Source organism: Stenotrophomonas oahuensis, assembly GCF_031834595.1.
Lineage (GTDB): Bacteria > Pseudomonadota > Gammaproteobacteria > Xanthomonadales > Xanthomonadaceae > Stenotrophomonas > Stenotrophomonas oahuensis.
In genome coordinates, this window is the sequence record NZ_CP115541.1 from 2,273,013 (window position 1) to 2,328,501 (window position 55,489).

Here is a 55,489-nt window from a genome sequence, read left to right on the forward strand (position 1 = left end):
AACCGCGGCCAGCACAGCCAGTTGTACCTGGGGCCGCCACAGCAGATGCCGGACCAGCGCTGGGTGCTGCCGCTGGCGCTGCGCATGGGCGACAACCGCTGGCTGCTGAGCCGTCTGCACACCGCCGAACTGCAGGCCATCATCAACGGCCTGGATGTGGGCCGCGACGGTGTGATTTCCATCACCGACGGCGGCGGCTACATGCTGGCGCGCAGCCCGGATCGTGCCGCCGCCGTGGGCAAACGCTTCGGTCTGAAGCATCGCGACCGGCTGGGCCGCGATGCGGTGGTGCCGCTGGGGGTCGAGTACAGCCCGGTGGATCACGTGGAGCGCATTGCCACGCTGACCACGCTGGGCGATTACCCGCTGGGCGTGTACGCCGGCCTGGGCCGCCGCGACGTGCTGGCCGCGTGGTGGCCGTATGTGTATGCCTCGCTGGGACTGGTGCTGTTGTACGTGGGAGCATTCGCGCTGGTGTATGTGAGCCTGGGCCGCGCTACCCGCCGCCAGCATGCGATGAGCGAGGAACTGCGCACCGGCCACGCCGAGCTGCACATGGCGCACCAGATCGCGCAGATCTGCACCTGGACCGTGGACGAGGACGCCTCGCTGCTGCACTGGTCACCGATGGCGCGGCAGATCTTCAACATTCCCATCGACAGCCTGCCGGTGGCGGACTTCTTCAACCGCGTGCACCGCGAGGATGTGCAGCGGCTGCAGGATGCGTTCCACGTCGCGTTCGCCAACAATGGCGTGCTGGATGAGATGTTCCGGCTGGTGCTGCCCGGCGGAAAGGTGCGCTGGCTGTCCGCGCGCGGACAGCAGGTGGGTGTGGCCGAGGGCGAACGGCGCATGATCGGTGCGCTCACCGATGTCAGCGACCGCATTGAGATCCTGGCCCGCGCGCAGCAGGCCGAGCGCCAGTTCCGCCTGCTGTTCGACCGCAACCCGGCCCCGTTCTGGGTGTTCGACCCGGACACGCTGCGCTTCCTGGAAGTCAACGAAGCGGCAGTGCAGCAGTACGGCTACAGCCGCGAAGATTTCCTGTCGATGAGCATCCTCGACATCCGCCCGCGCGAAGGCTGGGACGAAATCCGCCAAGCCATTGCCAACGCCGGCCCGGGCGAGACTCACGATGCACAGGTGCGCCTGCACCGGCGCAAGGACGGCACCGTGTTCGAGGTACGCGCGCATCTGGCGCGGCTGGACTTCGATGGGCGGCAGGCGTGCCTGGTGCTGGCTGAAGACGTCAGCGAGCGCGTGGCCTACGAACGCGATCTGGCATACCACGCCACCCATAACGTGGCGACCGGCCTGCTCAACACGCGTGCGCTGGCGGCGCAGCTGGATGAGGAGGGCGGCAGCTACACGATTGCCTATGTGCAGTTCCGCGGTCTGCAGCTGGTAGCGGATACGCTGGGGCGCGAAGTCGGCGATGTGGTGCTGCAGGCGATGGCCAAGCGCCTGGGCGGGCTGGGCACGCGATACGGCCTGCTGGCGTTCCAGCCGGCAGAAGATTTCATCTTCGCCATCCGCGATGACCACGAGCGCCAGAGCGCGCTGGACACGCTGGTGCAGACCGTGTCCGAGCCGGTGCGCGGGCAGGACTGGCTGCACCAGTTCGAGCCGCGCATTGGCGTGGCGGTCAAGTTCGAGGGCGATGTGATCAGCGCCGAGCAGGTCATCGGCATGGCCGCGCAGGCCGCGCACGCCGCGCGTGACGAAGGCAGCGTGATTGCGTGGTACGACAGCACGGTGAGCTCGCGGCTGGCTGAGCGGCTGCGGTTGGCCGGGCGCATCCACACCGCCATCGACAGCGAGTTCCAGCTGTATTTCCAGCCGATCTGCCATGCCGCCGATGGCACGCCCGCGTCGCTGGAAGCGTTGCTGCGCTGGCCGCAGGCCGATGGCAGCTTCATTCCGCCAGGTGAGTTCATCCAGCTGTGCGAGGACACCGGGTTGATTCTGGCGCTGGGCCGCTGGGTGATCCGCGAGGCGGCGCGTGCGCAGCGTCAGCTGGTGGATGCCGGCTGGGACCTGCCGATTGCGGTGAACGTATCGGCGGTGCAGTTCTTCAACAGCGACCTGGTGGCCGAGTTCAACCGCGCCTGCCAGGAGTTCAACCTTGCGCGCGGCGCGCTGCACGTGGAGCTGACTGAAAGCAGCCTGATGCGCAAACCGGCGCAGGCCAAGCAGACCATGCAGCGCCTGCACGAGCAGGGCATCTGCATTTCGCTGGACGACTTCGGCACCGGCTATTCGAACATGTCCTACCTGCAGCACCTGCCGCTGGACATCCTGAAGATCGACCGCAGCTTCGTGGCTGATGTGGAAATCAATCCACGCAACGCCTCGATCTGCCGCGCGCTGTTGTCGCTGGGCCACAGCATGGGCCTGACCATCATCGCCGAGGGTGTGGAAACGCCCGGCCAGCAGCAGTGGCTGGCCGCACACGGCTGCGACCAGGTGCAGGGCTTCCTGCTGGGCCGTCCGGCCCCGCTGGCCGATGTGATCGGACGGTTGGAGACCGAGGCGGAAGCGACCTGATTGGGGACCGGGTTCGCGGCGCTGAACGGGGTCGTGGCTGGGAAGCCGGACAGTGGCGGGAGAAACGTAGAGCGGGGCTTGCCCCGCTGGGGCTTTACCGGTGGCCCAGCCGGGCAAGCCCGGCTCTACGTTCCACCTTCGGAACGAATCTGCGTGATATTGGTTATTTATTGCCATCAGTGATGGTAATAACCTGAGGCCCTGGATCCCCCGGAGCCCCCCATGTCCCGCCTGCCGTCGCTGTACATCTCCCACGGTTCACCGATGACTGCCCTGAACCCGGGCCAGGTTGGCGTGCGCCTGGCCGAGCTGGCCGCGCAGTTGCCGCGCCCGCGCGCGATCGTGATGGCCTCGGCGCACTGGCTGACCTACCAGCCGGCCGTGGGTGCGCACCCGCAGCCGCCGACCATCCACGACTTCGGCGGTTTTCCGCCGGCCCTGTTCGCGCTGCAGTACCCGGCCCCGGGCGACCCGGCGCTGGCCGCCGACGTGGCCCAGCGCCTCGCCGCCGCCGGCCTGCCGACCGCGCAGGACCCGCAGCGCGGGCTGGACCATGGTGCATGGGTGCCATTGCGCCTGCTCTACCCGGACGCCGACATTCCGGTGGTGCCGCTGGCCCTGCAGCCGATGCTGGGGCCGGCCCATCAGCTCGCGCTGGGCCGCGCGCTGGCCCCGCTGCGTGATGACGGCGTGCTGCTGATCGGGTCCGGCAGCATCACCCACAACCTGCATGACTTCCGCGCCTATCACAGCGGTGGCGAAGCGCCCTATGTGCGCCCCTTCGTCGAGTGGGTGGAGCAGCGCCTGCAGGCCAATGACACCGAAGCGCTGCTGGATTACCGCCGCCAGGCCCCATACGCCGAGCGCGCGCATCCCACCGACGAACACTTCCAGCCGCTGCACTTTGCAATGGGCGCGGCTGGCAGTGAACAGCTGGGCGCGCGGCGCATCGATGCCGGTATCGATGCCGGCATGCTGGCCATGGACATCTACCGCTTCGACGGCGCGGCCAGCTGACGCCTGTCCGCTCACTGAGCCGCAGGTCGGCACCGTGTTCAGGTAACGGTGCCGCTGTGGTAATTTTTTGGGCATGCATACGATTGAAGTGGTACTGGCGATGCTGGTCGCCGTGGTGGCCAGTGGCTACCTGGTGCGCGTGTTGCCGCTGTCATTGCCGTTACCGCTGGTGCAGATCGGCCTGGGCGCGGTGATTGCGGGGGTATTCAACCGCGGCCACGCGCTGCAGCCGGAAATGTTCTTCCTGCTGTTCCTGCCGCCGCTGCTGTTCCTGGACGGCTGGCGTATTCCCAAACAGGGGCTGTTCCGCGATAAAGGCGTGATTCTGGAACTGGCCTTCGGGCTGGTGATCTTCACTGTGGTCGGTGCCGGCCTGCTGATCCACTGGATGATTCCGGTGATGCCGCTGGGCGTGGCGTTCGCGCTGGCGGCGATCATCTCGCCGACCGACCCGGTGGCGGTCAGCTCGATCGCCTCGCGCATGCCGATTCCGAAGCGGCTGATGCACATCCTGGAAGGCGAGTCGCTGTTGAACGATGCCTCCGGCCTGGTCTGCTTCCGCTTCGCGGTGGCCGCAGTGATGACCGGTTCGTTCTCGCTGGCCACGGCCTCGCTGACCTTCCTGTGGGTGGCGGTGGCGGGGCTGGCGATCGGCGTGGCGGTGACCCTGGGCGTGTCTACCTTCCAGCGCTGGCTGTGGCGGCGCTTCGGTGAAGAGCCCGGCGCGGCGCTGCTGGTCAACCTGCTGATTCCGTTTGCGGCCTATCTGCTGGCCGAAGAGGCCAAGGCCTCCGGCATCCTGGCCGCGGTCGCCGCCGGCATCACCATGAGCTACGTCGAACTGACCGGTCGTGTCTCCGGCAGCATGCGCGTGCAGCGCACGGCGGTGTGGAACATGCTGCAGTTCAGCTTCAACGGCATCATGTTCGTGCTGCTCGGCGAGCAGTTGCCGGGCATTGTCGAACGCGCCATTGCCACGGTGAATGAGAGCGGGCACCACAGCGCGTGGTGGCTGCTGGTGTACGTGGTGGTGATCAACGTGGCGCTGGTCGCGCTGCGCCTGCTGTGGGTGTGGCTGTCGCTGCGCTGGAGCCTGCTGCGTGCACGGCACCGTGGCGAAGAGCGCCCGGTCACCCAGTGGCGGGTGGTGGTGACGACGTCGGTGGCCGGTGTGCGCGGTGCGATCACCCTGGCCGGCGTGCTCACGCTGCCGTTGTTTCTGCCGGATGGCTCGGCGTTCCCGGCGCGCGACCTGGTGATCTTCCTGGCCGCGGCGGTGATTCTGTTCTCGTTGATCGGGGCCAGCGTGGCCTTGCCGAGGCTGTTGAAGGGCCTGCAACTGCCGGCCGATTCCGGTGAACGCAAGGAAGAAGACCTGGCTCGCCGCTTGGCGTCCAAGGCCGCCTTGGCCGGCGTGGAGCGCATGCGCCAGCAGCTGGTGCAGAACCAGAACACCGAGAACGTGCAGCTGTACAACGACGCGGCCGCGCGGGTGAGCCTGCTGTACCAGCGCAACCTGGAAAAGGAACACGGGCCCGATGCGGACCCGGAAAAGGTGAAGCGGATGGAGCAGGGTTACCGGCAGCTGCGCAACGCCGGGCTCACCGCCGAGCGCGAGGAGCTGTTCCGGCTGACCCGGCGCGGCAGTATTTCCGATGAGATTTCGCGCAAGCTGATCCGCAATCTGGATCTGCTGGAAACCCGGCAACGGGAATGAACGGGTCGGGCACCCCGATGACACGCATGGCGTGTCACTACGAACCTTGGTCGCTCGACCTGTAGGGACGCGCCATGCGCGTCCGCGCGGTGCCTGGCTGCGCGGGGAATTCCCCGCGCGCGATCACGCTTCCGGCTTCTGATCCAGGTAATACGCCACCACGGTGCCCTTGACCTTCACCGTCATCGGGTTGCCACGACGGTCGCGCGACTTGCCGGCCTGCACGCGGATCCAGCCTTCGCTGACCGAGTATTCCTCAACGTTGTCACGCTCGACATCGTTGAAACGGATGCCCACGCCGCGCTCCAGCGCTGCGGCATCGTGGAAAGGGCTGGCCGGGTTGATCGCCAGATGATCCGGAGGGGTATCGCTCATGATTCGGGTTCACACTGACGGCCACCGCGGCCGCCTTCAGGCGCACAGGATACCCGAGCCCCCCGGTTCGAGCCGATTTCGCTTCCTGCGCACGCCGTGGCAGGTCAGAATGCGGGCTGTTTCCAGGAGTTCCCGCCCATGCCCGACAACAGCGACTATTTCGACTTCGAAGAAGACGAGCGCGATTTCGACGAAGACGATTTCGAGGCCCGGATCTGGAACCTGTTCGTGCTGATCAACCCGGGCGACGAGGAACTGGCGCTGCAGCAGTTCAACCGCTGGCGCGAGCAGCTGCTGGAGGCGGGAGAGTCCATTGACGAGGAAGCCGACTGGCTGCCGCCGCTGATGGTCGCCACTGCGTGGCAGTCGACCTACGAGGTGGAGCGCGATGATGCCGATTCGCTGGTGTCGGCGGTGAACGAGCTGTCTGCGCGATTCAACGTGCAGGTGGACTGGGGCGGCGACCTGGACGATGAGGACTTCGCCGAGGACGTGGATGCGCCGATGCTGATGGCCACCGCGTATGACCGCCTGCGCGAGCACAACTACAGCCTGTGGAGCGTGGATACTGGCAACGGTGGCCTGGCTGGCTGGATGGCGCTGAGCCGCGATGATGACGCGATGCTGGCGCTGTGTTCGTTGCTTGGGGTGGAAGTGCGCCCGGGGGCGGATCCGTTTTGATGCGTCACGCGGTTGCGTCGTATTGCGCCCGCGCGTTGGCGATGACCGCTTTCAACAATTCCCGGTCGGTATGCCGGGAAATGGCGCGTGCGCCCAGCGCGATGGCGCGCTCACGCATCGGCGCGGGCACGTCGTAGTGCGCGCCGCTGCGGCGGTTCTGGAACGCCCGCCGTGGAATCCCGAGCTGCGCCGCCATGGCGTGCAGCTCGGGCAGGGTGTCGGCCATCAGATGCGCCCAGCGCTCGTCGCGCCAGGGGTGTACCGCATCGTCGATATAGACCGTCACCGGTGGCGATCAGCCCTTGGGCTGCTCGCTGCTGTCGGACGGGGCGTCGGCGTCGGCCGGGGTGGCTTCGGCGTCGGTGCTGGCTTCAGCGGCTTCGCCTTCGGCGTCGTCGGCCGCGTCTTCCACGCCTTCGAACTCGGACACCAGCTGGGCCAGGTATTCCTCGGCGGTCTTGCCTTCGTCGGCGGCCAGGTCGTCAATCATCTGCTGCAGCTGCGGCGAGGTTTCCAGGGTGACCGGACGGCCTTCCTTCTCCTGCACGTTGGCCAGGTGCTTGAGCATGGCCAGCATCGGCACCGGGTTGTCGGCATTGCCCATGGTCTGGCCGCCGATGGCCAGCAGCCACTCGGTGCCCTGCAGGCCGATGGCGGCCACGACCTGGCCTTCTGCGTTCTGCAGCACGGCGTGGTTCTGCACCGGCTGCTGGCTGTTCAGGCGCTGGATCGGGCGCTTGGGCTGCGACTTCTTGCGCTTGTCGCGCTTGGCCTTGGACTGCTTGGACATGGTTTGAGGCGTCTTTCTGGGATCGGAAAGGCCCATTGTAAGCTGCCCGCGACGACCAACGGTCGTCGCCTACCGGGGTTGCCCGGTATCGCGGTAGGTCACGACCGTTGGTCGTGACCGGCTCGTCACGTCACGGTGCCCCATCCGCCGGCCCCAACACCGGCACCGCCGGCCCGGCCGGCGGCGCGAGATCGGCCTGCACATCCGGATCCACCGTGGTGCCCGATAACCCGACCTGCTGCCCGGAGCCGGACAGCGCCGCCGCCTCAGCCGCCTTGGTCATCACCACGATGCTGATGCGCCGGTTGATCGGGTTGTCCGGCTTGACCTTGTCGAACAGCACCGAGGACGACAGCCCGACCACGCGGGTCACCTTTTCCTCCGCCATGCCGCCTTCCAGCAGGGCCCGGCGCGCCGCATTGGCACGGTCGGCGCTGAGCTCCCAGTTGCTGTAGCCGTGGGCGGCGGTATAGGCGGTGATGTCGGTATGGCCGGTGATGCTGATCCGGTTCGGCACGTGATTGATGAACTCCGACAGCTCCTTGAGGATCTCGCGGGTATAGGGCTTCAGCGCGGCGCTGCCGACGTCGAACATCGGCCGGTTCTGCTTGTCCACGATCTGGATGCGCAGGCCTTCCGGGGTGAGGTCCAGCAGCAGCTGGTCCTTGAACGGCTCCAGTGCCTGGCTCTTGCTGATCGCCTCTTCCAGCTCCTGCTTCAGCACTTCCAGCTGCTTCTTTTCACGCTCGCGCTCGTCTTCCTGCGGCACCGGGCGTTCGGCCTGGGCGTTTTGGAACGGGTCGTTGCTGGTGCCGCGCGAGACATCGGTGGCCCCGCCCAGCTTGATCATCGAGGTGCTGGCCCCGCCCGGGCCGGCCATGCCGGGCGCAGGCGTCGGGCTCTGCCCGGTCAGCGGGCTGGGGTTGCGGAAGTACTCGGAAATGGCCGCGCGCTCGGGCTTGCTGGTGGCCGCCATCAGCCACAGCACCAGGAAGAACGCCATCATCGCGGTCACGAAGTCGGCATACGCCACCTTCCATGCACCGCCATGATGCGCTCCGTGACCGGCCTTCTTGACCTTGCGGACAATGACGGTGGGTTTGTTCTCGGCCATGACGCTGCCTTACTTGATCGTCTTCAGGTGGGCTTCGAACTCGCTGAAGCCCGGGCGCACATTCGACGGCAGGGTCTTGCGGGCGAATTCCAGTGCGATCTTCGGGTTGTAGCCGCGCAGGCAGGCCAGCAGGGCGGTCTTGACCGACTCATAGATGCGGCTGTCCTGCTCGGCGCGCGCTTCCACGGCGGCGGCCAGCGGGCTGACAAAGCCATAGGCCAGCAGAATGCCGAGGAAGGTACCGACCAGCGCGCCGGCCACGTGTGCGCCCACTTCGGTGATTTCACCGCCGATCGAGCCCATGGTGATCACGATGCCGAGCACGGCGGCGACGATGCCGAAGCCGGGCAGGCCGTCGGACACCTTGTTCAGCACGGCCGCCGGCTGCATGGCTTCGGCGTGGTGCTTTTCCAGCTCCATTTCCAGCAGCGGTTCCAGCTCGTGCGGTTCGATGTTGCTGCCGATCATCAGGCGCAGGCAGTCGGTCATGAAGTCGACCAGGTGGTGGTCGGCCTGCACCTTGGGGTAGTTGGCGAAGATCGCGCTGTCGGCGGGGCGTTCGACGTGGTCTTCCAGCGACATGAAGCCTTCGCGGCGCGCCTTGTTGAGCAGTTCGTACAGCAGGCTCAACACGTCCAGGTAGTCCTGCTGCTTGTAGCGCGGGCCTTTGAACACGCCGACGCTGGCGGCCAGGGTCTGCTTGACCGTCTTGACCGGGGTGCCGACCAGGAACGCGCCCAGCGCCGCACCGCCAATGATGACCAGCTCGTAGGGCTGCCACAGGGCCGCCAGCTTGCCGTGCGCGCCGACGTAGCCCCCGAGCACGCTGAGAATGACGATCAGAAAACCAACAATGATGAGCATGGGGCAGACGCGGAGGAGGGGATACCTCCATGTCGGCCCCATGCCGGGGTTCTGAAGGGTGACGTTGGATGAACGTCACACTTTTGCAGATCAGCCTGCCGGGCCGGCCTCAGCCCCGCCACGCTGCAGCGGATCCGGGTAGGGGCTGCCATTGGGCGTGAAATCCAGCGAGACCGAGTTGAGGCAGTGGCGCTCGTAGGTGGGCGGCGGGCCGTCCGGGAACACATGGCCGAGGTGGCTGCCGCAGCGGGCGCAGACGATCTCGGTCCGGACCATGCCGTGACTGGTGTCACGGATTTCGTGGACATGGGCCGGGTCAAACGGGGCAAAGAAGCTCGGCCAGCCGGTGCCGGAGTCGAACTTGGTGCTGGAACGGAACAGCGGCAGGCCGCACAGGCGGCAGCCGTAGACGCCATCCTGCTTGTTATCCAGGAACACCCCGCAGAACGGGGCCTCGGTGCCGTGCTGCAGCAGCACGCGGCGCTCGTCGGCGCTCAGGCCGGCCTCCAGCGCCTGGCGCTGGGCGTCGCTGGGGGGAGAGAGGTCGAAGGCGGTCATGGGCACTCCTCGTGGGGATCGCGTTGAAATGGGGGCAGCGCGTGAAGGTCGCAAGGCAGGCGTTCATGCTGCCGCACGGGGGCGGGGTGCAGGATGAAGCTGTAGATCCGTGTGGGAGGCTGCTGTGATGAACACCCGAATGCTGCTCTTGCCTGCCGTACTGGCGGCCGCGCTGGGCTTCGATGCCAGTGCGCAGATTGCCGCACCCGGCAAACCCACCGACACCCGACCGGTGGTGACGCCGGCCCCGGCCCCCAAGCCGCTGCCTACCCCGGTGCGCCCGGCTCCGATGGAGAGCCAGTCGGGTAAAGTTGCGCCGGTGACCTCCGATTCACAGATCCGCCAGCAACTGGGCACGCAACCGATCCAGAGCCAGGGCCCGGCCCAGGTGGTACCGGCACCTGCAACCACCGCACCGCCGAAGGTGTACGACCGCAACGGCCGCATCATTCCCGGCGTCAAACCGGTGGGGCCGAACCGCGTCTTCGATTCGCGCACGGGGCGTTATTACGACAGCGCACCGGCAACGCAGGGGCAGCAGATCAAACCGTGAGGGGCATCAGCGCCATCGTCCTGCGCACGTAACAATTCGTAGTGACGCGCCATGCGCGTCAACCGCGCGCAGCGCGGCGCAAGCGTCCGAATCCGACCCAATGAACGTGGTCACATGGGGCCGACGTTGAAACATGATCGAAGCCGTTCGTCAGGCATTCATGACCACTGAACGAAGAGCAGACACGCATGGCGTGTCTCTACGGCCATCTGAACGCTTCACAACCTAAACCCCCAGTCATGCGCGTCAACACAAAACCTCACCGCTTTTTCGCCCTCAATTAACCGCATTTCCTCGACTCTGCATCCGCGCCGCAAGATCGCGCATCCCCAAAGATGACGAGAAGAGTGCAACCATGGCTAACCAGCAGCAGAACAATCCCAACAAGCCGCAGGATCAGCAGAACCAGAAGGGTCAGCAGAGCCAGCAGCAGTGGGATCAGCAGAACCAGAAGGGCAACAAGCAGCCCGATCAGCAGCAGCGTTCGGACCAGAAACAGCAGCGCTGATGCGCGGTTCGGCGTAACACCCTTTGTTCGGGGGTGAAACCGGAAAGAGGCGGTGCGCATTCGCGCGCCGCCTTTTTTGCGTCTGCTTCAATCCGGAATCGGCAGCGTCAGCGTTTCTTTGACCTCTTCCATCACGATGTAGCTCTTGCTCTCGCGCACATGCGGCAGGGTCAGCAACGTGCTGCCGAGCAGCTTGCGGTACGACGCCATTTCACTGATCCGCGCCTTCAACAGGTAATCGAAATCGCCCGAAACCAAATGGCACTCCAGCACATTCGGCAGCTTCAACGCCGCGCGCCGGAACTCCTCGAAGATGTCACCGGATTTGTAGGCCAGGCTGATCTCGACGAACACCAGCAGGCTGGCCTTGAGGTAGTGCGGGTCGAGCTTGGCGTAGTAGCCGGTGATCGCCCCGTCGCGCTCCAGCCGGCGCACCCGCTCGGTGCAGGGCGTGGTGGACAGCCCGACCCGTTCGCCCAGCTCGGTGAAGGAAATGCGTCCCTCGGCCTGCAGGATGCGCAGGATCTTGCGGTCGATCTTGTCCAGTTCGCGGACCCGGGTGGCCATGGGCGTCAACTCGGCAGGGTGAATGGCGGGACAATACACTGCCGTGTGCTGCAAATACAGGAAAAATGCCCGGCATCAGCGGCCTATACTTCCGCAATTATGGTCCCGGCACCGCTGAGTGCAGGGAATGATCCGGTTGGAGAGGTCTCATGCGCGTACTTGTTCTTGGCAGCGGGGTGATCGGCACGACCAGTGCCTGGTACCTGCGGCAGGCCGGCTTTGATGTCACCGTGGTCGACCGCCAGCCCGGACCGGCGCTGGAAACCAGCTTCGCCAACGCGGGCCAGCTGTCGTTCGGCTACACCTCGCCGTGGGCCGCGCCGGGCGTGCCGCTCAAAGCGGTGAAGTGGCTGTTCGAGGAGCATGCGCCGCTGGCGATCCGCCCGGGCCTGGACCTCAACCAGTATCGCTGGCTGGCGCAGATGCTGCGCAACTGCACCCAGGAACGCTACGCGATCAACAAGGCGCGCATGGTGCGCATGTCCGAGTACAGCCGTGACTGCCTGAACGAACTGCGTGCTGAAACCGGCATCGAGTTCGAAGGCCGCGACCTCGGCACGACCCAGCTGTTCCGCACCCAGCAGCAGCTGGATGCCTCGGCGCAGGACATCGAAGTGCTGGCGCAGTACGGCGTGCCGTACGAGGTGCTGGATCGCGCCGGCATCATCGCCGCCGAGCCGGCGCTGGCCGCCGTGGCCGACACCCTGGTGGGTGCGCTGCGCCTGCCGCGTGACCAGACCGGCGACTGCCAGCTGTTCACCCGCCGCCTGGCGCAGATGGCTGCTGCCGCCGGCGTGGAATTCCGCTTCGACCAGGACATCGCCGGGCTGGAAACCAGCGGCAACCGCATCACTGGCGTGCGCATCGACGGCAAGCTGGAAACCGCCGACCACTACGTGGTCGCGCTGGGCAGCTACTCGCCGTCGCTGGTGGCTCCGCTCGGCATGCACCTGCCGGTGTACCCGCTGAAGGGCTATTCGCTGACCCTGCCGATCACCGACCCGGCGATGGCTCCCACCTCGACCATCCTGGACGAAAGCTACAAGGTGGCGGTGACCCGCTTCGACGACCGCATCCGCGTGGGGGGCATGGCCGAAGTAGGCGGGTTCGACCTGTCGCTGTCGCCGCGCCGCCGCGCCACCCTGGAAAAGGTGGTGCGCGACCTGTACCCGCACGGCGGCGACCTCAGCCGCGCCGAGTTCTGGACCGGGCTGCGCCCGGCCACCCCGGACGGCACCCCGGTGATCGGGGCTACGCCGTACCGCAACCTGTTCCTCAACACCGGCCACGGCACGCTGGGCTGGACCATGGCCTGCGGGTCGGGTCGTTACCTGGCCGACCTGATGAGCGCGCGCCAGCCGCAGATCAGCACCGAAGGCCTGGACATCTTCCGCTATGGCGGGCGTGCCAATCCGCATGCCGCCGCTTTTCAACAGAGTGAAACTGAAACATGCGTCCTGCCCGCGCGTTGATCGACCTGGACGCGTTGCGCTCCAACTTCCGCCTGGCCCGTGAACTGGGCGGCGGTCGCAAGACCCTGGCCGCGGTGAAGGCCGACGCCTATGGCCACGGTGCCGTGGTGTGCGCGCGCGCGCTGGAAGGCGAGGCCGACGCGTTCGGTGTGGCCTGCATTGAAGAGGCGCTGGAACTGCGCGCGGCCGGCATCACCACGCCGATCCTGCTGCTGGAAGGATTTTTCGATGCGGACGAGCTGCCGCTGATCGTGCAGCACCAGCTGTGGTTTGCGGTCGCCGCGCCGTGGCAGGTGGACGCGGTGGAAGCGTTCCAGACCGATGCGCGCTTGACCATCTGGCTGAAGCTGGACAGCGGCATGCACCGGCTGGGGCTGTCGCCGGCCGATTTCCGCAGCGCGCATGCCCGTTTGTCCGCCCTGCCGCAGGTGGGGCCAATGGTGCTGATGAGCCATCTGGCACGTGCCGACGAACTGGACAACCCGCGCACCCGCGAGCAGGCCGCGACGTTTGCCGCCGCGATCGAGGGCTTGGCCGGGGAAACCAGCCTGTGCAATTCGCCGGCGTTGCTCGGCTGGCCGGAAGTGCGCAGTGACTGGGTGCGCCCTGGCCTGATGCTGTACGGGGCGAACCCGCTGCCTGGCAGCAGCGCGCAGACCGCGCGCCTGCGTCCGGTGATGACCATGCAGTCGAAGATCTTCGCGGTGCGCGAGATCGCCGCCGGCGAACCGGTCGGCTATGGCGCGCGCTTTGTTGCCGAGCGACCCACCCGCGTTGGCGTGGTGGCAATGGGCTATGCCGATGGCTACCCGCAGTTCGCGCCTAACGGCACCCCGGTCCAGATCGACGGCCAGCCCGGCCATCTGATCGGGCGGGTGTCGATGGACATGCTCACCGTGGACCTGACCGACCTGCCGCAGGCGGGCGTGGGCAGCACGGTGGAGCTGTGGGGCGAGAGCCCGCGCCTGGACGTGCTGGCCCCGCTGTGCAATGTGAGCGCGTATCAGTTGCCGTGCGCAGTGAAGCGCGTGGCACGCGAAATCCGCTGACGCGCTTCGCGCCGCATGCGGCGCATTTCACGATGCCCGGGATGTTTGGGATGCCCGGTAGTGCCGGCCGCTGGCCGGCAACCAGGCGATGTTCGTGCGTTCATGAGGTTGCCGGCCAGCGGCCGGCACTACCGGAATGCCTGACGCAATGGGGATGCGTCAGGCGGCGGGTAACACTTTCCGCAGCCAGTCATTCAGCATCCGCTTTTCATAGCGCAGCGGGTCGCTGTCCGACAGCAGGCCCACACCGGTGCTGAGATAGCCCATGTCGATCAGCTTTTCGCCGGTGCCCTGCTTCACCACATTGCCCTGTGCATCCTTCAGCACAAAGTCCAGCGTCATGCGCGGCGGATAGATGTCTTTCATGATGCGGATGTCCTGGGCACGCGGCCCGTGCTGCGGCTCGTAATCACCGGCGCGCTTGATGTCGGTAATGGTCACGTCCAGGGTCTGGCCCGGAGCCAGCCGCTTGGCCGCGGTGGTGCGGATGTACTTGGCCAGGTCGTAGACCCAGTTGCCGCGTTCGGCTTCCCAGCGGTTGGAGCTGTTGCGCAGTTCGGTGAACTTGGCCGGGTCGGTCCACTTCACCTGTACCGGACCCTCCACATCCAAGGCACGCGGCGCTTTCGGGTCGCTGACGGTACGCGGTGCCGCCGCCGCGGACAGCGTGGCTAAAGCCAGCAGGCCGCCCAGTGCGGCCGTCATCAGGGTTTTGAGGTTCACTGCGAACTCCCGTAAGTGGTCAGAATGGCCCAAAGCAGTGTGATCCCGATCACAGCCCGGGACAATTGGCAAAACTGCGACAGATTCGTCGTATTCGGCATGAATTCACCCGGGGTACACATGAATCCCATGCTTGACGCTACGAATACGCGGTCTGGATGATGCTATCTCCCAGCGCTCTGCCTGCCACGCCCTTTGAACTCCTTGTCCAGCCCGACCGTACCGACCCTCGAACGCGCCACCCCGGTGGCTCCTGCGCTTGATCCCGCCCTGCACCGCCACGTGCTGGAGGGGCTCAACGCCGGCTTCTGCGTGGTGGAATGCCTGATCGAAGACGGCGTCGGGGTCGACTATCGCTTCGTGCAGGTGAACGAGGCGTTCGAGCGCAGCACCGGGCTGGTCAATGCGGCCGGCCGTCTGATGAGCGAGCTGCAGCCGGCGCACGAGCAGGACTGGTACCGCATCTATGGGCAGGTGGCCCTGACCGGGCGGCCGCACCACTTCGACATGGAGGCGCGCGCACTGGGGCGCTGGTACTCGGTGGAAGCCATGCGGGTCGGCGAGCCGGAGCAGCGCCAGGTGGCGATCCTGTTCTTCGACATCACCAGCCGCAAGCAGGTGGAAGTGGATCTGGCCGAAAGCGAAGCGCGCTTCTCCGCGCTGGCCGACGGCCTGCCGATGCCCGTATGGGTGCTGGATGACCGCGGCCATGCCCGCTTCGTCAACAGTGCGTTCACCGAGTTCTTCGGCGGTGACGAACAACGCGTGCCGGAAGACGTATGGCGCGGCCTGGTGCATCCCGACGACGCTTCGGTGTTCGACTACGAGCTGCAGGAAGCCCTGAAAGCGCAGCGTTCGATGCAGGCGCTGGTGCGTGGACTGCGTTCGGATGGCCAGTGGCGCTGGCTGGAAATGAACGCCCGCCCGCGCTTCTCGCGAATGGGCCGCTTCATCGGCCTGGCCGGCAGCAGCCCGGACGTCACCGAGCGCCGCGAAATCGAAATGGCGCGCGAGGAGCTGCTGCAGTCCGAGCGTGCCGCGCGTAGCGCCGCGGAAAACATGGCGCGGTTGAAGGACGAGTTCCTGGCCACCCTGTCGCATGAACTGCGCACGCCGCTGACCACCATCCTGGGGTGGAGCGAACTGCTGCTGCAGCGGGTGGACAACACCAGCCCGCTGTTCAAGGGCCTGGGCGTGATCGCCAACAGCGCGATGGCGCAGAAGCGGCTGATCTCGGACATGCTGGACCTGAGCAGCATGCTGCTGGGCAAGGTGCAGCTGGAAGTGGAAGTGGTGGACCTGCGTGCGCAGCTGACCGAAGCGCTGGGCGCGCAGGAGCTGGTGGCCGAAGGCAAGGCGCTGGACATGCAGCTGCACCTGCCGGAAGAGGGCGCGCTGGTACTGGGCGATGCCACCCGCCTGCAGCAGGTGTGGTGGAACCTGTTGTCCAACGCGATCAAGTTCACCCCGGCCGAAGGTTCGGTTACCGTGACCCTGGCCCGCGAAGGTGGGCACTGGGTGAGCACCGTACGCGACACCGGCGACGGCATCGCGGCGGAGTTCCTGCGCCACCTGTTCAGCCGCTTCCGCCAGGCCGACGGCACCACCACCCGTCGCCATGGTGGCCTGGGGCTGGGCCTGGCGATCGTGCAGCAGCTGGTGGAACTGCACGGCGGCACCGTCAGCGCGGCCAGCGAGGGGCAGGGCCTGGGTGCCCAGTTCACGGTGAGCCTGCCGTGTTATCAGCCGCAGTCCGATGGCCGTCCGCTGCGCGAAGTCTTCAATGGCCCGATCAGCGAGCAGGTCATCGAGCCTTACCCGCTGCGCGGGCTGCGCCTGCTGGCGGTGGAGGATCAACCCGAAGTGCTGGAGTATCTGCGCCGCATGCTGGAAGAGCAGGGCGCGCAGGTGACGGTGGCGGCATCTGCGGGCGAAGCGCTGGCGCTGCTCGATGCCGGCCGCCACGAACAGGTGGATGCATTGCTCACCGACATCGGCATGCCGGGCATGGATGGCTATGGACTGGTACGCACCCTGCGCGAGGACATGGGGGTGGATGCGAAAGCGCTGCCCGCCGTGGCGGTGACCGCGCTGGCCCGGGCCGATGACCGCAAGCGCGCGCTGGCGTCAGGGTTCCAGGAGCACGTCGCCAAGCCCTATTCGGTGGCGCAGCTGGTGACGGCGGTGCGCAACGTGCTGGCGCAGGCAAGGGCCGAGGCCGGCTGAAATTTGTTGACACGCATGGCGTGCCAAAACGCGAGGAAGATCATGTCACGCACCGCACCTGTTGTTTACACGCACGCCGACGACATCGCGCGCCTCAAGGCACTGCTGCCGCAGCTGCCCGACGAGGCCCGGGTGGAAGTGACGTTGAAGGACGGCAGCCGCGTGCTGGGCACGGTGGCGGTGCGCCCGACCGTGCAGCAGTATCGCGATGCGGAAGAGAATGAAGGCAGCAACGGCGAGTTGCGGCTGGATGATCTGGATGTGCCGGTGCAGCAGCACCATGTCTGGCTGGACCAGATCGCATCGATCCGTGAGCTGCCGCCGATCGAGTGACCGGCGGCATGCACGCTTAGTGCTGGAAGACTTCCGGTTCGGCGTCGAAGCGGCGTGCGTAGGCGCGCTCGTCGGCCACCCGGGCCACCTCATCGTCGGCCAGGTCCGGGGCACCGTAGACCGCATAGGCCACCTGGCCGTCTGACTGGCGGCCCACCTGGTGCAGGCGATAGCGCGCATGTCCGCCGCCGGTATCTTCAGGGTAGTGAACCGGCGGCTGCGCGCCCTCCAGGTCCATTTCGCTGTTGTCGACCACGCCACCGACGAACAATGCACGCATGAGCCAGCTCCGCTACGAAAGAGCCTTTACCCTGACCGACACGATGTTGCGAGGGCATCAAGACCCCGTTGAACAAATGCTAATCGGGGCCGGGCGAGGGCCCGAACCTGAAAAGGTAGAATGGCCGTCTCATTTCAAGACGTACCCCGCATGGCCCCCCAGCACGACGCCCCCCTGGAAACCCTGTTCCTGCCCTTCGGCGGTGCCCTGGACTGGCCTTCCGGCCCGGTGCTGTTCCTGCGCGCCCGCGACGGCTGGCCGCTGCGCGAGCGTGCCCAGCCGGGCCAGCTGGTCTGTGAACAGAGCTTCCGGCCCTTCGCCGCGGCCCTGGAGGCCAGCGGCTGGACGGTGCGTGACGAGGCCCAGCTGGCCGCCGACAGCACCCGCTACCCGGTGGTGCTGGTGCTGCCGCCGCGCCAGCGCGAAGAGGCACGTGCGCTGTTCGCCCGCGCGCTGGCCCTGGCCGCCCCGGGCGGCATCCTGGTGGCCTGCCAGCACAACAACGAGGGCGCGCGCTCCGGCGAGAGCGACCTGCAGCAGCTGGCCGGGCTGGGCGGCAAGCTGACCAAGAACCACTGCCGGGTGTACTGGACCGCGCCGCTGAACGGCCAGCACGACGCGGCGCTGGCCGCGCGCTGGGCCGCGCTGGATGCCCCGCGCGGGATCCTCGGCGGCCGCTTCCAGAGCCGCCCCGGCATCTTCGCCTGGGACCGCATCGACCCGGCCTCGGCGCTGCTGGTGGAGCAGCTGCCGGCCGACCTGGCCGGGCACGGGGCCGACCTGGGCGCGGGCTTCGGGTATCTATCCAGCGAAGTGCTGAGCCGCTGCCCCAACGTGACCGGGCTGGACCTGTACGAGGCCGAAGGCCGCGCGCTGGCGCTGGCGCAGGTGAATCTGCAGGCGCTGGGCAGCAAGGCGACCCTGCGTTACCTGTGGCAGGACGTCACTGCCGGCATCGAGGGCCGTTACGACTTCATCGTGACCAATCCGCCGTTCCACACCCCGGCCCGCGCGGACCGACCGGACATCGGCCAGCGCTTCATCGCGGTGGCTGCGCAGGCGCTGCGCCCGGGTGGGCGGTTGTGGCTGGTGGCCAACCGTCACCTGCCGTACGAGCAGATTCTCAATGAAAGCTTCGGCGAGGTGCGCGTGGCCGCCGAGCGCGATGGTTTCAAGCTGATCGAAGCCACCCGTGGGCGTAGCGGCGGTCGCGCATGAAGCTGGTCAAGCACATCGCCAACCTGGGCTACGGCAGCCGCAAGCAGGTGCAGCTGATGTTCCGCGAGGGCCGCATCACCGACGCCGACGGCGAGGTGCTGTACGCGGACGATGCCGTGGCGCACGAGGCGATCCGCGTCGACGGCGAACCGCTGGATCCGCCGCCGGGGCTGACCCTGATGCTGCACAAGCCGCGCGGCTACACCTGTTCGACCAAGGACACCGGCCGGCTGATCTACGACCTGCTGCCGCCGCGTTTCCGCGAACGCTCGCCGCAGCTGTCGTCAGTGGGGCGGCTGGACCGCGACACCAGCGGCCTGCTGCTGATGACTGACGATGGCGCGCTGCTGCACCGGATCGTGTCGCCGAAGGCGAAGCTGGACAAGGCCTATGAGGTCACCCTGGCCGACGACCTGCGCGGCGACGAAGGCGCACGTTTTGCCAGTGGCACGCTGATGCTGGAGTCGGACGACAAGCCGCTGCTGCCGGCGGAACTGGACGTGCAGGGGCCGCGCCAGGCGCAGCTGGTACTGCACGAAGGCCGCTACCACCAGGTGCGGCGGATGTTCGCGGCGGTGGGCAACCACGTGGACGCGCTGCACCGCAGCCGGATCGGCGGGCTGACCCTGGGGGCGCTGCCGGAAGGTGAGTGGCGCATCCTGGACGCATCCGATCTGGATACGCTGTTCAACGCCGCATGACTCCACTGGCCGCGTTACCGTTCCTGCCCGAGGCGGTCATCTTCGACATGGATGGCCTGATGATCGACAGCGAGCGCGTGTCGATCGCCTGCTGGTCGCAGGCGGCGGGCGAACTGGCACTGCCGATCGAAGACACGTTCTGGCTGCAATTGGTGGGCCTGGGCGACCGCGACTGCGAATTGCTGCTGCGCGAACATATCGACGCAGCGCAGATGCAGGCGTTGTATACGCGCTGCCACGATCTGTACGAAGCCCGCACGCAGCAGGGCTTGCCGCTGCGGCCGGGCATCTTGGAACTGCTGGAGCTGCTGAAGCAGCACGACATTCCGCGCGCGGTGGCGACATCCACGCGTGAACCGCGCGCCTCACGCAAGCTGGCGGCGTGCGGCCTGCTGCCGTATTTCGCCGCCGTGGTGACCAGCAGCGACGTCAGCCACCCCAAGCCCGCCCCGGACATCTACCTGCTGGCCGCGGCCAAACTGGGCAAGGCCCCAGCTCGTTGTCTGGCGCTGGAAGATTCCCCCGCAGGCACCCGCGCCGCTCTGGCCGCCGGCATGACGGTCATCCAGGTCCCCGACCTGGTCGCCCCCGACGCCGCCCAACGCGCGCTGGGCCACCGCATCGCCAGCTCCCTCACCGACGTACACGCGCTGCTGCTGCCGCACTTCGCGCGCTGATTGCTCGTACCACAAATGCCTGCAATTGCATGCTTTACGTAGAGCCGGGCTTGCCCGGCTGCTGTTGGCTTTTGGCGAACAGCCGGTGGTTCACGGTATCTCTGGCTTGGCGGATCGGGATGGGCGTTCCGGGGGACGGCGCAAGTACGTCCCTGTAGCCTCGATCGCCGCATCCATGCGGCTCACGCCCCCTCCAGCCCACCCCGAACCGCCACGACACCGGGTCGGTGGCCATCGAAGATCAAAGTCAACGGCGGTCCCGATCCATTGTCATGCGTTACCGGATGCTGGAAATTTCACGGCGATCGTCTGTCGACCGATCCCACCGGGGCATTTCCGATTCCACCGGGGAGCCACGTGCTTTTGATCTTCCATGGCCACCGGCCAACTGTCTGGGGCGTGCCGGGGTGGGTTTGCGGGACCGTCAAAAACATGGATGTTTTTGACGAGCCTCCACGGATGGATTCACGGCGTGTCCCGCAAACCCATCCCGGTGCGCCCAAACACGGGAACCGATGAACCATCGGTTGTTCGCCAGAAACCAGCAGCAGCCGGGCAAGCCCGGCTCTACGGGAATTAAACGCGCCCGAACACCAGTGCTGCGTTCGTCCCGCCGAAGCCGAAGCTGTTCGACATGACGGTGTTCAACTGCGCATTCTGCGTTTCGCGCACGATCGGGAAGCCTTCCACCGCCGGGTCCAGTTCGCCGATGTTGGCCGAACCGGCAATGAAGCCGTCGCGCATCATCAGCAGGCAGTAGATCGCCTCGTGCACGCTCGCCGCACCCAACGAGTGACCCGACAGCGCCTTGGTCGAGGACAGCGGCGGCACCGCTTCGCCGAACACTTCGCGCACCGCCTTCAGCTCGGTCACGTCGCCCAGCGGCGTGGAGGTGCCGTGGGTGTTGAGGTAGTCGATCGGGCCGCTGACGTTGGCCATTGCCATGTTCATGCAGCGCACCGCGCCTTCGCCCGACGGAGCCACCATGTCCGCACCGTCCGAGGTCACGCCGTAGCCAACCAGCTCCGCGTAGATGCGTGCGCCACGGGCCACCGCGTGGTCGTAGTCTTCCAGCACCAGCATGCCGCCACCGCCCGCGATGACGAAGCCGTCGCGGTCCTTGTCGTACGGACGCGATGCCGTTTCCGGGGTCTCGTTGAAGCGCGTGGACAATGCGCCCATGGCGTCGAACATCACGCTCATCGACCAGTGCAGGTCTTCACCGCCGCCGGCGAACATGACGTCTTGTGCGCCGTGGCGGATCAGGTCCGCTGCCGCACCGATGCAGTGTGCCGAGGTGGCGCACGCGGCCGACAGCGAATAGCTCAGGCCCTTGATCTGGAACGCCGTGGCCAGGCAGGCCGACACCGTGGAGCACATCGTGCGCGGCACCATGTACGGGCCGACCTTGCGCACGCCACGCGCGCGCAGGATGTCAGCCGATTCCACCTGCCACTGGCTGGAACCGCCGCCGGAACCGGCAATCAGGCCGGTACGCGGATTGGCGACCTGGCTTTCATCCAGGCCGGCATCGGCGATCGCATCGCGCATCGCGATGTAGGCGTACGCCGAGGCGTCGCTCATGAAGCGCTTCAGCTTGCGGTCGATCTGTGCGTCCAGGTCCAGCAGCACGTTGCCGCCCACATGGCTGCGCAGGCCCGCTTCCGCGTGGTCGGGCAGCGGGCGGATGCCCGCCTTGCCTTCACGCAGTGCGGTCGAAACGGTGTCCAGATCATTGCCCAGGCACGAGGTGATGCCCATTCCGGTGATGACTACGCGACGCATCAGAAGTTCTCGGTCGAAGTGAACAGACCTACACGCAGGTCTTTGGCGGTGTAGATCTCGCGGCCGTCCACGAGCATGCGGGCATCGGCCTGGGCCATCACCAGCTTGCGGTTGATCACACGGGTGATGTCGATTTCATAGCTGACCAGCTTCGCTTCCGGCAGCACCTGGCCGGTGAACTTCACCTCGCCACAGCCCAGCGCACGGCCACGGCCAGGTGCGCCCAGCCAGGTCAGGTAGAAACCGGTCAGCTGCCACATTGCATCCAGGCCCAGGCAGCCGGGCATCACCGGGTCGCCAATGAAGTGGCAGCCGAAGAACCACAGGTCCGGGCGGATATCCAGTTCGGCGCGTACCATGCCCTTGCCGTGCGGGCCGCCGTCTTCGCGGATGTCAGTGATGCGGTCGAACATCAGCATCGGGTCGTTGGGCAGGCGACCACTGCCCGGGCCGAACAGTTCACCGCGGGCACTGGCCAGCAGCTGTTCGCGCGAGAACGCGTTGAGACGAGTCATGGAAAGCGCAATCCTGAAGAAGTTGCAGCGGAAACAGGCGCTGAGAGTGCAGACAAAAAGTGATTCAATCAAACGTTTTAACCGTACGCCGGCGTAGTGTTTTCAGCTTGAAAAACGCATGTTGTTGTTATGAAAAGACCATACTCAAGCGTGTGGCTGTAATCTTGTTCATCTGAATCCCAAGCCTGCCAACGTGTCCGCCCTTCGCAAGATCATTCATGTCGACATGGACGCCTTCTACGCGTCGGTGGAGCAGCGCGACAATCCGTCGCTGCGCGGCAAGCCGGTGGTCGTGGCGTGGAAGGGCGCGCGCTCGGTGGTGTGCGCGGCCTCGTATGAAGCGCGCGTGTTCGGGGTGCGCTCGGCGATGCCGGCGTTGCGTGCGGAACGGTTGTGCCCGGATGCGGTGTTCGTACCGCCGGATTTCACCCGTTACAAGGCGGTGTCACGGCAGGTGCGCGAGATCTTCCTGCGCCACACCGATCTGGTCGAGCCGTTGTCGCTGGACGAGGCTTATCTGGACGTCACCGCGCACAAGGGCGGCATGACCGTGGCTACCGAGATCGCGCAGCTGATCCGCGCGCAGATCCGCGAGGAAACCCAGCTGACCGCCTCGGCCGGCATTGCGCCGAACAAATTCCTGGCCAAGATCGCCTCGGACTGGCGCAAGCCGGACGGGCAGTTCGTGGTGCCCCCGCATCGGATTGAGCAGTTCCTGACCCCGCTGCCGGTCAAGCGCGTGCCGGGCGTGGGCAAGGTGATGGAAGGCAAGCTCAGCGAACTGGGCATCGTCACCGTCGGCGATCTGCGTGCGCTGCCGCTGGAGGCGCTGCAGGCGCGTTTCGGCAGCTTCGGTGAAAGCCTGTACCGGCGCGCGCGCGGCATCGACAACCGGCCGGTGGAGCCGGATCAGCCGGTGCAGTCGATTTCCGCTGAGGACACCTTTGCCGAGGACCTGCCGCTGGAGGCGCTGGAGCCGGCGATTGTCGAGCTGGCCGCGCGCACCTGGCAGGCCACCCGCAAGACCGAGCGGGTGGGGCACACCGTGGTGCTGAAGTTGAAGACGTCGCAGTTCCGGATCATCACCCGCAGCTTTACTCCGGAAGCACCACCGGCGTCGCTGGAGGAACTGCGCGATATCGCGCTGGCACTGCGGGCGCGGGTGGACCTGCCGGTGGAAACGCGGTACCGGTTGGTGGGGGTGGGGTTGGGTGGGTTCCGCGAGCCGGACGAGGTTGTACAGCCGGGGTTGTTTGACGCATGAAAATCCCCGAATCCGCACGCGCCCCATCACACCTCAATACGCCACAGTCGCAATCTGCTTCCTGTACTGCGGCGTCTCGATCTCACTCACAAATGCATCGGCGTAATCGGCATAACTGATCCGGCTATGCCCATCGGCCCCGACCAGAAACTGCTTCGCCTGCGTCCGGAACCCACCCTTCTGCGGCCCCGGACCAATCTCGGCGGCCGGCGAGTAGAAGGTCCAGTCCAGGTCATCCACCTTCTGCAGCAGGTTGAACGCCTGGCGCGCGGCCAGCGCCACCGGCTTGTACGCGTCCGGGAAGCCCTCGGTGTCCACCAGTTGCACGCCCGGTGCCACTTCCAGGGTGCCGGCCCCGCCGACCATCAGGAAGCGCGGCACGCCGGCCTGGCGCGCGGCCTGCACCAGCTGGCCGGTCACCGTGGTGACGGTGGACGGGTCGTCGCCCGGACGCGGGCCGAACGCACTGGCCAGCACGTCGTGGCCGGCAATCACGGCCGCCATCGCGTCGGTGTCGTCCAGCGCGGCAATCGCCAGCTGGGCTCGGTCCAGTTCGGCCGGCAGGCCGGTGTCGCGGCGGACGATGGCGGTGACCTGGTGGCCCCGTTCCAGGGCCTGGCGGGTGATTTCGCGACCGATATTGCCTGTGGCACCAACAAGGGCAATCTTCATGAGCTGCGTTTCCGCTGAGAGAGGATGCTCAGGTTATGCGCCTGAAATCGAACGAAAAACCGCGTATAACGGCCTAATTTGTTGCATGGATCGATCAGATGGACCGGATGACCGCGATGACGGTGTTCGTGGAGGTGGTCGAGCGCGGCAGCCTGACTGCGGCGGCCGAGGCGCTGGACATGTCGCGGGCCATGGTCACCCGCTATCTGGCCGAGGTGGAGCGCTGGCTGGGGGCGCGCCTGCTGCACCGGACCACACGCCGGATCAGTCTGACTGGCCCGGGAGAGGCCGCGCTGCTGCGGTTCCGGCAGATGTTGGCCATCGGCGAGGAACTGCACGGCGAGCTGGCCACTGACAACCCCGAACCCCACGGCGTGCTGCGGGTGACCGCCAGCGTGTCGTTCGGGCAGTCGCACCTGGCCGCGGCGGTGGCTGGATTCGTCCAGCGCTACCCGCTGACCCGGGTCGAGCTGCTGCTGGTGGACCGGATGGTGAATCTGGTGGAAGAGCGGGTGGACGTGGCGGTGCGCATCTCGCGGGCGATCGACCCGAACCTGATTGCACGGCCGCTGGCGCGGTGTCATTCGGTGCTGTGCGCATCGCCGGCGTATCTGGCCGCGCACGGCGCACCGGCCACCGCCGATGCCCTGGCCGCGCACAACTGCCTGACCCACCATTACGTGGGCAAGAGCGTGTGGCAGCTGCAGCGCGACGGGCGCACCGTGAGTGTGGCGGTGGGTGGCAACATCAGTGCGAATGAAGCCTCGTTGCTGGTGGAGGCGGTACGTGCCGGTGCGGGCATCGCGATGTTGCCGATCTACCAGATCGGGCCGCTTCTGGAATCCGGTGAGCTGGTGCAGGTGTTACCGGACTACGAACTGGACGAGATGGGGCTGCATGCGGTGTACGCCTCGCGCCGACAGTTGCCGGCGGTGATGCGCAGCTTCCTCGATTTCCTGGTGGAACGCTTCGCCAGCGAGGAATTCCGGTTACGCATGTAGGACACGCATGGCGGGTTTACGTGCACAGGATCATGGCTTTGACACGCATGGCGTGTCACTACGATCCTTGGTCGGGCGATGTTGGGGTCGAACGTTGTTGGGGGTACCTGACCTGTAGGGACACGCCATGCGTGTCCGTGATGTGCCGGAATACAATCGTGGCTCCCCCGTTTCCCGGTGATCCCGCTTTGCCTTACCCCTACCCGCTGGTGATCTTCGACCTCGACGGCACCCTGGTCGACAGCGCCGCCGACATCGCCGAAGCCCTCAACCGCACCTTGGACGATGTGCACCTGCCGCGCGTCCCCGAAGCCACCGTCCACACCTGGATCGGCGACGGCGTGCGTCGTCTGGTCGAACAGGCCTTCACCGCAGCCAATCACGATGCTGATCCGAACGCCGTCATGCCCGGTTTCATGCGCCACTACGAGGAATGCCTGCTGCGCAGCCCGCGCTTGTATGACGGCGTGGTGCCCGCACTGGAAGCACTGCGAGAGCAAGGCGTCACGTTGGCCATCTGCACCAACAAACCGCACGCGATGGTGGGCCCGCTGCTCGCGCATCTGGGCGTGCAGGGCTACTTCGCGTTGGTACTGGGAGGCGACTCGCTGCCGGAGCGCAAGCCCAGCGGCGCGCCATTGCGACATATCGCAGCCGCCTTCGATGTCGCACCTTCGGATGCGTTGATGGTCGGCGATTCGATCACCGACTATCGCGCGGCGGTAGATGCCGGCATGCCCATTGCGCTGGTGCGTTACGGCTATCCGCGCGGGCTGGACCTGGAGGCCGTGCAGGCGGTGGCGGTGATGGATGATCTGCGCGAATTGATCGCGGATTGACATGTGCCGACCAACGGTCGGCACCTACCGGGCCCGGACGGTTGATGCGTGCCCGATATGGACGGTAGCGCACGACCGTTGGTCGTGCGCCGCCCGCATCATTTCGGCTGGTAACGAATGCTCAACCGGTACTCACGCCCCGGCTGGTTGTACCAGGCCACGGTTTCGTACTCACGATCAAACACATTGCTCACCCGCCCCAGCACCGACCAGTCGCGGCTGATCGCATATTCCAGACGCAGGTCGACCGTGCCATACCCCGCCAAGCGCACCGTGTTGGCCGCATTGTCGTAACGCTTTCCAGCCCCGAACGCAGTGACGCCAGCACGGAACCCACCGAAACTGCGATCCACATCCAGACGCGCGGTGTTCTGCGCACGACGCGCCAGCAAGTTGTCGAACTGGGCACTGCCGTCGGTACGGTTGCGCGGATCGGTGTGGCTGAGCTGCGCATTGAAGTCAAAGCCTGCCACGCTGAGCGAACCGGTCAGTTCGGCACCGCGGATGCGTGCCTTCTCCACCTGCGACATCATGAAAGTGGTGGCGTCGTAGGTGATCAGATCATCGATGCGGGTTTCATACACATCCAGACCCCAGCGCCAGCCGTCGCCCTGCTGCGCGATGCCGAGATTGGCACTTTTGGATTCTTCCGGGTCCAGCGTCGGCACGCCGCTCCACGGGTCATACAGGTCGCTGAAGGTAGGAGCCTTGAACGCGGTGCCGTAGCTGGCATTCAAACGGAAGCCGCCGCCCAGGTCCATGCCCCAGCCCAGGCTGCCGGTGGTGTGGTTGCCGAACTGCTCGTTGTCGTCGTTGCGCGCGCTGGCCTGAAGGTGGTGTGCACCGAAGCGGGCCTGGTACTGCACGAATACGCCGGTGTTGTCACGGCTGTCGACCAGATAGCCGGCGCTGCTGCCGTCCAGGTTGTCCTGGCTCCAGTCCACCCCCGCACTGAGCAGCTGGCCCTCGGCCACGCCGATGTCGGCCTGCACCGAGGCGCTGTCGCGGTGGGTCTGCGCCGCACCCAGCCAGGTGCTGTCGTTGTAGTTGTCCGACTCATTGTCGGCGCGACCGACGTTGGCGGTCAGGGTGAAGCGCTCGCTCGGCGCATAGCGCACCTTGCCGCCCAGCACCTGCTGCAGGGTTTCCGAGTAGTTGTAGTAGCCGTCGTAGTGGTTCTCGCCTTCGGCGCGTAGCGCGGTGCCTTCGACGCTGAGCGAGTCGGTCAGCGCATAGCCGCCGCGCAGGCTCATCGACAGGTTGCGGTAGCCGTCGCGGTCGGGTTCGTCCGCGCCACAGCCGGCAAAGGTGGCTGCATCGCCACGGCAGCTGTTGATGCCATCGGTGTGCTGATAGGCGATATCGGTGCCGAACCAGCCGCGCTCGCCGCTGCCGCCAATGCCGCCGCTGGCCTCGCGCAGGCCGTTGCTGCCGCCACCGAGCTGGAAGTGCGGGGCAAAGGTGCCGGTGTTGCGGCGGGTGAAGATCTGGATCACGCCCCCAATCGCATCGGCACCGTACAGGCTGGACTGCGGGCCGCGCACGATTTCCACGCGTTCAATCTGCTCCAGCGGCAGGTCCTGGATCATCGCCAGGCCCAGGTCGCCGGTGTTGATGCGCACGCCGTCCACCAGCACCAGGGTGTGGGCGGAATTGGTGCCACGCAGGAACAGTGAGCTCTGCTTGCCCAGCCCACCGCTGTTGTTGAGATTGATGCCGGCGCGGCCACGCAGCAGGTCCTGCAGCGACGCCGACTGGCTGCGCTCGATCTCGGCGCGGTCGATCACCTGTGCCGGTGCGATGCTGTCCTGCAGGGCAATCGGGGTACGCGTGGCGGTGACCAGCACCTGGTCCAGCGCGGTGGCATCGTCCTGTGCGGCGGCCAGCAGCGGCAGTGCGCTCAGCACGGCCAGGGTAAGGGTTTGCAGCTTCATCAATCACTCCGGGTACCGCGCACGCCCGCGCGGCAGGGAAAAGGAGGATCACGCTGCAACGGACGACGACGGTGGGCAGGCGCGCACGGCACTGCTTGCCGCCGCCATGCCCGCCGCATCGCAACCAGTCAGCTTCAGGGCCGGTCTCCGGGCTGGCGGGTCGAGCGGACGCTGTCTGCTCGCGCCAGGCACCTTCCCATGCCGCAGCACAGTGGTATCTCGCCTGGCTTCCACGCTTACCGTTGCGGGGGCAGCGCCGGCCTGTTCACCGGCTTCCCGTTTAAACCGCAGCCCAAAAGCTGCGGTCACCCAAAAGCACGCGGATTCTATCCTGTAGGGACACGCCATGCGTGTCCGCGACCCTGTCCGGCACCGCGCGTTGACACGCATGGCGTGTCACTACGGGTCTTCGTGCCCGTCTTCTTCTTCCTCATCCACCACCCGCTCATACACCGGCCCAGACGCCGGCGGAGCCTTCTTCAGCGGCTGCTCGGCAATGATCGCCTCGTACTCCGCCACCAGGGTGGTGCGGCGCGCTTCCGGCAGTTCCTGCCAATGGCAGTCCTGCAGCGCGCCTTCCAACGAATACAACAGGTTCAAGCTGGGCTTGAAACCGGCCCGCTTGACCTTCACGAAGGCCCCGACCGCCCCGATGGCGGCCAGATCCTCCGGCGTGCGCAACCCGACCTGGCGCAGCCAGGCAGCACTCTTGGGGCCGATGTTGCGCAGCTTGGCGCTCATCCCAGGGCCTCGACGAACACCGCGGCAATGGCTTCCAGCCCAGCCTGGTCGTCGGCATCGAAGCGGGCCAGCACCGGGCTGTCCAGGTCGAACACGCCGATCAGGGTGTCGCCCTTGAACAGCGGCACGACCAGTTCCGAGCGCGAGGCCGAATCGCAGGCGATATGGCCTGGGAAAGCGTCCACGTCTTCAATGCGCTGGGTGGTGCGGGTGGACGCGGCCGCCCCGCAGACGCCCTTGCTCAGCGGAATGCGCACGCAGGCCGGCAGGCCCTGGAACGGGCCAACCACCAGCTCGGTGCCGTCGAAGAAGTAGAAGCCGGCCCAGTTCAGCTCGGGCAGGGCGTGGTACACCAGCGCCGACAGGTTGGCGGCATTGGCGATGCGGTCCGATTCACCGTGCACCAGGGCGCGGGCCTGGGCCAGCAGCTGGCCGTACTGTTCCGGCTTGCTGCCGGTAAGCGAGGAAGAGGTAAACATGGCCGCAGTCTAGCGTAGGGACACGCCACGCGTGTCCGCGATAATGCCCCACCGTTCATCACCGACGATCCCCATGTCCCAAGGCGTCCCGTTCCCGCCCGCTGTCTACGTCACCGGCACCGATACCGGCATCGGCAAGACCTTCAGCAGCTGCGCCCTGCTGCACGCCCTGCGCCTGCAGGGCCTGCGCGCGGTGGGCATGAAGCCGGTCGCCAGCGGTTGTGAGATGACCCCGGAAGGCCTGCGCAATGAAGACGCCGTCGCCCTGCGCGCCGCCAGCCACCCAATGCCGGCCTACGCCGACCTCAACCCGTTCGCCCTGCCAGAACCGCTGGCCCCGGAACTGGCCGCCGCCGACGCCGGCGTGACCCTGTCGCTGCCGCCCATCCGGGCCGCGTTCGAGCGCCTGCGGGCCCAGGCCGACACCGTGGTGGTGGAAGGCGTGGGTGGCTGGCTGGCCCCGCTCAGTGCCGACCTGGACCAGTCACATCTGGTCCACGCCCTGCAGCTGCCGGTGGTGCTGGTAGTCGGCCTGCGGCTGGGCTGCCTAAATCACGCCCGGCTCAGTGCGCAGGCCATCGCCGCGGCCGGTGCGACCTGCATCGGCTGGATCGCCAACGAGGTCGACCCTCAGATGGCGCGCATCGACGACAACGTGGCGATGCTGCGCGCGCGCCTGCCGATGCCGTACTGGGGCCGGTTGCCGTATTCGCCGGGGGCGGATCCAGTCGAGATGGCCAGGCATCTGCAGGTGCCAATGCAACAATTCTGAAGGTGCAGGCGGGACGGGCTACCTACCATGGCATCCCCATATGAATGGTCCATTGCGAAATGCCCCACAACATCACTGGCGTCTACACCCCGCAACCTCTCGCATTTTCGACAGCGAAGGTTGCTGCTGCCTCTCCTGAAATTGCCACCACCCATCGTGGTGCACAGCCGGTCAACGTACAAAATGGCCCGGGCATTTTTGCTGCCAAACCAGAAGGCAACCCGACCATGGTTGCGTTCGAACAGCGACAGATGGGCGGCGTAACCTACAGCAGGGAGACCGAGCCGCTGCCGTGGAACTCACTGGACATCCTTCCTGCAAAGTTGCAGTGTCTACTGGGCGATGGCATGGACGTTACGTTTCATCGTGTAGTGGGTATTCCTGCGAAGCTGGATCCCAACCACACCTACACGTTCCTTGGCCGTGACCCGGCCAAGAATGATCAGGCACTGGTCGCTGTCAAGCTGAAAGATGGTCGGCGCGAAGTCTTCGAAATGACGTTCGACTGTAACGTTCTGAGACATCTTGCGCTTCAGATCGAGCCTGTGATGTAACCCATTACCGCACCGAAACCGTGGCCACCAGCCGCGGTTTCTCCCGGTACAGGGTGGGGTACTGTTGTTTCAGTGCCTCCACCTTGGGCAGGTCGTTGATGCGGATGTACAGGTTGTCCGGGTGAAGGGTGAGGTAGTTCTGGTGGTAGCCCTCGGCACGGAAGAACGGCTTGCCGCCGTCCACCTGCGTCATCACCTTGGCCGGGTACACGCGTGCCTGTTGCAGCTGGGCGATATAGGCCACGGTGGCCGCGCGCTGCGCTGGGCTGTCGGCATACACGGCTGAGCGATACTGGGTGCCGTGGTCGGGGCCCTGCCGGTTGAGCTGGGTCGGGTCGTGTGCGACCGAGAAGAACACCTGCATCAGCTGTGCGTAGCTCACCTGGGCCGGATCGTAGGTCACCTGCACGGCTTCGGCATGACCGGTCTGCCCAGTGCCCACGCGTTCGTAGCGGGCGTCGCCGGCGCTGCCGCCGATGTAACCCGACACTGCATTCTCAACCCCTTTCATGTGCTGGAACACGCCCTGAACACCCCAGAAGCAGCCGCCGGCAAACACCACCTGCGCGCGCTGCACATTGGGCTGTGCCAGCACCGCCGGACCCTGCGGAGCCGGCAGCGCCACGTGACCGGCGGGTGCCGCCATCACCGGGCGATCCAGGCTGAGCACCGCGGTGATCGTCAGTGCGGCAATCGCGGCAGCAACGCCGCCCGCCACCATCTTTTCCATTGCGATCTTCATGGTCGTCTCCTGCGTTCAACCGAAGGTGAAGGCGTAGGCATGCACGCCGGGGTCGAGGAACTCGATCTCGAAGGTGCGCTCGCGCACCTCGCCGTTCTGGCGGATCAGCTGATACAGCCGGTTGCCATCCACCTGGCCGCTGCCGTCGGCGGCGCTGTCGCCCCCGGCGCTGGCACCCGGCGGTTGGCCATCAATGCGCACGCGGTAACGAACCGGTTTGCCATCCGCTCCCGGCGACAGCACCAGGTGCAGGTCGCGGGCATGGAAGCGGAACGCAATGCGGTCGCCGGCGGCTTGCGAACGGGCATCCTCATCGGCTACGGTCCAGCGCCCACCCAATGCCCACTGGTTCAACGCCAGGGTGCCGGGCACGGTGTAATCGGCGGCTCGGTCCGGTCGTTGCCCACCGGGCGAGGCGAAGTTCTCCGCCCGCGCATGGCCCAGATAGGTTTCCGGTGACTTCAGGTTGCCCATGTCGGCCTGGCGCTCCACGCCTTCGCGGCTGGCGGCCATGCTGCGCGCCATCGACGGTGCGTCGTCCGGCAGCGCATGCCCGGCCTCACGCAGCAGCTGGCGGATGATCTGCTCGGACTGCGCGTAGTTGCCCTCGCCGAAGTGATGCGCGCGGATACGCCCCTGCGCATCGATGAAGTAGTGCGCCGGCCAGTAGCGGTTGTTGAAGCCGCGCCAGATGGCGAAGTCGTTGTCCACGGCCACCGGGTAGGTGACCTTCAGGTCCTTCACCGCGCGCTGCACGTTGCCGAGGTTGCGCTCGAAGGCGAACTCCGGCGCATGCACCCCGATCACCACCAGGCCGTGGTCGCGGTAACGCTCGGCCCATTCGCGCACGTGGGGCAGGGCGCGCAGGCAGTTGATGCAGGAGTAGGTCCAGAAGTCGACCAGCACCACCTTGCCGCGCAGCCCCGCGGCGTCCAGCGGCGGGCTGTTGAGCCAGTCGGTAGCTCCGGCCAGCGAAGGCAGCTCGCCCTCCACCGGCAAAGTACCGTCGCCGCTGTGGGCGGCCGACATCATCATCGCCGGGCCGGCGGCGTCTTCCTTTGCCGGCAGCACGTCCAGCAGGCCCTGCTCAAGCTTGGCCGTGCTGACGGTCGAGAGACGGGTCAACACACCGGTGTCCCAGCCCATGGCGATGGCGACCACCGCCAGCAGCGCGGCCACGCCCAGCCCGCGCCGGATCCATTCGGTGGTGCCCAGGCGCTGCTTGAGTGCGTTGAACACGCGCCCGCCCACCCACAGCGCCAGGGCCAGCGAGGTGGCCGCGCCCAATGCATACGCGAGCAGCAGGCCGCTGGTGCCGACGCTGGCTCCCTGCAGGGCGGCCCCGGTGAGGATCAGGCCCAGAATCGGGCCCGCACACGGAGCCCACAGCAGGCCGGTGGCCACGCCGATCAGCAGCGAGGTGCCCACGCCGCCTCGGCCCTGCGCGTCGGCCGCATCGGCGCGTGCACTCAGCCGCGCGCCGGCACGCTGGAACGGTGACAGCAGGTGGTCCGCCACCCTTGGCAGCAGCAGCGCCAAAGCGAACAGCGCCATCACCACCAGCGCGATCCAGCGCCCGATCTGGTTGGCCTGCGCCACCCACTGGCTGCCCACGGCAGCGAGGCTGGCGACCACGGCGAACATCAGCGCCATGCCGATCAGCAGCGGCAACCCGCTGCGCAGGAACGGCCGGTCGGCGCGCGCGAACACGAACGGCAGCACCGGCAGAATGCACGGGCTGAGCAGGGTGAGTACGCCGCCCAAGTAGGCCAGAACAAGCAGAATCATGAAGTGCCCTCAATGAAATTCATCGCCACACCATTCATGCAGTACCGCAACCCGGTCGGGCGCGGCCCGTCATCGAACACATGGCCCAGATGCCCACCACAGCGCCGGCAGTGCGCTTCCACCCGCACCATGCCGTAGCTGGTGTCGCGGTCCTCGCCCACGGCGTCATGCAGCGGGGCCCAGAAGCTCGGCCAGCCAGTGCCGCTGTCGAACTTGGTCGACGAGGAGAACAGCGGCAGCGCACAGCCGGCACAGGTGAACGTGCCCTTGCGGTGCTCCTTGTTGAGCGGGCTGCTGTACGGGCGCTCGGTGCCCTTGCGGCGCAGCACCGAGTACTGCGCCGGGGTCAGCTGCTGCTGCCACTGCGCCTCGGTACGCATCACCTCGAATTTGCGCGCCGGTTCGGCGGCGGCCACCGGGGCGGCGCGGCTGCAGGCGGTCAGGCCAAGCAGGCCGCCGGCCACCCCCAGGGCACTTACGCCGAGCAGTTTGCGACGGGTCAGGCGCATGGCAGGTCTCCAGCCAGGAACGATGCGGCCATGCTGCGCCCGGGGCAGTCAACGAATCCTCACGCAGGGTTAAATTTTCCGTGACACATTCAGGTGCGTGAGGGTCGACAATGCACCCATGAACAGCGCCAAACGTGTCCTGATCGTCGAAGACGACGTCCACATCGCCAACCTGCTGCGCATGCACCTGCGCGACGAGGGCTACGAGGTCACCCACGCCGCCACCGGTGACGAAGGGCTGCGCCTGGTCGAAGAACAGCCGTGGAGCGCGCTGGTGCTGGACCTGATGCTGCCGGGCGTGGATGGCCTGGAGATCTGCAAACGCGCACGCGCGATGGCGCGCTACACCCCGATCATCATCACCAGTGCCCGCGCCAGCGAGGTGCATCGCATCCTCGGGCTGGAGCTCGGTGCGGACGACTACCTGGCCAAGCCGTTTTCGATGCTGGAACTGGTGGCGCGGGTGAAGGCGCTGCTGCGCCGGGTGGAGGCACTGGCCCAGAACGCACGGCTGGACGCCGGGTTGATCGAGGTGGCCGGGCTGCGCATCGACCCCATCGCGCGCAGCGCGCAGGTCGATGGCCGCGCGCTGGAACTCACCCCGCGTGAGTTCGACCTACTGGCCTTCTTCGCCCGCCACCCGGATCAGGTGTATTCGCGCATGGACCTGCTCAACCAGGTGTGGGGTTACCAGCACGACGGTTACGAGCACACCGTGAACACCCACATCAATCGCCTGCGCAACAAGATCGAGCACGACCCGGCCGCCCCACAGCGCATCCAGACCGTCTGGGGACGCGGTTACAAGCTGGTCAGTGAATCGGGCGAGGGCGCGGCATGATCCGGCTCACGCTCTCGCAGCGGCTCACCGCGGTGTTCCTCGCCCTGCTGCTGGCGTGTGGTGCGGCGCTGATGTGGATCCAGATGCGCAGCACCGCCATGCACGAGCAGGAAACCGTGCAGCGCCTCTCGCGCGGCCTGGCCGAGCACATCGCGCGCAGTGGTGAACTGATGGATGCGCGCGGTATGCGTGGCGGTGATGTGCGCGCGCTGTTCGGCAAGCTGATGGCGGTCAACCCCAGCGTGGAGGTGTACCTGCTGGACGAGCAGGGCCGCATCCTCGGCCACGACGCGCCGGAAGGGCACCTCAAGCGCGACCGCGTGAACCTGGGTCCGGTGCAGGCACTGCTGCGCGATGAGCCGCTGCCCATCCTTGGCGATGACCCGCGCAGCGCCACCGGCCACAAGGTATTCAATGCTGCGCCCCTTTGGGTGCAGGGGCGACAGGTGGGCTACATCTACGTGGTGCTGGTGGGCGAGCAGCGCGAGGCACTGGCGGCCAACGTGGCCGGCAATGCGGCACTGCGGACCACGCTGTGGTCATTGGCCATCGTGGTCGGGCTCGGCCTGCTGGCCGGTGCCTTCGCGTTCGGCTGGGTGACCCGCCCGCTGCGCCGGCTGACTGCACGCATCCAGGCCTTCGACGTGGACACCGCCGCGCCGGCTGCGCTGCCGCCGCCCGCCGAGCTGCGCCCGGGGGAACGCGATGAGCTGGCCATCCTCGAGCACAGCTTCGGCCACATGAGCCGGCGCCTGGGCGAGCAGTGGCAGCAGCTGCGCGAGCAGGACCTGCAGCGGCGCGAACTGGTGGCGAACATTTCGCATGATCTGCGCACGCCGCTGTCGTCGCTGCACGGGTACCTGGAAACGCTGTCGCTCAAGGACGCCACGCTCAGCGCCGAGGAGCGCCAGCGCTACCTGGGCATCGCGCTGGCACAGAGCCAGAAGGTCGGTCGACTGGCGCAGGCGCTGTTCGAACTGGCGCGGCTGGAACACGGTGGGGTGGTGCTGGATGTGCAGGCGTTCTCGCTGCCGGACCTGCTGCAGGACGTGTTCCAGAAGTTCGAGCTGGCGGCCGAAGCACGCCGACAGACGTTGTCTGCCGAGATTCCGCCGCGGTTGCCGGCGGTTCGCGCCGACCTTGGGTTGATCGAGCGGGTGCTGACCAATCTGCTCGACAACGCGATCCGGCATACGCCGGAAGGCGGACGGATCACCGTCACTCTGCGTGCGGACGAGGCGAAGGTGTGGGTGCGGGTGGCCGACACCGGCCCGGGCATCGCGCCGGAACGGCGTGCGCAGTTGTTCCACACCCCGCCGGCGCTGGGCAGCCAGCGACCGGACAGTGGTGGGCTGGGATTGCTGATCGTGCACCGTATCGTGCAGCTGCATGGTGGGCAGATCCGGCTGCTGGAGAGCGAGGCGGGGGCGGTGTTCGAGTTCGCGCTGCCGGTGTGATGTCGGGCGCTGCACTCCTTCCACGCCCGGAAACGCATGAAAACGACCAGCGTGGCATCATCATGCACACGTCCGAGCAGAGCTTGCCATCGTGTCCAGATCCTCCCCGAACTACAGCATCGCCGCGTTGATGAAGTACGCGCGCCGGGAACCCTGGGAGGCCGTGCTGGGCGCTTCCATGGAGGCACATCTGGAACCGGCCAGCGCGGAGACCGGATTATCCGTTGAAGAAATAAACGAGGAACTCGGAGAGGACTGGCAAGGCCCGGTGTTCGGATGCGCTTTCGAGCATGCGCTGACGCTTGAGATCGAACCGGATGGCCGGAATCTGGTCGACGACTATCTGAAACGTCGCGGATGGAGCGAATCCCGAAGCAATGTGGTGTATCTGAACGCGCTTCGTCACTCAGTACTCTCTCTCTACCTTGTAAGCGAGGTCGTTCCGGGCCGCTCCATGCAGCTGGAGGATATCCTTCGCGGCGGTGACCCCGTGGAAGTGATCGAGCACTCGGCCACGCAATTGCTGGTGCAGGGAGACGTCATCGCCGCACGAGTCATGGAAGTGGAGGGAGTGCATCTGCTTTCCGGCGGGATGCTTCCCTTCCGCGCGATCGGTCGGGACGACTGCGTGCTTGAAATCCTACGCGAATGGCATCAGCGTCGGGATCCGGGTGATGCGCTGCCGGAGGATGCACAACTCCGCGAATTGGCCCCCTTGATATGTACCCGTTGGTTGGTCAACGGGCTGGTGTCCTCCGGCCGAGCCGAACCCCCGCAATTGCTGAATGCGGATGGGGAGGAAATGCTGTTTCATCACATCGATTTTCCGCTGGCCAAGGGGACTCGGGTCGCCGAGGTGTCCCGCCTGCTCTCCGCTGCGGGATGGTTGATGCTGGCAGACGATGGAGCGTGGCTTTGGGTTCCAGAGGACGCGGCCAAGGCCCAAGGCGAGACCGGCGGGGTGCGCATATTGGGCGATGTGACGCTTTCGCAGCGCCGACTGATCGCGCAAGTGAACAGCACCGACCGTGCGCTCGAGATCATTGACAGGCTGCATGAGCTGCTGGGCGACCGGATCGGAGAGCCCGATGTTTCGGTGGATGCGCTCGAACCCTGGCTGGATGACGACGCATCGGAGGATGGGACCGATGACCTTTCCGCGATCAGCGTCGATGAGGCCGAGCGGGTGGTCCACGCCGCGTTGACCGAACACTACCGCGCCACCTTGGACATGAGATTGCCGGCATTGGGTGGCGTAACTCCTCGAACGGCTGCAACATCCGAGGCGGGACGGGTGAAGGTCGAGGCCTGGCTGCGCTCACTGGAAGAGGGGGCAACAAAATCGGGTGGTCCCATCTCGACGTACGACTTCACCTGGCTATGGGAGGCGCTTGGGCTGAGGGGCCGGCATCACTGACGGCACATTGCGCATGTTCCAGGTTGTACGTTGACGCGCATGGCGCGTCACTACGCGGGGTTTGGCCCGGTAACGCATGGAAACCACTGGCGCGATGGCATGATGTCGTCCCAATCCGTCACACGTCGGGTACCTGCATGCGCTTCTGGTTCTGCCTCGTCTCGCTGCTTTGCACCACGACTCCCACCTTCGCGGCCGACACCTGCCCCGACACCGCGGCCCTCGAACCCGCGCGCGCCGTGGTCCGCGACCTGCAGCGCATCACCACCCCCAACGGCATCCAGGAGCATTACGCCACGCCGATTGGCGGCCTCAACCAGTGGCTGACCATCCGCGGCCACGACCGCACCAACCCGGTGATCCTGTTCGTGCACGGCGGTCCCGCCAGCCCATCCACGCCCAGCCTGTGGCAGTTCCAGCGGCCGTGGGAGGAATACTTCACGGTGGTCGACTGGGACCAGCGCGGGGCAGGGAAGACCTATGCGGAAGCCACGCCGGAACAGATCAAACCGACCCTGACCATCGACCGCTACGTCGATGACGCCATCGAAGTGGCCGAACACCTGCGCACCCATCTGGGCCAGCCGAAGGTAATTCTGATGGGGCACAGCTGGGGCACCATCGTCGCGTTCAAGGCCGCGCTGAAGCGCCCGGACCTGTTCCATGCCTACGTGGGCATCGGCCAGATCATCAACCAGGTGGAGAACGAGAAAATCAGCTTCGACTACGGGCTGGCGCAGGCGAAGGCGCATGGCAACGCCAAAGCCGTGGCCGCGCTGGAGGCGATAGCGCCGTACCCGGGCAACACGCCGATCACCCGCGAGCGAATCATCGTGGCGCGCACCTGGCCGCAGTTCTACGGTGGATTGACGGCGTATCGGGACGATTCGAAGTACTACTTCGGTGCGGCGAAGCTGTCTCCGGAGTACAGCGATTCGGACCGCTGCAATGTGGACAAGGGCAGCGTGCTGTCACTGGATCCGCTGCTGCCGCAGATGTTGACGGTGGATTTCAATCCGGTGAAGCAGTTCCCGATTCCGGTGGTGATGTTCATGGGCCGGCACGATTACACCACCCCGACTGCGCCGACGGATCGTTGGTTGAAGGCAGTGGATGCGCCGTTCAAGCAGGCGGTGTGGTTCGAGCATTCGGCGCACATGGTGCCGTGGGAGGAACCGGGCAAGACATTGATGACGCTGGTGCAGGTGGTGCGGCCGTTGGCGGAGCCGTAAACAAAAAAAAGACCCGACAGAGGGAGGGATCTGTCGGGTCTGGGATCACGTGGGGGGAGGGACCCACGCGAAATCCGTTCGGTTGTCGGCTCAGCGTTTGGCGGCGAAGGGTTGCCGCGCCAGTTCGCTCAGCGCTTCAGTCGCTTTCAATCCCAGGCCAACGACTTCCTGGTGCGCGGTGGTCCAGCGCTCCAGATTGTCCTTGACCAACTGTGCGCCTTTCGGTGCCAGCGTGCCGGGCTCGGATGACTGCACGATTTCACCGAAGAACCCGCTGGTGGCGGTGATGTTCTTCTCCAGCGTCTTCAACTGCACGCCGAACATGCTCTCGGCGTTTTCCAGTGCGAGCCGGTTGGCACGCGTGGCCGTGGCGGCCAGCTGGCGGGTGTAGTCGCTGAAGGAATCGGTGAACGCGGACGCCATGGGAGGACGGCTCGTGAACTTGATGCATTGCAGCATACGCCGATTTTGACGCGATGCAACATATTTTTCCCGAACCGGTACGGATTCGTGGAAAGTTCATTTAAATCAATAATATGAATGCCGACCAACGGTCGGCATCTACCCGCGATACCGGCACCCGGACGTGCAGGTCTCATGCACGGTCACTTCGCTCAATTCCGGCAGGCTCGGCTTGAGCTCATTCCAGATCCACCGCGCCAGCACTTCGCTGGTCGGGTTCTCCAGGCCGGGGATGTCATTGAGGTAGTGGTGGTCCAGGCGGTCGTAGATCGGCTTGAAAGCCGCCTTCACGTCGCCGAAGTCCATGATCCAGCCGGTGTGCTCGCCCGGCTCGCCTTCCACCTTGAGTTCCACCCGGAACGAATGGCCATGCAGGCGCGCGCACTTGTGGCCCGGCGGCACGTTGGGGAGGCGATGGGCGGCCTCGAGGGTAAAGACTTTGAAGATTTCCATGCGCGCATTGTAGCGGGGCCGCATGACCGCAGCGGGTCCTGTCGTGCGGCAATGGTTTCACAAGAACATATCCATCCGGATGAAGCGATGATACATTTCGTTATATCCGCATGAAGCGATGTTATTGGCCCGTTAACGGCCCGGCATGGATTACTGCGGAACTGTCGTTCACCACCCCACTGACGTACATGCCCAAGCACACCCTTCTCGTGGCCGCATTGTCGGCCGCTCTGGCTACGCCTTTGTCCGCATTTGCCGACGCCAGCCCGGATGCCGCTGCCAGCGGTGCCAGCAAGACCCTCGACGCGGTCCGCGTGACCGGTTCCAACATCAAGCGCACCGACACCGAGTCGGCCAATCCGGTGCAGGTGATCGGTCGCCAGGAGATTGAAGCGACCGGCAAAGCCACCGTCGCCGACCTGCTGCGCTCGATCTCGGCCAATACCGGCAACGCCAACAACGAGACCACCAACAATGGCTGGGCTTCGGGTTCGGCCGGCATCGGCCTGCGCGGTCTGTCGCAGAAGAACACGCTGGTGCTGCTCAACGGCCGTCGCCTGGCCAACTACGGCTTCCCGGCCGGCGGGCTGTCGGACACCTTCGTCAACCTCAATGCACTGCCGATGGTCGCGGTGGAACGCATTGAAGTGCTGAAGGACGGCGCTTCGGCGGTGTACGGCTCCGATGCCGTGGCCGGCGTGGTCAACATCATCACCCGCCAGGGCTTTGAAGGCGCCGAGCTCGGCGGCAGCGTCGGCACCGCCGACCAGGGCGGGTTGGACGAGCAGAAGCTGAAGTTCATCGGTGGCATCGGCGATCTCGACACCGACGGCTACAACATCCTGGTCAGCCTGGAAGGCTACAACCGCGAGCGCCTGGACCAGGACGACCGCGACCTGACCAAGAGCGGCATCTATACCGACAAGCCCGGCGGCCGCTGGAATGGCTGGTCGGCCAAGGGCGCGCGCTATCTGGTCAACGGCGTCTCGGTGCCGATGCTGGATGCCAACGGCAATTGCCCGGAAAACACCACGCGGGTAGCCAGCGCGCCGATCGATGGCCTGGCCGGCGACACCTGCGGCTTCAACCTGGCTCCTTACACCACGCTGATTCCGTCCACCAAGCGTTACCAGGCCTACGTCAACGGCACCTTCCGGGTGAACGACAACGTTGAAGCGTTCGGTGAGGTGATCTACAGCAACATCAAGGGCGAGGCGTGGTTCGGCAGCAGCCCGTTCTTCACTCTGGAAAGCGGCCGCTTCGCGCTGAACGCCGACACCGGGCTGGCCGAGCCGGTGTCCTCGAACCTGCCGGCCAGCAGCCCGTACAACCCGTACGGCCGTGCTATTCCGATCGAATACACCTTCTTCAACCTGGGGCCGTCGATCAAGACCAACCGCTCGCAGGCGTATCGCGGCGTGGTCGGGCTGCGTGGCAGCCTGCAGAACTGGGACTGGGAAGTGGGCGCGTTCGGCGCACGCAGCAGTGAACGTGAAACCGTCTCCGGCGGCTTCGCCAACCGCTGGGCACTGGCCGACGCGCTGGCCACCGGAAGCTACAACCTGCTCAATCCCTCGGCCACCCCGCAGGCCGTGCTGGATGCGATCAACCTGAGCACGCTGCGCCCGGCCGAGTCCGTGCTGCAGGGCGTGGACGCCAAGATCTCCGGCGCGCTGGGCAGCACCTGGGCCGGTGAAGTCGGCTTCGCCGCCGGCGTGGAATGGCGCCGCGAGAAGCTGGACTCGGAGAATCCGTGGCAGATCGATGCCGGCCTGCAGGTGCGCCCGGCGATTGCCGAAGTGCACGGCGAGCGCAAGGTGACCGCCGCCTACGCGGAAGTGAATGTTCCGCTGGCCGAGAAGCTGGAAGTGCAGGCCGCCGCGCGCGCCGACCACTACAGCGACTTCGGCGATGCGTTCTCGCCCAAGCTGAGCCTGCGTTGGCAGCCGCTGGACTTCCTGCTGGTGCGCGCGGCTGCATCGAAGGGCTTCCGCGCACCGTCGCTGTCGGAAAATTCCAACAGCACCAGCATTGCGTACGGCAGCGTGATCGACCCGCGTGACCCGGACGTGCCGGGCTCGCGCCAGAACCCGACCTTCTTCACTGTCGGCAACAGCGACCTGAAGCCGGAGCGCACCCGCAGCTACAACCTGGGCGTGGTGCTGTCGCCGTGGAGCAACACCAGCCTGAGCGTGGACTACTACCGCATCGAACTGGAGAACCTGGTCGGCACCAACAACACCCAGACCCTGGTGACCAACGACGTGCCGGGTGCGGTGCTGCGCGATGAGCGCGGCAAGCTGCAGGCGGTGTACAACCGCTACCAGAACCTGAGCGAGCTGAAGACCTCCGGTTTCGATGTGGAACTGCGCCAGCGTTTCCCCACCACCAGCGCGGGTGACTTCACCCTGAGCAGTGCCTTCACCCACGTGCGCAACTACAGCCGCCCGACCGTGGTCGGCGGACCGCTGGTCGACTACGCCGGCAGCAACCTCGGTGCCACCCTGCCCAAGAACAAGGCCACCACCACGCTGGACTGGGCCCTGGGTGATTTCCGCACCGCGCTGACCTGGTACTACACCAGCGGCTATGACCAGAAGGCCAGCGCTGCGGCGACGGCGGTACAGGATCGTGTGGATTCCTACAGCCAGTTCGACCTGTACCTGGCCTACACCGGCGTGGACAAGCTGACCCTGTACGCGAAGGTGCAGAACCTGGCCGACGAGGAGCCGCCGTACGACGCCTCGTTCCCGGGCATCCGTGCGCCGTACGACTTCAGCCAGTACGACCTGCGTGGCCGCTACTTCACCGTGGGTTTTGATTACCGCTTCTGATTGGGGGATTGTTGTGTCCTTGTACCGAGGTGTTTCGCGTCGTGCGCGTTGGTTGCTGGCATCGGTGTGGCTGTTGGCCGCACCGGCATTCGCCCAGAGCGACTATTTCTTCCCGAAGGCGGGTGAGTTCGATCCGTCCATTCCCACCCCGCAGCAGTTCCTGGGCTACGAGATCGGCAGCCGCTACACCCGGCACGACCAGCTGGTGGCCTACTTCGACGAGTTGGCCAAACACTCGGACAAGATCAAGGTGCAGCGCATCGGCACCAGCTATGAAGGTCGACCGCTGCTGATCGCCACCATCACCTCGGCACAGAACCAGCAGCAGCTCGAGTCGCTGCGCCGCCAGCATGTCACCCTGGCCGACCCGGCGCAGCCGCTTTCGGCGGCCGGCAGCAGCCCGGTGGTGGTGTGGCTGGGCTACAGCGTGCACGGCAATGAAACCTCCAGCGGCGAAGCCGCGCTGCTCACCGCGTACTACCTGGTGGCCAACCGCAGCCCGGAAACCGCGCAGTGGCTGCAGCAGGCGGTGGTGCTGGTGGACCCGGCGCAGAACCCGGACGGCCGCGACCGCGCGGCCAGCTGGCACAACGCCTATGCCTCGTTCCCCGCATCGGCTGATCCGGCCGACAAAGAGCATGTGGAGCCGTTCCCGCAGGGACGCACCAACCACTACTTCACCGACCTCAACCGCGACTGGCTGGCGCTGACCCAGCAGGACACGCGGCCGAAGATCGCGTTCTTCCACCAGTGGTACCCGAACGTCCAGATCGACTTCCACGAGATGGGCAAGGACAGCACGTACTACTTCGAACCTTCCCCGGCGAGCATGCACAGCCCGCTGATTCCGGCCGCGTCGTACGAGTTCAACAAGACCCTGGCCAAGTACCACGCGCAGTCGCTGGATGCGCTGGGCTCGCTGTACTACACCGGTGAGAACTTCGACAACTTCTCGCCGGTGTACGGCTCCACCTATCCGGACTTCCATGGTGCGGTGGGCGTGACCGTGGAACAGGCCAGTTCCCGCGGACGCGTGCAGGAGTCGGTGAATGGCCTGCTGACCTTCCCGTTCACCATCCGCAACCAGGTCGCCACCGGCCTGGGCACGGTGCGCGGTGCCGTCACCGAGCGTGATGGACTGCTGAAGCTGCAGAAAGAGTTCTTCCAGTCCGCGCTGAAGCAGGCTGGGCAGCAACCGGTGAAGTCGTTCGTGTTTGGCGATGCGCACGATCCGGGCCTGACCCGCCGCCTGCTCGACCTGCTGCTGCAGCACCAGATCACCGTGCAGCCGCTGACCAGCGCGGTGACCGTGGACGGCCAGCGCTTTGAGCCGGGCAGTGCGTACGTGGTGCCCACCGCGCAGCCGCAGTTCCGGTTGGTGCATTCGATCTTTGCCGAGACCCCGCCGATCAAGGGCGATGTGTTCTACGGCAGCACCTCGTATGCGATTGCACCGGCCTATGGCGTGGCGTTCGCCGGCAGCCGCAGCCGCGTTGCGGGCGGCGAGCGCGTTACCGCACTGCCCGCCGTGCAGGGCGGGGTGAGTGGCGGCGAAGCCGGCTACGCCTATGTGTTCGACTGGCGCGACTACAACGCCAGCCGTGCGCTGTATGCACTGCAGGCAAAGGGGCTGCTGGCGCGCGCCGCGTTCCAGCCGTTCACCGGCAGCACCGGCAGCGGTGAGCAGAACTTTGCACGGGGTAGTGTGGTGATTCCGGTCGCCGGCCAGCCGCTCAGCGGAGCCGCCCTGCGGGCAGCAGTGGACGAAGCTGGCCGCAGCAGTGGCGTGCAGATCCAGGCGCTGGCCAGCGGCCAAAGCCGCAGCGGCATCGACCTCGGCAGCGACAGCGTCAAGTCGCTGCGCAAGCCGGCGGTCGCGCTGGTAATGGGCGAGGGCGTCAGTGCCACCGAGATCGGCTCGGCCTGGTTCCTGCTCGACCAGCAGCTGCAGTTGCCTGCCAGCAAGATCGATCCGGCGCAGCTGGGCAAGATCAACCTGGACCGCTACACCAGCATCGTGCTCGCCGGTGGTACCTACACCGGCGTGGATGCTGCGGCCGTGGCCGCGCTGAAGCGCTGGATCAACGCCGGTGGTTCGTTGGTGACCTACGGCACCGCCTCGCGCTGGGCAATCGAGCAGAAGCTGGCGGATGAAGTGCTGGGCCAGGAGGAGCAGGCGGCGGACAGCGGCCGTCGCGCGTTCGGCGATCAGCGAGACATCGCTGCCATCGAGCGGGTCAGCGGCAACATTCTCAGTGCCGAAGTAGATACCAGCCATCCGCTGGGTTTCGGCCTGCCGCGCACGCAGCTGGCGGTGAACAAGGAAAACGGCATCAGCTTCAAGCCGAGCCGCAATCCGTTCTCCACCGTGGTGCGGATTGACGACAGCCCGCGGGTGAATGGCTATCTGTCGGAAACCAACCGCAGCCGCGTGGCCGGCACCGCCTGGTTGCTGGTCTCACCGCAGGGGCAGGGCAATGTGGTGTTGTTTGCCGATGATCCGGCGCACCGCAAGTACTGGCATGGCACCGAACGTCTGCTGTTGAACGCTGTGTTTTTCGGCAACCTGTTGAATCCGACCAAACCGCGCGGGTGAAAGCGACACGCGCAGCGCCGGGCTTTGCCCGGCGTTGCGCGCGGGCCACCCCAACACACCGGGCGTGAACAAAACGTATTGCGAATCATTCGCAACAGGCATAGGATGTCGGCCGCCGGGATTGCCCGATGCCATCCGCGAGTGCCTGCCATGTTTGTCCGCCCGTTTGCCGCGCTGCTGTTGGCTGCGCTGGCCCTGCCTGCTGCCGCACACACGCCGTATCTGGCCCCGGCCACCTTCGAGGTCCGCCCGGACAGCGTGGTGACCCTGGACGCCAGCTTCGCCGAAACCTTCTTCGTGCCCGAAGTAGTGTTCGACAACAGCACCTTCGCGGTGACCCTGCCCGATGGCAGCACCACCGCACCGGACACCGTGCACCTGCTCAAGACCCGGGCCGTGGTCGAGCACACCCCGCCGGGCCAGAAGGGCACCTACCGCTTCAGCACCGGCAACCGCCTGGGCGCGGTGTTCCGCACCTGGGAGCTCAACGGCAAAACCGACTCCAGCCGCGACCCGGCCAAGCTGCTGCCGGCCGGCGCGAAGCTGACCAGCCACTACCAGAGCCTGTCGCGCTCGGAGGTCTACCTGACCGCCGGCGGCCCGACCACCACCGCGCTCAAGCCGTACGGCAAGGGCCTTGAACTGGTCCCGGTCACGCACCCGAATGATCTCTACCAGGGCGAGCAGTTCGACTTCAGCGTGCAGTACGACGGCAAGCCGCTGTCCGACCAGAAGGTGGAAATCCACCGCGCGCTGGGTGATGGGCACACGCAGCCCGCGCCGGTGGTTGTCACCACCGATGCCGCCGGCAAGGCGCGCTTCGCATTGACTGAAGCTGGCCGCTACCTGGCGCTGATCCGCTATCGCGGACCCGCACCCGCCGGTGCGGCCGCGCCGATGTACGGCAACAACTACACGCTGAGCTTCCGCGTTCTCGAACCGTAACCGCCACACTCACTGGGGAGACCACCATGAAGACCGTCCGACTCACCGCTGCCGTGCTGGCAGGGGTGCTGGCCCATGCCGCCCACGCGCAGCCTGCGGCTGCTGAAGAAGCGCCCGCGTTGTCGCCCACCGCCGCCGCGTTCCTTGCCCAGTTCGGCGAAGACGATGCGCAGAGCCTGACATGGGCGCAGTTCGAGGCGTTCCGCCAGCAGCGCTACACCGCCACCGATACCAACAACGACGGCACCGTGGATGCGCAGGAGTACGCAGCTGAGTACCTGCAGCGCTTCGATGCGCGTCTGGCAAAAGCGCGTGCCGGGCACCTGAAGCAGACCGACACGCGTTTCAAGGCACTCGACCGCGAAAAGGACGGCCGCATCAGCCGCGCCGAGTTCGATGCCGCCGGCGAGCGCACCTGGGACGGGTACGAGAAAGCACAGAACGCCACCCGCGAAGATGCGGCCGCGACCAACCGCGACCCGTTGAAAATGCCGACCTCGCATACCGCCAACGGCATGTTGGAACTGTATGACCAGAACAAGGACGGTGTGGTGGATCGTGCCGAGTTCGATGCGGTGCGTGCGGCGCAGTTCACCGCCACCGATACCGACCGCGACGGTGCCCTGAACCTGGCCGAGTACACCGCCGAATTCGAACAGCGCCTGGATGCGCAGCGGTTGAAGGTGCGCGCCGATGCTGACCGTCAGTCCAAGGTGCGCTTTGGTGCGCTGGATACCGACAAGGACGGTCGCATGACCTTTGCCGAGTACCAGGTGTCGGGCAAGCGTCTGTTTACCCGCGCCGACAGCAATGGCGACGGTGTGGTCGATGCACGCGACCCTGAGCCGGCTGCTGGGTCGCATTCGGCCAACGGAAACCGATAAACCGGTAGGTCACCACCGTTGGTGGTGACGCGCGCACACCCGACACCGCGAGGTCACGACCAACGGTCGTGACCTACCCATCATGGTTCCGCCCGCCGGACCCACCCACCGTGGTTCGGACCCCCGGTAGGTCACGACCGTTGGTCGTGACGCCCGCATACCCGAACACGCACGCCCCCCAGCCCCGCTCGATCAACTCGATCGCCGCAGCCAGGAACGGCCTCCACTGCCTTCCACTTTTCCCTGCGGAGTTTCCCGATGAAATCCCCCCTTACCCTGCTCACGCTGGCGATCGCCGCCAGCCTGGCCTCACCCGCCTACGCTGATGCTGCGGCCGTCGACAGCACCCTGGACACCATCCAGGTGACCGAGACGCGCAAGCAATCCAACAACCAGAATGTCACCACGCTCTCGGCCAGCGACCTGCGTCAGCAGGGCGCGCAGAGCATGGAAGACGCCATCCGCTACGTGCCCGGCGTGGAGATGGTGGATCTGGGCCGCGCCGGCTTCAACGGCTTCAACATCCGTGGCCTGGAAGGCGACCGCGTCTCCATCACCCTGGATGGCCTGAGCTTCCCGCAGAGCATGGATCCGGGCACCTACCAGCCGTACGAGTTCTTCCGCTCCGGTCGCGGCAGCGTCGATCTGGAAGCGGTGAAGACCGTGGAGATCATCAAGGGGGCCGATGCGATCACCGCCGGCAGCGGCGCACTCAGCGGCGCGGTGATGTTCACCACCAAGGACCCGGCGGACTTCCTGAAGGCGAGCGGCAATGACAGCTTCGGCTCGGTGAAGTACGGCTACACCGGCTCCAGCGACGAGAACATGGGCTCGCTCACCCTGGCCAACCGGGCCGGCCGCTTCGAATCGCTGCTGGTCTACACCAAGCGCAAGGGCCACGAGACCGAGTCCTGGTACGACAGCACCGACGTCCTGCTCGGCCCGGGCCGCCGCACGCCGGATCCGGTTGATCGCGACAGCGACAACGTGCTGCTCAAGCTCAACTTCCTGGCCACCGGCAACCAGACCCTGGGCGTGATCTACGAACGCGCCCGCGCCACCAATGACGTCGACAACTGGACCCGCAGCGACGGCGTGGGTTCGTACTACTTCCGCAGCGCCGAAGACCGCAGCGACCGCGACCGCTACGGCCTGAAATACACCCTGCGTGCCGGCAACGTGCTGTTCGACAGCCTGGACGCCACCGCCGATTACCAGAAGAACTACATCCAGGGCCAGACCAACGTGCAGGTGGCCAACGGCACCGCCGCGACCTATGGCACCCGCTGCTCGGTCAATGCGCCGTGCTCGCGGCAGGAAGACCGCTGGGATACCCAGAAGCGCCAGCGCGTCGCCCTGGATTTCGACAAGAGCGTCGAAACCGGCAGCGTCCGCCACGACATCGTCTACGGTGCAGCCTGGCAGCAGGCGAAGATTCACTGGAACTCCGTGGATTCGCGCTGGGGCAATGATGGCAGCCTGTTCACCCGCGACACTGATCCGTCGCTGTGGCCGGACACCCGCGAAACCAACCTGACCGCCTACGTGCGTGACCGCGTCCGCCTGCTGGACGATCGCCTCAGCCTCACCGGCGGCCTGCGCTATGACCGCTACAAGTACACGCCGGAAACCTCGGTTGGCGGCAACGGCCAGTCCGGTTATGAAGACGGCGGCGACAGCGTCGGTGTGTCGAAGTTCTCTTCGCCCACCTGGAACCTCGGTGCCGAGTTCAAGTTCACCGACACCCAGTCGCTGTGGGTGCAGGGCGGTCGTGGTTTCCGTGCCCCCGGCGTGAACGACATGTACGGCACCTCGTCCACCACCGAGGTGACCCGCGTCTCCGACGGTGCCACCGTGACCGTGCCCGATGGCCGAAGCAACCCGAACCTGGAGGCCGAACGCAGCCTCAACCTGGAACTGGGCTGGCGCTTCCAGGGTGACCGCCTGCGCGCGGGACTCTCGGTGTTCCGCGACAAGTACAGCAACTTCATTGACACCGCGCAGTTCGTCGGTGACCCGAATACCCAGTACAGCACCACCGTCCGTGGCGTTACCACCGTCACCAACGGCTACGTCTACACCATGCCGATCAACCGCGGCGAAGTGGAAGTAAAGGGCGTGGAGGCCGAAGGCATATGGCTGCTGGCCGATGACTGGCTGGCGCGCCTGGCGTATTCCTATAACGAGGGCACCGACAACGACGATGAGCCGCTGGCCAGCATCATCCCGGCCAAGGCCGTCGGTGGCCTGACCTACAACGCACCGTCGCGGAAGTGGAGTGTCACCGCCAACGTCACCCATCAGCAGCGCAAGGATCCCTCCGACTACGGCCGCAGCGTGACCAATGGCAGCTACGGCGAGGAAGTGGTGCCGGTGTATGCCTACAAGGCGCGCGAATACACCCTGCTGGACGTGTTCGGCAGCTACGCGATCACGTCGCGGCTGCAGCTGACCGCCGGTGTGTACAACGTGTTCGACAAGGAATACTACCTGTGGAACCGCGTGCGTACTGCCGGTGCAGGCACCGCCGTGTTCCAGGGGGCGACCAGTCCGGAAGGCATCGGCCGCTGGTCGCAGCCGGGGCGTAATGTGCGCTTTACGGTGAGCTACGACTTCCTGTAATTGCTCGATGACCAAACAAAAAGGGCGACGCAATGCGTCGCCCTTTTCATTCATTCCGCTCGGATCAACCCGCGCGGTGACCACCACCGCCCTGACCGCGGCCGCCCTGGCCGCGACCACCGCCGCCGCCGGCACCGCCACGGCGCTGGCCCTGCGGCTGGCCGCCGCGCGGGGCACCACGACCGGCACCGTCACGCTGGCCGCCGCTGCTCTTCTTCGGGCCCGCATGCGCGTGGCGCGGAGCCTCGCTGTGCGGACGGCGGGCGTGGTTCTTGCGCGGTGCGCGCTCGCCACCCGGAATCTCCGCCTTGCCCGGCGCGCTGTTGCCCCAGCGGATCGGCGTCTGCGGCTCGAAGCCCGGCACGTCGCGGATGTCCATGTCGCGGTTCAGCAGGCGCACGATCTGGCGCAGCAGCTTGGCTTCGTCCTGCGCCACCAGCGAAATCGCCTGGCCGGTCGAACCGTTACGGCCGGTACGGCCGATACGGTGCACGTAGTCTTCGGCCACCATCGGCAGGTCATAGTTGATGACCTTCGGCAGTTCGTTGATGTCGATGCCGCGCGCCGCGATATCGGTCGCCACCAGCACGGTCACCCGGCCGGCCTTGAAGTCGCCCAGTGCACGCAGACGCTGGCCCTGGCTCTTGTTGCCGTGGATCGCTGCGGTCTTGATGCCCGACTTTTCCAGGAACGTGGCCAGCTTGTCACTGCCGTGCTTGGTGCGGGCAAACACCAGGGTCTGCTCGCGGCTGTCCTGCGCCAGCAGGTGCAGCAGCAGATCGCGCTTGCGGGCGCCGTCTACCGGATGCACCTTGTGGGTGATGGTTTCGGCCACGGTGTTCTTCGGCGTCACCTGGATCTGCTCCGGGTTGCGCATGAACTCCAGCGCCAGCTGGCGGATGTTGTCTTCAAACGTCGCAGAGAACAGCAGGGTCTGGCGGTTCTGGCGCGGCAGCTTGGCCAGGATGCGCTTGATCGACGGCAGGAAGCCCATGTCCAGCATGCGGTCGGCTTCGTCCAGCACCAGCACTTCAATGCCGGACAGGTCGACGCTGCGACGCTCCAGGTGGTCGATCAGGCGGCCCGGGCAGGCCACCAGCAGGTCCACGCCACGGCGCAGCACGTCGAACTGGTTGCCCATGCCCACGCCGCCGTAGATGCAGGCGCTGGGAATGCGCAGGTACTTGCTGTATCCGCGCAGGCTGTCATGCACCTGGGTGGCCAGTTCGCGGGTCGGGGCCAGCACCAGCGCACGCGGCTTGCGCGGGCCGTCCACGGCCTGCGGGTTGGTGCCCAGGTGCTGCAGCAGCGGTAAACCAAAAGCAGCGGTCTTGCCGGTACCGGTCTGTGCACCGGCCAGCAGGTCGCGCCCGGCCAGGGCCAGCGGAATGGCCTGTTCCTGGATCGGGGTCGGGTTTTCATAGCCCTGCTCGGACAACGCGCGCAGCAGGAACGGGGCAAGGCCCAGGTCTTCGAAAGACATCGGTGGAAAGCTCCAAAAGCAAAGTAACGCCGGGCCGGTTGGCCAGACGCGCGGCAGATCGTGTGATCGGCTGACTCGGAGCGTTCCCGTGAACCGCGCTGCGAGGAGTAGGGTGCAGCCAACGCGGTGCGCAGGCTGGACTGCAAGACGAATGGCGTCGGAGTGGGGGCGGGCGAGGGGTCGAAACCCGGTTCGCCGGCGATCCCGAAGGGAAACGGACGGCCGCTGCAGACCGGCGGATGATAGGACAAATTGTGCAGCACATCAATTTTCCCATTCAGGTTCACCGCCCGGGATCGTTTATGGTCCTTATGACGCATTGCGCCTTGGCTCCTGTGCGCATTTGGTTACACTCGAAACCTATTTTTCTGCGTTCGACGGATATCCACCCATGAAGCTTGGTTCTTTGAAGGAAGGCGGTCGCGACGGCACTCTGATCGTGGTCTCACGCGACCTGCGCCAGGGCGTGCGCGCCACCGGCATCGCGGCCACCCTGCAGGCCGCGCTGGAAGACTGGACCCACCTGGCCCCGCGCCTGAACGCCCTGTACGAGTCGCTCAATGACGGCAGCGCCGACGGCGTGTTCGACATCGACCTGCAGGCGCTGGCAGCGCCGTTGCCGCGTGCCTATGAATTCGTCGACGGCAGCGCCTACCTGCCGCACGTGGAGCGCGTGCGCCGCGCCCGTGGGGCGGAGGTGCCGGAGAGCTTCTACACCGACCCGCTGATGTACCAGGCCACCAGCGCCGGCTTCTACGGCCCGCGCGACGCAGTCAAGGTGGTCAGCGAGGAATACGGCATCGACCTGGAAGCCGAGCTGGTGGTCATCACTGACGACGTGCCGATGGCGGTCACCCCGGATCAGGCCGCCGGCCATATCCAGCTGGTCGGCCTGGTCAACGACGTGTCGCTGCGCAACCTGATTCCGGGTGAACTGGCCAAGGGCTTCGGCTTCCTGCAGTCCAAGCCGCGCTCGGCGCTGTCGCCGGTGTTCGTCACCCCGGACGAGCTGGGCGAGGCCTGGCAGGACAGCAAGGTGCACCTGCCGCTGGTCACCCATATCAATGGCGAATGGTTCGGCGCGCCGGAAGCGGGCGTGGACATGCAGTTCAACTTCGCCCAGCTGGTCGCCCACGCCGCCAAGACCCGCCCGCTGGGTGCGGCCACCATCGTCGGTTCCGGCACCATCGCCAACGAGGACACCAGCAAAGGTGCTTCCTGCTTTGCCGAGCAGCGCACGGTGGAAACCCTGCGCGACGGCAAGCCGAGCACGCCGTTCATGTCGTTCGGCGACGTGGTCCGCATTGAAATGTTCGACGCCGCCGGCGACAGCATCTTCGGGGCGATCGAGCAGCGCATCGAGCAGGCGGCCCGGCCCTGAGCATGAGCGCTGAATCACTCGAGCTGTTCAGTTACTGGCGTTCCAGCGCGGCCTACCGCGTACGTATCGGCCTGAACCTGAAGGACCTGCCGTACGACATCACTCCGGTGCACCTGGTTCGCGATGGTGGCCAGCAGCACAGTGAGGGATACGCGGCGCTGAACCCCCAGGAACTGGTGCCCACCCTGCGCCATGGCGAGCAGGTGCTGCACCAGTCGATGGCGATCCTGGAGTATCTGGACGAAGTGTTCGGCGGCCCCTCGCTGCTGCCGGACGACGCGGCCGGGCGGGCGCGGGTGCGTGCGCTGGCCCAGCTCGTGGCGTGCGACATCCATCCGCTGAACAACCTGCGGGTGATGCAGTTCTTCAGTGATACCTGGAATGTGCCGCAGGTCGAGCGCGAAGACTGGACCCGGCACTGGATCCAGCTCGGCTTCGAGGCGATGGAGCGGATGCTGGTGGAATCGGTGGAGACCGGGCGTTTCTGCCACGGTGACACGCCCACGCTGGCCGACTGCTGCCTGGTGCCGCAGCTGTACAACGCGCGACGCTTCAATGTGGACCTGGGGCCGTATCCGACCCTGGTGCGGATTGAAGCGGCCTGTATGGCGTTACCGGCGTTTGAAGCTGCAAAGCCGGAAAACCAGCCCGACGCGGTGTGAGGGTATCGACCAACGGTCGATACCTACCATTTGTCGAACGTCCTGGACCGTCCGGTAGGTATCGACCGTTGGTCGATACCCCCGTAAATCAGAACCCGTGCGTGATGCTCGCCGGGGTAGCCGCCGAATAATCCGCATACGGATCATGCTCGCCGCTGCCACCTTCGGACAGGCGGAACTTCAACGCCAGACCATCGCGCGAATCGGCCGCGCGCAGCGCCTCTTCCTGCTCGATGATGCCGCTCTTGGCCATGCGGAACAGGCACTGGTCGAAGCTTTCCATGCCTTCTTCCAGCGAGCTTTCCATCGCCGCCTTGATCTCGTGCACCTGGCCGCGGCGCAGCAGGTCGCGGATCATCGGGGTGTTGATCAGCACTTCGGTCGCCGGCAGGCGGCGGCCGTCCTGACCCTTCACCAGACGCTGCGAGATGACCGCGCGCAGGTTCAGCGAGAGGTTCATCAGCACGTTGCGGTGCGCGCTTTCCGGGAAGAAGTTCAGGATGCGCTCGATGGTCTGGTCGGCATTGTTCGAGTGCAGCGTGGCCAGGCACAGGTGACCGGTTTCGGCGAACGCAATGGCCGCCTCCATGGTTTCCGCGTCCAGGATTTCGCCGATCAGGATCACGTCCGGTGCCTCACGCATCGCGTTCTTCAGCGCGTTGTGGAAGGCATGGGTGTCCAGGCCGACCTCGCGCTGGTTCACGATCGACATCTTGTGCTTGTGCAGGTACTCGATCGGGTCCTCGATGGTGAGGATGTGACCGGTGGTGGTGCTGTTGCGGTGGTCGATCATCGACGCCAGCGACGTGGACTTGCCCGAACCGGTCGAGCCCACCACCAGCACCAGCCCGCGCGGGGTCATGATGACGTCCTTCAGCACCTGCGGCAGATTCAGCTCTTCAATGCTGGGAATCTTGCTGCGGATGGCGCGGATGACCATGCCCACTTCGCCGCGCTGCTTGAACACGTTGACGCGGAAGCGCCCGGCGTCGGGCAGGGCGATGGCCATGTTGAGCTCCAGGTCGCGCTCGAATTGCGGCACCTGGCCCTCGTCCATCAACGAATAAGCGATTTTCTTGACCATGCCCGGCGGCAACCCGGTGTTGCCGAGCGGGTAGAGCTTGCCCTCGATCTTGATGTACACCGGGGCTCCGGTGGTCAAGAACATGTCCGAGGCGTTCTTTTCGGTCATCAGCTTCAGGAAATAGCCGATATCCATGCGAAATCTTTCCCCAACAAACGGCTTCGTGCCATTGCAAGCACGGCGCAGGCTTCCGACAATGGCCGTGCACAGACAACCTGGCAACGGCCCCCCCAATGAATCGTAGCTTCGCACAAATACGACGTACCCCGGCAGTTTTCATCTCTGGATGCGTGATGGCGTGCGCATTCGCGCTGTCCGGACCGGTCCTGGCCCAGGACGGCGCGCTGGAGCTGGCCCAGGCCCGCCAGGCGGTGGACAAGGCCACCCAGGCCGACGCCGACCAGTACGCCCCGGACCTGATTGCCGTTGCGCGGCAAGGCCTGGAGCAGGCCCAGGCCGCCGCCGGCGACCGCCGCGAGCGCAAGAACGTGCCCGTGCTTGCCGCCCGCGCGACCGTCGATGCCGACCTGGCCCGCGCCCGCAGCGAGGAGGCCACTGCCATGGCCCAGCTGCAACTGCACCGCAATGAAGTGACCCAGCTGGAACGCCAGCTGGCCACCCCGGAGGGCCGTTGATGAAGACCGCCCTGCGCACCCCCGCCGCCCTGTTGCTGGCCGCCGGCCTGGCCCTGCCGCTGCTGGCCACCGCCGCCGAAGACCCGGCCGTGGCCCAGCTCAACCAGCGCCTGCTGGCCATCCAGGCCAATGCCAACACCGCCGAACTGGCTCCGTATGAGCGCCTGCAGGCCCAGCAGGCCGTGGCCGATCTGGCCAAGGCCAAGCGCCGCGACGTCGACCAGGCCCGCTATCTGGCCGAGCGCCGGGTCGAAATCGCCGAAACCAGCGTGCGCACCGCCCTGGCCCAGCGCCAGTCCCGTGAGCTCGAACGCACCCGCAGCGACCTGCTGATCGAGGCCACCCGCCGCGAATCGCAGCGCATCCGCCAGGAGAACGAGCGCCTGCGCGTGCAGGCCCAGATCCAGGCCGAGGAAGCCGAGCGCCTGCGCCTGGCCGCGGAAAGCGAGACCCTGGCCCGCCAGGACGCCGAAACCGCGCTGACCAGCGTGGCCGGCAAGCAGAGCGCGCGGTTGAACGCCGCCCAGGCCAATGCCGCCAAGCTGGCCCGTGAGGAAGCCGAGCTGGTCTCCGGGGCCAAGCTGCCGGGGTCGAAGTTCGATAGCCGCGGCGAGGTGTTCACCTTCGCCGGTGACGCCTTTGCCACCGGCCAGGCCGGGTTGTCGGGCGGGGCCAAGAGCCAGACCAAGGCCCTGGCCGAGTACCTGAACATCGGCAAGAAGGGCCGGGTGCGGATCGAGGCCTATGACGCCGCCGCCGGCGTCGGCCAGAAGCGTGCCGAGGCGCTCCGCGATGCCCTGGTCGCGGCAGGCGTCAGCGCCAGCCGGTTCCAGGTCAGCGGCAAGAAGGCCGCCGCCACCAAGGCCCGCTCGGCCGAGGTGATCGTCGCCCCGTGATGGATCCCGGGTCATGACCAACGGTCATGACCTACCCTTA

Annotated in this window: 53 protein-coding genes and 1 riboswitch (1 of these 54 running past the window's edge); of the genes, 31 read left to right on the forward strand and 22 right to left on the reverse strand. The window is 66.2% G+C overall.

Annotation, left to right across the window (positions count from 1 at the left end; genetic code table 11):
- From PDM29_RS09960 to PDM29_RS09970, 3 genes are all read left to right on the forward strand, one after another.
- Positions 1–2,547 carry the 3' portion of a bifunctional diguanylate cyclase/phosphodiesterase gene (locus tag PDM29_RS09960; RefSeq protein WP_311193668.1) on the forward strand. The gene continues 408 nt to the left of window position 1, outside the view, so the window shows 2,547 of its 2,955 coding nt (coding positions 409–2,955); its start codon lies beyond the left edge, outside the window; it ends in the stop codon at positions 2,545–2,547.
- Positions 2,548–2,769: 222 nt separating this feature from the next.
- Positions 2,770–3,564, forward strand: coding sequence for a DODA-type extradiol aromatic ring-opening family dioxygenase (locus PDM29_RS09965; RefSeq protein ID WP_311193669.1), 795 nt, complete (start codon positions 2,770–2,772; stop codon positions 3,562–3,564).
- A 73-nt stretch (positions 3,565–3,637) separates the two neighbouring features.
- Positions 3,638–5,281, forward strand: a complete 1,644-nt coding sequence (locus PDM29_RS09970) for a Na+/H+ antiporter (RefSeq protein WP_311193670.1) — start codon at positions 3,638–3,640, stop codon at positions 5,279–5,281.
- 123 nt (positions 5,282–5,404) lie between these two features.
- Here the strand turns inward: PDM29_RS09970 and PDM29_RS09975 are convergent, their stop codons facing one another.
- Entirely contained in the window at positions 5,405–5,656 is a 252-nt protein-coding gene (locus PDM29_RS09975; RefSeq protein ID WP_311193671.1) for a DUF3297 family protein, read from the reverse strand.
- Between the two features lie 138 nt (positions 5,657–5,794).
- Between PDM29_RS09975 and PDM29_RS09980 the strand changes: the two genes are divergently transcribed.
- Positions 5,795–6,337 carry a DUF6630 family protein gene (locus PDM29_RS09980; RefSeq protein ID WP_311193672.1) on the forward strand — a complete coding sequence of 181 codons (543 nt, stop codon included), beginning with the start codon at positions 5,795–5,797 and terminating at the stop codon, positions 6,335–6,337.
- A gap of 4 nt (positions 6,338–6,341) precedes the next feature.
- Here PDM29_RS09980 and PDM29_RS09985 read toward each other — a convergent pair whose 3' ends face one another.
- From PDM29_RS09985 to msrB (PDM29_RS10005), 5 genes are all read right to left on the reverse strand, one after another.
- Positions 6,342–6,623 carry a DUF4031 domain-containing protein gene (locus tag PDM29_RS09985; protein WP_311193673.1) on the reverse strand — a complete coding sequence of 94 codons (282 nt, stop codon included), beginning with the start codon at positions 6,621–6,623 and terminating at the stop codon, positions 6,342–6,344.
- 9 nt (positions 6,624–6,632) lie between these two features.
- Positions 6,633–7,127, reverse strand: a complete 495-nt coding sequence (locus PDM29_RS09990; protein ID WP_311193674.1) for a hypothetical protein — start codon at positions 7,125–7,127, stop codon at positions 6,633–6,635.
- A gap of 130 nt (positions 7,128–7,257) precedes the next feature.
- The gene (gene motB / locus PDM29_RS09995) at positions 7,258–8,241 is read right to left on the reverse strand and encodes a flagellar motor protein MotB (RefSeq protein WP_311193675.1); all 984 of its coding nucleotides are present in this window, start codon (positions 8,239–8,241) and stop codon (positions 7,258–7,260) included.
- 9 nt (positions 8,242–8,250) lie between these two features.
- The gene (gene motA / locus PDM29_RS10000; RefSeq protein ID WP_311193676.1) at positions 8,251–9,105 is read right to left on the reverse strand and encodes a flagellar motor stator protein MotA; all 855 of its coding nucleotides are present in this window, start codon (positions 9,103–9,105) and stop codon (positions 8,251–8,253) included.
- A 90-nt stretch (positions 9,106–9,195) separates the two neighbouring features.
- A complete protein-coding gene (gene msrB, locus PDM29_RS10005) occupies positions 9,196–9,663 on the reverse strand; it encodes a peptide-methionine (R)-S-oxide reductase MsrB (protein WP_311193677.1) in 468 nt (155 codons plus the stop codon).
- 127 nt (positions 9,664–9,790) lie between these two features.
- Between msrB (PDM29_RS10005) and PDM29_RS10010 the strand changes: the two genes are divergently transcribed.
- Together PDM29_RS10010 and PDM29_RS10015 are read left to right on the forward strand one after the other, a co-directional pair.
- On the forward strand, positions 9,791–10,216 hold the full coding sequence (locus PDM29_RS10010) for a classical arabinogalactan protein 4 (RefSeq protein ID WP_311193678.1): 426 nt from the start codon (positions 9,791–9,793) through the stop codon (positions 10,214–10,216).
- A 355-nt stretch (positions 10,217–10,571) separates the two neighbouring features.
- Positions 10,572–10,724, forward strand: coding sequence for a lana protein (locus PDM29_RS10015; RefSeq protein ID WP_282298204.1), 153 nt, complete (start codon positions 10,572–10,574; stop codon positions 10,722–10,724).
- 87 nt (positions 10,725–10,811) lie between these two features.
- On the opposite strand, the gene PDM29_RS10020 is transcribed toward PDM29_RS10015, so the two are convergent.
- Positions 10,812–11,291 carry an Lrp/AsnC ligand binding domain-containing protein gene (locus tag PDM29_RS10020; protein ID WP_125361094.1) on the reverse strand — a complete coding sequence of 160 codons (480 nt, stop codon included), beginning with the start codon at positions 11,289–11,291 and terminating at the stop codon, positions 10,812–10,814.
- Positions 11,292–11,440: 149 nt separating this feature from the next.
- On the opposite strand from PDM29_RS10020, the gene PDM29_RS10025 reads away from it, so the two are divergent.
- Together PDM29_RS10025 and alr are read left to right on the forward strand one after the other, a co-directional pair.
- Complete coding sequence (locus PDM29_RS10025) at positions 11,441–12,763, forward strand: D-amino acid dehydrogenase (protein ID WP_311193679.1); 1,323 nt, start codon at positions 11,441–11,443, stop codon at positions 12,761–12,763.
- Positions 12,742–13,812: an alanine racemase gene (gene alr, locus PDM29_RS10030; RefSeq protein WP_311193680.1), complete on the forward strand. Its 1,071-nt coding sequence runs from the start codon at positions 12,742–12,744 to the stop codon at positions 13,810–13,812. Before PDM29_RS10025 ends, alr begins: the two co-directional genes overlap by 22 nt.
- A gap of 159 nt (positions 13,813–13,971) precedes the next feature.
- Here alr and PDM29_RS10035 read toward each other — a convergent pair whose 3' ends face one another.
- Positions 13,972–14,517: a DUF3016 domain-containing protein gene (locus PDM29_RS10035; RefSeq protein ID WP_311193757.1), complete on the reverse strand. Its 546-nt coding sequence runs from the start codon at positions 14,515–14,517 to the stop codon at positions 13,972–13,974.
- A gap of 222 nt (positions 14,518–14,739) precedes the next feature.
- Between PDM29_RS10035 and PDM29_RS10040 the strand changes: the two genes are divergently transcribed.
- Both PDM29_RS10040 and PDM29_RS10045 read left to right on the forward strand, forming a co-directional pair.
- Entirely contained in the window at positions 14,740–16,761 is a 2,022-nt protein-coding gene (locus PDM29_RS10040) for an ATP-binding protein (protein ID WP_425508738.1), read from the forward strand.
- A 42-nt stretch (positions 16,762–16,803) separates the two neighbouring features.
- A complete protein-coding gene (locus PDM29_RS10045) occupies positions 16,804–17,094 on the forward strand; it encodes a DUF3247 family protein (RefSeq protein ID WP_311193682.1) in 291 nt (96 codons plus the stop codon).
- A 16-nt stretch (positions 17,095–17,110) separates the two neighbouring features.
- Here the strand turns inward: PDM29_RS10045 and PDM29_RS10050 are convergent, their stop codons facing one another.
- Positions 17,111–17,374 carry a hypothetical protein gene (locus tag PDM29_RS10050; protein ID WP_311193683.1) on the reverse strand — a complete coding sequence of 88 codons (264 nt, stop codon included), beginning with the start codon at positions 17,372–17,374 and terminating at the stop codon, positions 17,111–17,113.
- A gap of 150 nt (positions 17,375–17,524) precedes the next feature.
- Between PDM29_RS10050 and PDM29_RS10055 the strand changes: the two genes are divergently transcribed.
- Genes PDM29_RS10055 through PDM29_RS10065 form a run of 3 tightly spaced genes read left to right on the forward strand, consistent with a single transcriptional unit; the run spans position 17,525 to position 19,970 of the window.
- On the forward strand, positions 17,525–18,592 hold the full coding sequence (locus tag PDM29_RS10055; RefSeq protein ID WP_311193684.1) for a class I SAM-dependent methyltransferase: 1,068 nt from the start codon (positions 17,525–17,527) through the stop codon (positions 18,590–18,592).
- Positions 18,589–19,293 (forward strand): pseudouridine synthase, encoded by a 705-nt coding sequence (locus tag PDM29_RS10060; protein WP_311193685.1) that lies wholly within the window; start codon positions 18,589–18,591, stop codon positions 19,291–19,293. The genes PDM29_RS10055 and PDM29_RS10060 overlap by 4 nt, the downstream gene beginning before the upstream one ends.
- A complete protein-coding gene (locus PDM29_RS10065; protein WP_311193686.1) occupies positions 19,290–19,970 on the forward strand; it encodes an HAD family hydrolase in 681 nt (226 codons plus the stop codon). The genes PDM29_RS10060 and PDM29_RS10065 overlap by 4 nt, the downstream gene beginning before the upstream one ends.
- Positions 19,971–20,546: 576 nt before the next feature.
- Here PDM29_RS10065 and fabB read toward each other — a convergent pair.
- Together fabB and fabA are read right to left on the reverse strand one after the other, a co-directional pair.
- Positions 20,547–21,755, reverse strand: a complete 1,209-nt coding sequence (gene fabB / locus PDM29_RS10070) for a beta-ketoacyl-ACP synthase I (protein WP_311193687.1) — start codon at positions 21,753–21,755, stop codon at positions 20,547–20,549.
- Positions 21,755–22,270 (reverse strand): 3-hydroxyacyl-[acyl-carrier-protein] dehydratase FabA, encoded by a 516-nt coding sequence (gene fabA, locus PDM29_RS10075; RefSeq protein ID WP_282298072.1) that lies wholly within the window; start codon positions 22,268–22,270, stop codon positions 21,755–21,757. Before fabA ends, fabB begins: the two co-directional genes overlap by 1 nt.
- A gap of 193 nt (positions 22,271–22,463) precedes the next feature.
- Here fabA and dinB point away from each other — a divergent pair, with 193 nt between their 5' ends.
- Positions 22,464–23,534, forward strand: coding sequence for a DNA polymerase IV (dinB, locus tag PDM29_RS10080; protein ID WP_311193688.1), 1,071 nt, complete (start codon positions 22,464–22,466; stop codon positions 23,532–23,534).
- Between the two features lie 33 nt (positions 23,535–23,567).
- Here the strand turns inward: dinB and PDM29_RS10085 are convergent, their stop codons facing one another.
- Positions 23,568–24,206 carry an NAD(P)-dependent oxidoreductase gene (locus PDM29_RS10085; protein WP_311193689.1) on the reverse strand — a complete coding sequence of 213 codons (639 nt, stop codon included), beginning with the start codon at positions 24,204–24,206 and terminating at the stop codon, positions 23,568–23,570.
- Between the two features lie 98 nt (positions 24,207–24,304).
- Here PDM29_RS10085 and PDM29_RS10090 point away from each other — a divergent pair, with 98 nt between their 5' ends.
- Positions 24,305–25,207 (forward strand): LysR family transcriptional regulator, encoded by a 903-nt coding sequence (locus tag PDM29_RS10090; RefSeq protein ID WP_311193690.1) that lies wholly within the window; start codon positions 24,305–24,307, stop codon positions 25,205–25,207.
- Between the two features lie 188 nt (positions 25,208–25,395).
- Entirely contained in the window at positions 25,396–26,046 is a 651-nt protein-coding gene (gene gph / locus PDM29_RS10095; RefSeq protein ID WP_311193758.1) for a phosphoglycolate phosphatase, read from the forward strand.
- A 98-nt stretch (positions 26,047–26,144) separates the two neighbouring features.
- Here gph and btuB read toward each other — a convergent pair whose 3' ends face one another.
- The 3 genes from btuB to PDM29_RS10110 form a co-directional block, all read right to left on the reverse strand.
- Entirely contained in the window at positions 26,145–27,980 is a 1,836-nt protein-coding gene (gene btuB, locus PDM29_RS10100) for a TonB-dependent vitamin B12 receptor (RefSeq protein WP_311193691.1), read from the reverse strand.
- Positions 27,981–28,101: 121 nt separating this feature from the next.
- Positions 28,102–28,308: riboswitch (cobalamin riboswitch) on the reverse strand.
- A 71-nt stretch (positions 28,309–28,379) separates the two neighbouring features.
- Complete coding sequence (locus tag PDM29_RS10105; RefSeq protein WP_311193692.1) at positions 28,380–28,721, reverse strand: TfoX/Sxy family protein; 342 nt, start codon at positions 28,719–28,721, stop codon at positions 28,380–28,382.
- Positions 28,718–29,200 (reverse strand): GAF domain-containing protein, encoded by a 483-nt coding sequence (locus PDM29_RS10110; protein WP_311193693.1) that lies wholly within the window; start codon positions 29,198–29,200, stop codon positions 28,718–28,720. The genes PDM29_RS10105 and PDM29_RS10110 overlap by 4 nt, the downstream gene beginning before the upstream one ends.
- 73 nt (positions 29,201–29,273) lie before the next feature.
- Here PDM29_RS10110 and bioD point away from each other — a divergent pair, with 73 nt between their 5' ends.
- Entirely contained in the window at positions 29,274–29,972 is a 699-nt protein-coding gene (gene bioD / locus PDM29_RS10115) for a dethiobiotin synthase (RefSeq protein WP_311193694.1), read from the forward strand.
- 59 nt (positions 29,973–30,031) lie between these two features.
- On the forward strand, positions 30,032–30,526 hold the full coding sequence (locus PDM29_RS10120; protein WP_311193695.1) for a hypothetical protein: 495 nt from the start codon (positions 30,032–30,034) through the stop codon (positions 30,524–30,526).
- 4 nt (positions 30,527–30,530) lie between these two features.
- Here PDM29_RS10120 and msrA read toward each other — a convergent pair whose 3' ends face one another.
- From msrA to msrB (PDM29_RS10135), 3 genes are read right to left on the reverse strand one after another with little or no spacing between them, the layout of a single operon-like run.
- Entirely contained in the window at positions 30,531–31,268 is a 738-nt protein-coding gene (gene msrA, locus PDM29_RS10125) for a peptide-methionine (S)-S-oxide reductase MsrA (protein ID WP_311193696.1), read from the reverse strand.
- Positions 31,269–31,283: 15 nt separating this feature from the next.
- On the reverse strand, positions 31,284–33,056 hold the full coding sequence (locus tag PDM29_RS10130) for a cytochrome c biogenesis protein DipZ (protein WP_311193697.1): 1,773 nt from the start codon (positions 33,054–33,056) through the stop codon (positions 31,284–31,286).
- Positions 33,053–33,565: a peptide-methionine (R)-S-oxide reductase MsrB gene (msrB, locus tag PDM29_RS10135; RefSeq protein ID WP_311193698.1), complete on the reverse strand. Its 513-nt coding sequence runs from the start codon at positions 33,563–33,565 to the stop codon at positions 33,053–33,055. Before msrB (PDM29_RS10135) ends, PDM29_RS10130 begins: the two co-directional genes overlap by 4 nt.
- 118 nt (positions 33,566–33,683) lie before the next feature.
- Between msrB (PDM29_RS10135) and PDM29_RS10140 the strand changes: the two genes are divergently transcribed.
- From PDM29_RS10140 to PDM29_RS10155, 4 genes are all read left to right on the forward strand, one after another.
- Positions 33,684–34,406: a response regulator transcription factor gene (locus PDM29_RS10140; RefSeq protein ID WP_311193699.1), complete on the forward strand. Its 723-nt coding sequence runs from the start codon at positions 33,684–33,686 to the stop codon at positions 34,404–34,406.
- Positions 34,403–35,863, forward strand: a complete 1,461-nt coding sequence (locus PDM29_RS10145) for a sensor histidine kinase (RefSeq protein WP_311193700.1) — start codon at positions 34,403–34,405, stop codon at positions 35,861–35,863. The genes PDM29_RS10140 and PDM29_RS10145 overlap by 4 nt, the downstream gene beginning before the upstream one ends.
- A 91-nt stretch (positions 35,864–35,954) precedes the next feature.
- Positions 35,955–37,280 (forward strand): DUF7986 domain-containing protein, encoded by a 1,326-nt coding sequence (locus tag PDM29_RS10150; RefSeq protein WP_311193701.1) that lies wholly within the window; start codon positions 35,955–35,957, stop codon positions 37,278–37,280.
- A gap of 137 nt (positions 37,281–37,417) precedes the next feature.
- Entirely contained in the window at positions 37,418–38,512 is a 1,095-nt protein-coding gene (locus PDM29_RS10155) for an alpha/beta fold hydrolase (protein WP_311193702.1), read from the forward strand.
- Between the two features lie 90 nt (positions 38,513–38,602).
- Here the strand turns inward: PDM29_RS10155 and PDM29_RS10160 are convergent, their stop codons facing one another.
- Both PDM29_RS10160 and queD read right to left on the reverse strand, forming a co-directional pair.
- A complete protein-coding gene (locus PDM29_RS10160) occupies positions 38,603–38,935 on the reverse strand; it encodes a phasin family protein (RefSeq protein WP_311193703.1) in 333 nt (110 codons plus the stop codon).
- A 138-nt stretch (positions 38,936–39,073) separates the two neighbouring features.
- Positions 39,074–39,427: a 6-carboxytetrahydropterin synthase QueD gene (queD, locus tag PDM29_RS10165; RefSeq protein WP_125361067.1), complete on the reverse strand. Its 354-nt coding sequence runs from the start codon at positions 39,425–39,427 to the stop codon at positions 39,074–39,076.
- A gap of 188 nt (positions 39,428–39,615) precedes the next feature.
- On the opposite strand from queD, the gene PDM29_RS10170 reads away from it, so the two are divergent.
- The 5 genes from PDM29_RS10170 to PDM29_RS10190 all read left to right on the forward strand — a co-directional run bounded on the left by PDM29_RS10170 (position 39,616) and on the right by PDM29_RS10190 (position 49,308).
- A complete protein-coding gene (locus PDM29_RS10170; RefSeq protein ID WP_311190066.1) occupies positions 39,616–42,261 on the forward strand; it encodes a TonB-dependent receptor in 2,646 nt (881 codons plus the stop codon).
- 52 nt (positions 42,262–42,313) lie between these two features.
- A complete protein-coding gene (locus PDM29_RS10175; protein WP_311193759.1) occupies positions 42,314–44,857 on the forward strand; it encodes a M14 family zinc carboxypeptidase in 2,544 nt (847 codons plus the stop codon).
- Positions 44,858–45,007: 150 nt separating this feature from the next.
- Positions 45,008–45,802 (forward strand): DUF4198 domain-containing protein, encoded by a 795-nt coding sequence (locus tag PDM29_RS10180; protein WP_311190067.1) that lies wholly within the window; start codon positions 45,008–45,010, stop codon positions 45,800–45,802.
- Between the two features lie 26 nt (positions 45,803–45,828).
- Positions 45,829–46,686 (forward strand): EF-hand domain-containing protein, encoded by an 858-nt coding sequence (locus PDM29_RS10185; protein WP_311190068.1) that lies wholly within the window; start codon positions 45,829–45,831, stop codon positions 46,684–46,686.
- Positions 46,687–46,944: 258 nt separating this feature from the next.
- On the forward strand, positions 46,945–49,308 hold the full coding sequence (locus tag PDM29_RS10190; protein ID WP_311190069.1) for a TonB-dependent hemoglobin/transferrin/lactoferrin family receptor: 2,364 nt from the start codon (positions 46,945–46,947) through the stop codon (positions 49,306–49,308).
- A 64-nt stretch (positions 49,309–49,372) separates the two neighbouring features.
- Here the strand turns inward: PDM29_RS10190 and PDM29_RS10195 are convergent, their stop codons facing one another.
- Complete coding sequence (locus PDM29_RS10195; protein ID WP_311190070.1) at positions 49,373–50,791, reverse strand: DEAD/DEAH box helicase; 1,419 nt, start codon at positions 50,789–50,791, stop codon at positions 49,373–49,375.
- A gap of 391 nt (positions 50,792–51,182) precedes the next feature.
- Here PDM29_RS10195 and PDM29_RS10200 point away from each other — a divergent pair, with 391 nt between their 5' ends.
- Positions 51,183–52,172 carry a fumarylacetoacetate hydrolase family protein gene (locus tag PDM29_RS10200; protein WP_311190071.1) on the forward strand — a complete coding sequence of 330 codons (990 nt, stop codon included), beginning with the start codon at positions 51,183–51,185 and terminating at the stop codon, positions 52,170–52,172.
- A gap of 2 nt (positions 52,173–52,174) precedes the next feature.
- A complete protein-coding gene (gene maiA, locus PDM29_RS10205) occupies positions 52,175–52,834 on the forward strand; it encodes a maleylacetoacetate isomerase (protein ID WP_311190072.1) in 660 nt (219 codons plus the stop codon).
- Between the two features lie 88 nt (positions 52,835–52,922).
- On the opposite strand, the gene PDM29_RS10210 is transcribed toward maiA, so the two are convergent.
- Entirely contained in the window at positions 52,923–54,053 is a 1,131-nt protein-coding gene (locus PDM29_RS10210) for a PilT/PilU family type 4a pilus ATPase (protein WP_311190073.1), read from the reverse strand.
- 98 nt (positions 54,054–54,151) lie between these two features.
- On the opposite strand from PDM29_RS10210, the gene PDM29_RS10215 reads away from it, so the two are divergent.
- Positions 54,152–54,553 (forward strand): DUF4398 domain-containing protein, encoded by a 402-nt coding sequence (locus tag PDM29_RS10215; RefSeq protein ID WP_311190074.1) that lies wholly within the window; start codon positions 54,152–54,154, stop codon positions 54,551–54,553.
- The gene (locus PDM29_RS10220) at positions 54,553–55,449 is read left to right on the forward strand and encodes a hypothetical protein (protein WP_311190075.1); all 897 of its coding nucleotides are present in this window, start codon (positions 54,553–54,555) and stop codon (positions 55,447–55,449) included. The genes PDM29_RS10215 and PDM29_RS10220 overlap by 1 nt, the downstream gene beginning before the upstream one ends.
- The last annotated feature ends 40 nt before the right edge of the window (positions 55,450–55,489 follow it).

What these genes read in the sequence shown, in the direction of transcription:
- PDM29_RS09965 (WP_311193669.1), top strand. Translation starts at nt 2,770, where the DNA reads ATGTCCCGCCTGCCGTCGCTGTACATCTCCCACGGTTCACCGATGACT.
- PDM29_RS09970 (WP_311193670.1), top strand. Translation starts at nt 3,638, where the DNA reads ATGCATACGATTGAAGTGGTACTGGCGATGCTGGTCGCCGTGGTGGCC.
- PDM29_RS09975 (WP_311193671.1), bottom strand. Translation starts at nt 5,656, where the DNA reads ATGAGCGATACCCCTCCGGATCATCTGGCGATCAACCCGGCCAGCCCT.
- PDM29_RS09980 (WP_311193672.1), top strand. Translation starts at nt 5,795, where the DNA reads ATGCCCGACAACAGCGACTATTTCGACTTCGAAGAAGACGAGCGCGAT.
- PDM29_RS09990 (WP_311193674.1), bottom strand. Translation starts at nt 7,127, where the DNA reads ATGTCCAAGCAGTCCAAGGCCAAGCGCGACAAGCGCAAGAAGTCGCAG.
- motB (WP_311193675.1), bottom strand. Translation starts at nt 8,241, where the DNA reads ATGGCCGAGAACAAACCCACCGTCATTGTCCGCAAGGTCAAGAAGGCC.
- motA (WP_311193676.1), bottom strand. Translation starts at nt 9,105, where the DNA reads ATGCTCATCATTGTTGGTTTTCTGATCGTCATTCTCAGCGTGCTCGGG.
- msrB (WP_311193677.1), bottom strand. Translation starts at nt 9,663, where the DNA reads ATGACCGCCTTCGACCTCTCTCCCCCCAGCGACGCCCAGCGCCAGGCG.
- PDM29_RS10010 (WP_311193678.1), top strand. Translation starts at nt 9,791, where the DNA reads ATGAACACCCGAATGCTGCTCTTGCCTGCCGTACTGGCGGCCGCGCTG.
- PDM29_RS10015 (WP_282298204.1), top strand. Translation starts at nt 10,572, where the DNA reads ATGGCTAACCAGCAGCAGAACAATCCCAACAAGCCGCAGGATCAGCAG.
- PDM29_RS10020 (WP_125361094.1), bottom strand. Translation starts at nt 11,291, where the DNA reads ATGGCCACCCGGGTCCGCGAACTGGACAAGATCGACCGCAAGATCCTG.
- PDM29_RS10025 (WP_311193679.1), top strand. Translation starts at nt 11,441, where the DNA reads ATGCGCGTACTTGTTCTTGGCAGCGGGGTGATCGGCACGACCAGTGCC.
- alr (WP_311193680.1), top strand. Translation starts at nt 12,742, where the DNA reads ATGCGTCCTGCCCGCGCGTTGATCGACCTGGACGCGTTGCGCTCCAAC.
- PDM29_RS10035 (WP_311193757.1), bottom strand. Translation starts at nt 14,517, where the DNA reads ATGACGGCCGCACTGGGCGGCCTGCTGGCTTTAGCCACGCTGTCCGCG.
- PDM29_RS10045 (WP_311193682.1), top strand. Translation starts at nt 16,804, where the DNA reads ATGTCACGCACCGCACCTGTTGTTTACACGCACGCCGACGACATCGCG.
- PDM29_RS10050 (WP_311193683.1), bottom strand. Translation starts at nt 17,374, where the DNA reads ATGCGTGCATTGTTCGTCGGTGGCGTGGTCGACAACAGCGAAATGGAC.
- PDM29_RS10055 (WP_311193684.1), top strand. Translation starts at nt 17,525, where the DNA reads ATGGCCCCCCAGCACGACGCCCCCCTGGAAACCCTGTTCCTGCCCTTC.
- PDM29_RS10060 (WP_311193685.1), top strand. Translation starts at nt 18,589, where the DNA reads ATGAAGCTGGTCAAGCACATCGCCAACCTGGGCTACGGCAGCCGCAAG.
- PDM29_RS10065 (WP_311193686.1), top strand. Translation starts at nt 19,290, where the DNA reads ATGACTCCACTGGCCGCGTTACCGTTCCTGCCCGAGGCGGTCATCTTC.
- fabB (WP_311193687.1), bottom strand. Translation starts at nt 21,755, where the DNA reads ATGCGTCGCGTAGTCATCACCGGAATGGGCATCACCTCGTGCCTGGGC.
- fabA (WP_282298072.1), bottom strand. Translation starts at nt 22,270, where the DNA reads ATGACTCGTCTCAACGCGTTCTCGCGCGAACAGCTGCTGGCCAGTGCC.
- PDM29_RS10085 (WP_311193689.1), bottom strand. Translation starts at nt 24,206, where the DNA reads ATGAAGATTGCCCTTGTTGGTGCCACAGGCAATATCGGTCGCGAAATC.
- PDM29_RS10090 (WP_311193690.1), top strand. Translation starts at nt 24,305, where the DNA reads ATGGACCGGATGACCGCGATGACGGTGTTCGTGGAGGTGGTCGAGCGC.
- btuB (WP_311193691.1), bottom strand. Translation starts at nt 27,980, where the DNA reads ATGAAGCTGCAAACCCTTACCCTGGCCGTGCTGAGCGCACTGCCGCTG.
- PDM29_RS10105 (WP_311193692.1), bottom strand. Translation starts at nt 28,721, where the DNA reads ATGAGCGCCAAGCTGCGCAACATCGGCCCCAAGAGTGCTGCCTGGCTG.
- PDM29_RS10110 (WP_311193693.1), bottom strand. Translation starts at nt 29,200, where the DNA reads ATGTTTACCTCTTCCTCGCTTACCGGCAGCAAGCCGGAACAGTACGGC.
- bioD (WP_311193694.1), top strand. Translation starts at nt 29,274, where the DNA reads ATGTCCCAAGGCGTCCCGTTCCCGCCCGCTGTCTACGTCACCGGCACC.
- PDM29_RS10120 (WP_311193695.1), top strand. Translation starts at nt 30,032, where the DNA reads ATGCCCCACAACATCACTGGCGTCTACACCCCGCAACCTCTCGCATTT.
- msrA (WP_311193696.1), bottom strand. Translation starts at nt 31,268, where the DNA reads ATGAAGATCGCAATGGAAAAGATGGTGGCGGGCGGCGTTGCTGCCGCG.
- PDM29_RS10130 (WP_311193697.1), bottom strand. Translation starts at nt 33,056, where the DNA reads ATGATTCTGCTTGTTCTGGCCTACTTGGGCGGCGTACTCACCCTGCTC.
- msrB (WP_311193698.1), bottom strand. Translation starts at nt 33,565, where the DNA reads ATGCGCCTGACCCGTCGCAAACTGCTCGGCGTAAGTGCCCTGGGGGTG.
- PDM29_RS10140 (WP_311193699.1), top strand. Translation starts at nt 33,684, where the DNA reads ATGAACAGCGCCAAACGTGTCCTGATCGTCGAAGACGACGTCCACATC.
- PDM29_RS10145 (WP_311193700.1), top strand. Translation starts at nt 34,403, where the DNA reads ATGATCCGGCTCACGCTCTCGCAGCGGCTCACCGCGGTGTTCCTCGCC.
- PDM29_RS10155 (WP_311193702.1), top strand. Translation starts at nt 37,418, where the DNA reads ATGCGCTTCTGGTTCTGCCTCGTCTCGCTGCTTTGCACCACGACTCCC.
- PDM29_RS10160 (WP_311193703.1), bottom strand. Translation starts at nt 38,935, where the DNA reads ATGGCGTCCGCGTTCACCGATTCCTTCAGCGACTACACCCGCCAGCTG.
- queD (WP_125361067.1), bottom strand. Translation starts at nt 39,427, where the DNA reads ATGGAAATCTTCAAAGTCTTTACCCTCGAGGCCGCCCATCGCCTCCCC.
- PDM29_RS10170 (WP_311190066.1), top strand. Translation starts at nt 39,616, where the DNA reads ATGCCCAAGCACACCCTTCTCGTGGCCGCATTGTCGGCCGCTCTGGCT.
- PDM29_RS10180 (WP_311190067.1), top strand. Translation starts at nt 45,008, where the DNA reads ATGTTTGTCCGCCCGTTTGCCGCGCTGCTGTTGGCTGCGCTGGCCCTG.
- PDM29_RS10185 (WP_311190068.1), top strand. Translation starts at nt 45,829, where the DNA reads ATGAAGACCGTCCGACTCACCGCTGCCGTGCTGGCAGGGGTGCTGGCC.
- PDM29_RS10190 (WP_311190069.1), top strand. Translation starts at nt 46,945, where the DNA reads ATGAAATCCCCCCTTACCCTGCTCACGCTGGCGATCGCCGCCAGCCTG.
- PDM29_RS10195 (WP_311190070.1), bottom strand. Translation starts at nt 50,791, where the DNA reads ATGTCTTTCGAAGACCTGGGCCTTGCCCCGTTCCTGCTGCGCGCGTTG.
- PDM29_RS10200 (WP_311190071.1), top strand. Translation starts at nt 51,183, where the DNA reads ATGAAGCTTGGTTCTTTGAAGGAAGGCGGTCGCGACGGCACTCTGATC.
- maiA (WP_311190072.1), top strand. Translation starts at nt 52,175, where the DNA reads ATGAGCGCTGAATCACTCGAGCTGTTCAGTTACTGGCGTTCCAGCGCG.
- PDM29_RS10210 (WP_311190073.1), bottom strand. Translation starts at nt 54,053, where the DNA reads ATGGATATCGGCTATTTCCTGAAGCTGATGACCGAAAAGAACGCCTCG.
- PDM29_RS10215 (WP_311190074.1), top strand. Translation starts at nt 54,152, where the DNA reads ATGAATCGTAGCTTCGCACAAATACGACGTACCCCGGCAGTTTTCATC.
- PDM29_RS10220 (WP_311190075.1), top strand. Translation starts at nt 54,553, where the DNA reads ATGAAGACCGCCCTGCGCACCCCCGCCGCCCTGTTGCTGGCCGCCGGC.